Genomic DNA, 57,671 nt, shown 5'->3' on the forward strand with positions numbered 1-57,671 from the left:
GACTTTATGCACGGGGCTTCGGCGGATGTGGAGTATAACCCGAGCACTTACTATATGACGGATGAAGAGCTGCATGAATCCCGTATTTCCGTGTGGGTGGACGATGTCCAAATCGGTGAGGCTGTGCTCGCGGATGATCCTGCCGATAGCCGGGGCGTGCTGTCGTGGCACTATCAGCCGGTCCATAATCTTCTGGAAGAGGCCGGTTCGTACGGATACCTGTGCCAGGCGCAGGTTCCGGGTAGACTCGCGGCTGAGCTTGACCGCAAGCGCAGCTTCCGACTGGAGCTGCGGGCCGAGAAGGGTGGCATCAGTCTGTATGGTCGGAATGCAGGGCGTTATCCGATCGATTTGCTGGTGCGGTGTCGGTGATCATATATAAATGAAATGGGCTGCCTGCAAGTAGCAAATAACTACTTGTCGGGTTGCCCATTTTTTGGAGGTTTCTTCTTTTATTGGGTTTCCATACGGGATTTTCGTATTTTAATATCTCAATATGTTATAATTTTCCTAGTACGATATACGGCTGTAAGGGCGGTCGGCTAATCTCCCAGAAGGGAGGTGATGCCCATGGAGGTCAAAGATGCACTTTCCTTAATGTTCATGTTCGGCATGTTCATTTTGGCATTGCTCACCTACATGAAAAAGAAATAGACCGCCCTGGTTAGGATAACGGTCTATTTCCGACCCATCTTACGTGGCCGACTGCTATTTATGCAGTTATTGTACTTTGGAGTCGTGTTACCGCACGGCTCCTTACTTATTCTTACCTCAGTATACCTCATTTTATAACGCTTTTATAGATGTCGTTTATTTTTACAATTTTCCTTTAGTTCACTCACTTGACTAAATCCCAACTTCTTTAGAAGTCTCTGCGACTGAATATTCTCCTTCTTGATCAGAGAGGCGGGGATTCCTGTTAATCTGAATAGCAAAAGCAAGGACTCTTTTATAAGAATCAAGCCGTTATAAAAAAGCCAGCGTCATCCAAATGGTTGGATAACACCGGCTTCTATAGCCTGTCTTGCGACGAACCTATTTCACCGCTTCTTCCAGAACAGCTGCAGCGCCATCTTCGCGCACCATAGGGCGAACAGAAGGAACAGCAGCGCCCAGACAAAGGCCGGGAGCACGGTCATGTTGGCCAGGTTGGAGGCGTCGCCCGCTTGCTTGGGCTGGGTCAGCGCCATGGTCAGGAGGGTTAGCGGACCGACCACGGACTCTTCCAGTACGAGAAAGGCGAGCAGCAGGTAGTAGAAATTCCGGACCTTTTCGCCAAGGAAATAGAAGATCAGATTCACGATCATAAAAATAATGAGCCACCATAATCCATAGCCGGCGCGAACGAAGAAGATGATCATAATGAGGGCAAGCACGGTAATGGTGATCAGGCCGGTGGCCTGTTTTTTCTTGGCATAGCCGTAAAACATCAGAATGGCAAACAGGGATGCCGACATATAACCTGCAAGCGAGACCACAATCGGACTCCAGCCGCCGGAAGCCAGCATGGAATAGGTCACGCCGCTGTGATCGGGATTCAGTTCGATGCTGAGCACCCGCCCCGACATGAGAAGGGTCATGACGGCATGCCCCAGCTCATGGATCATCGTATCCAGGATACGGAACCAGGAAGAGAAGGGGATCAGCCTTGTCAGAATAGCCGCGCCCACTAGAAATAACAATGCTTTCAGCCATTTATTCATTCGAAGGTCCTTTCAGCATAAAGTCATTCGCTAGACTATCATTCCGTCCATTATAATACAGATGAGAAACATGTGAAAACCGGTTAGTCCCTATAGGTTAAATGGTATAATTGAAGTTGTGACGGAGGTTCATATTCGATGAAAAACGATAAGCCTAACAACGACAATCACATAGAACATATAAGACATACTACGCTCGTGAATGACCAAGGAATTCGTTTTGCCGAATTTGAGCTGGCCGGCGACGAGCAGGACGTCCCATTACCGGACAAGCCATCGGATCATCAGGGGCAGGCAGCCGTTGATTCTGCTGCACCAGCGAAGGAATCCCTGATCGTGAAGCCGCAGCAGCCGCTGGATATGAATTGGGGCGAGGACTTCCGCTACGTGACCAAGGAGCAGCAATTCGTACAGAAAGCAAGGGAGCTCGCATGGCATGTGGAGGGAGAGGCCCCTTTTGTGGCTTTCAAAAGCTATTGGCCGACCTACGACCAGATGGCCAGCGACCAGTTCAAATGGTATTTTTACTGGCGGGAGGAAGTCAGGTCCGGGCGGTACCCGGATACGGACTTATCCTATTTGTTTGTCTATTTTTACGAGCTGATCCATGGCGTGGGCTGGAGCGAACCCCTGCAGGGCTATGAATTGATGGAGCAGGCGTGGACGGCCTACCGTAAGCGATATGCCAAGCTGGATACGTACCTGCGGGAGTGGTTATATGATTTTATGATCGTGCATGGCTTGGATATGCCGATTCGGGAAACGTACCAGCGCTTCCCGCGCGTTTTATCCGCTGAGCTGAAGGAGAAGGAATGGAAGCGCCGGTTCTCCCTCCAGCCCGTGGAGCTGACGTGGGAGCTGCTGCTGGATTTGCTGGATTATGACGTGGAGAAGAGTCGTTTTTACCAGGAGAATGGCCGCAAGGACCTGGAACAGTACGCCCCGAAGGTGATTGCGCTCGTGGACAGCTACTTAGCCAAAATGAAGGGGCAGCGCTTCATCGACCGCTTTCAGCCACGGCCTCGGCAGGTGAAACGGCATTTATTCCGCAGCGCGGTGTACGATCATGGGTTATACGGGCGAAACGTCGTGCTGACGGTGGTGTCCTTAAGTGAGTACGTTCCTCTGCGCTCCTATATAACGGGTCTGGTTCGCTTGACCGAGAATAAGCTGCGGGAATTGAGAGGCTTTAAGGGACGGCTGCGCGGGGCGGATGCAGTTGAGCCCGAAGTGGAAGAGATCATCACCCGTTATCTGAAAAAAGAGATTCAGGAGGAGCTGGAGGCTCAGCGCAAACAGGCGATACCTGAGGTTCAGATCGACACGGGGAAGCTGCGCAGATTACAGCGGGAGTCGGACCAGGTCCGCGAGATGCTGCTTACGGAGGAAGCCGGGCAGCAGGCTGAAGCGATCTACAGCCAGCCGACACTGGAGCCTGCTCCGTCGGTTGGAGCTTCTTCAGGCCACGCCGAAGCTGCGAGAATAAACACTAACATGGCTGCGCCTTCCAAGGGTCAGTCCTCGCGAAAATCTGCGGCGAAGAAACCGGACGTGTTCCAGGCGGTGATGGATTTTGATGCGGATCCTTATGAGCCGGGCGCCATAGAGGTGCGTGAACAGTTTGACGATGCAGATGTCATCGTTCGTTCCGTGAACAGGGAAGAATCGGAGTCAGAAGCAGCTAATGGAAGGTCGATGGAGCCGTCAGGTAGCGCTGATGATAGCTTGATGCAATCCATCGGTTCTCTAAAAGATCATTCATCTGAAGTTGGGGGTATCGATGTTATGGACCCGCACGTTGTAGATGAAGAGATCTATACAGGGATGCCTACAGCAGGAGAGCAGTCGTGGCAATGGGAGGTAGAGGATGAGGAATGGCAGGAGCTCGCAGAGCGTCTCAATCCCATCCACTTGGAAGTTCTCCACACCCTCAAGGCGGGACCGAACCGTTCGGGGCTGCAGCAGATTGCGGATAAGGCTGGTTCTATGCCGGCGCTGTTGCTCGATGAGATCAACGAGGCCGCGATGGATACCATCGGTGATCTTTTGATCGATGGAGAGGCAATTGCGGATGATTATATAGATATGCTGGAAACATTAAAGTCCGTATAACCGGACGTGTTGAAATAGACTGGCTCTTTATGTTTTGAGAGATGTTTGGAAGATGCTTGAAAGAGGTGGAACTATGACGGAACTAAAAATACCGAAACGGCTCACAACCGCCCTCGTGAACTCTTTAACGGCAGGGGTGGTGCCGCGGGTGGGGCTTGAGTTCATCGCCGTCGGCCGGAAGCCGGAGGTGGAGTCGATCCTGCGCGATATGGATAATATCGCCGAGGGCGGGGCCGCCTTCCGTCTGATTACGGGCCGCTACGGAAGCGGCAAAAGCTTCCTGCTGCAGATCATCCGCAACTACGCGATGGACCGCGATTTCGTGGTGGCGGATGCGGATCTATCGCCGGAGCGGCGGCTGGTGGGGACGAAAGGGCAAGGGCTTGCCACGTACCGTGAGCTGATGACCCATCTGTCTACGAGGACGCGTCCGGACGGGGGCGCGCTGGAAGCCATTTTGCAAAAATGGATCGCGGCGATTCAGCAGGACATCATGCAGGAGACGGGCCTGCGTCCGGATGACCCTGCCTTGAACGATAAGGTGGAAACGCAGATTTATGCAGTGACGAACGGCATGCAGAATCTGGTGCACGGGTTTGATTTTGCGAAGGTGCTGGCTGCTTATTGGAACGGCTATAAGCTTGGTGACGATGACCGCAAGGGAGCGGCGCTGCGCTGGCTCCGCGGGGAAGTCCCGACGAAGACGGAAGCCCGCAAGGACCTTGGCGTCGGGGTCATAATCGATGACGACAATTGGTACGATTACATGAAGCTGTGGTCGGAATTTACAGCTGCCATCGGGTATAAGGGATTGCTGCTGTTTATTGACGAAGGGGTTAACCTCTACAAAATCACCAACAGCGTGTCCCGCCAGAGCAACTACGAGAAGCTGCTGACCATGTTCAACGACACGATGCAGGGCAAAGCGGAGCATTTGGGCATCTACATGGGCGGAACGCCGCAGTTTGTCGAGGATGAGCGCCGGGGGCTGTTCAGTTATGACGCGCTGCGCTCCCGTCTGATCGACGGACGCTACGGCAGCAGTTCGCTGAGAACCTATACGTCGCCCATCCTGAAGCTGGACATGCTGTCGTATGAGGAGATTCTTATTCTCCTGCAAAAGCTGCGGGATATTCACGCCTTGCACTTCAAATATGAAGCGCAGTTAACGGATGATCAGCTCATCGCGTTCATGCAGACGGCCGTGAATCGGCTGGGGGCTGAGGAGCTGCTGACCACCCGTGAGGTGGTGCGGGATTTCATGGATCTGCTGCACACGCTGCATCAGCATCCGGAGGCCACGTTTGAGGAGCTGTTAGGAGAGCGCGCCGCAGTGCAGCCGCAGGGCAAAGGGCAAAGCGATGCTCCTTCGGACGATTTGGACGATCTGCTGGCGGAGTTTGAATTATGAGTGCGAACCCTTTTTCCAGACTGGCCCCGTTCATTCAGGAGTTTATCTATAAAAAAAGATGGGACACGCTTCGCGAGGCGCAGGTGGAGGCCTGCCGCGTCCTGTTTAATACGCCCAATCATCTGCTGATCGCTTCGGGCACGGCATCGGGCAAGACCGAAGCCGCGTTCTTCCCGGCGCTGACGGAGCTGTACAACCTGCCTTCCAGCTCGGTCGGGATTCTGTATATCGGGCCGCTTAAGGCGCTGATCAACGACCAATTTGAACGCATCACCGATCTGTTGAAGGAAGGCCAGGTGCCGGTATGGCATTGGCACGGCGATGTGTCCCAGGCCGAGAAAACCAAGCTGATGCAAAAGCCGTCCGGCGTGCTGCAGATTACGCCGGAATCGCTCGAGGGGCTGCTCATGAACCGGCCGAACGCCATCCCGGCGCTGTTCCAGGATCTGCGGTATGTCATCATTGACGAGGTCCATGCCTTTATGGGAGCTGATCGGGGCATCCAGGTGCTGAGCCAGCTGACCCGGATCGAGCGGATGGCTGCCTGCTCGCCTCGCCGCATCGGGCTGTCCGCAACGCTGAGCGATTACGAGACCGCAGCCGGCTGGCTGGGAGCGGGCACGAAGAACGCGGTTGAAGTCATTGCCCCGCAAGGAGGCCGGAAGCTGCGGCTGTCGGTCGAGCATTTCTCCTTCCCGGATGCGCGGGATGAGAAGCAGGCGGAGCAGCTGGAGCTTGCGCGCAAAGCCTATTACGACTTCGTGTACGACAACACGCATCTGAAAAAAGCGCTGGTCTTTACGAACAGCCGCTCGGATGCCGAGCTGACCACGCTCGAGCTGCGGCGGATTGCGGCTAAGCGCGAGCAGCGGGATGTCTTCCATGTACACCATGGAAGCATCTCCGCGATGCTGCGCGAGGAAGCCGAGGCCGCGCTGCGCGAAGGTCCGGGGCCAGCCGTTGCGGCGGCCACCCTGACGCTGGAGCTCGGCATCGATCTCGGCGAGCTGGAGCGGGTGATCCAGCTTGGCGCGCCGTACAGCTGCTCCAGCTTCGTTCAGCGGCTGGGCCGCTCCGGCCGGCGCGGGGATCAGGCCTCCGAGATGATGTTCCTCTGTCCGGAGGATGAGGACGAGGAGGCCATGCTGCCTGCGCGCATGCCATGGATGCTGCTCCGGGCCATTGCGGTCATCGAGCTGTATGTCCGCGAGAAGTGGGTCGAACCGCTGGCCCTGCGGAAGAAACCCGTTGGCGTGCTTTACCATCAGACGATGAGTACGCTCAAGAGCATGGGCGAGGCTGAGCCGCCGGATCTGGCGAGAGCGGTGCTGACCCTGCCGGCTTTCCGCGGCATTGAGCCGGAGGAATACAAGGAGTTCCTGCAGTATTTGCTCCAAACCGATCATATCCAGCGGACGGAAGAAGGCAGTTTGATCATCGGCCTTGGCGGGGAGAAGATCGTGAACAACTACCGCTTCTATGCGGTATTTAAGGACGATGAAGAGCATGTCGTATATAACGGGTCGGAAGAAATCGGATCGATTACGACGGTGCCGCCGCCGGGTTACTGCTTTTCGCTGGCAGGCAAGCTGTGGAAGGTGGAGGAAGTCGATACGAAGCATAAGGCCCTGTATGTGAAGTCGGCCAAGGGCAAGGTCGATACCTTGTGGCTTGGCGCAGGCGGCGATGTGCATACCCGCGTGGTGCAGAAGATGCGGGAGGTGCTGGCCGACAGCGCTATCTATCCGTACCTGGCACCAGGGGCAGTGAATCGTCTGGAGCGGGCTCGCCGTCTTGCCCGGGAAAGCGGACTGCTGAAGCAGGTGGTCCTACCGGCGGGCGGCGACTCCCTGTTCATTCTGCCTTGGGCGGGCAGCAAGCAGTTCCGCACGCTGGAGCGATTGCTGAAGCATAATCTGTCCGAGCGGCTGGCGCTTCGCTCCATCGTGCCGATGGAGCCGTATTATATGGTTGTCGCGGGTAAAGTCGATAATAAGACGCTGATGGAGGAAATCAAGAAGGAACTGATGGATTGCGAGGATGCCGGCGCGCTCCTCGATCCGGATGAGGCGCCGTATCTCGGCAAATATGACGAGTTCGTTCCGCCGAAGCTCGTTCGCACCGCTTTTGCCGCCGACGGACTGGATCTGGAAGGACTGGCTGAGGTGCTGGGGATGGCACATGGAGCAGCGGGAAGGGGGGCTACGGATGTGTGACAAGGAAGAAGTACTTCCTGGAGGCAATGTGAACGAAGTCGTACGTATCGGAAATAACGTTCACCGTACTACAAACTGGAGTTCTTTTGTACATGACTTGCTTCGACATTTGGATAAGCAGGGTTTTGAAGGCGCCCCCAAGTTCATAGGCATTGATCATAGCGGTCGCGAGATCTTGTCCTTTATTCCTGGAGAGGTGCCGGGTAACCAATATCCTGATTTTAAACCTTATATATGGTCAGACCATGCCCTTATCCAGAGCGCAGCGTTGTTAGGGCGTTATCATGACGCCGTACAAGGCTTTGCTGCAACTTCGATCCAACCGGAGGATGCACATAACTTTCGGGCTCTGGAGGAGTGGGCTGATGAAGTGATCTGTCATAATGATGCCGCGCCATACAATATCGTTTTTCAAGATGAAGTGCCGGTTGCACTGATTGATTTTGATTTGGCTGCGCCAGGTCCAAGAATCTGGGACATCGTTTATATGCTGTATACCTCAGTCCCGCTGGCAAGCTTTGCAATAGATTACTCTACAGGGACATCGATACCTTATCAATCGGAATTACATGCTGCGGATCGCACGCACAGAATATCGCTGTTCTTTAAGTCCTATGGCATATCACCGCCTCCCAACTTGAAAGAATGGACGATAAGACGCATCCAGGCATTATGCGATACACTTATAACTGGTGCGGCACAAGGCAACAAGGCTTACCAAAACATGATCGATGAGGGGCATGTGGCCCATTACGAAAAAGAGATTCGATTTCTGCAGGCTCACTTCGAAGAGTGGTACCGATGAAGGGTACCGATTTGAAGAGTGTCTGCTTTTTTTCATGCTATCCCCCCAGTAGTCGTTGAGCATAACCGAAAAAATATTTGTAACCCCTTCCAAAAAAGCATTGTGTTCACCTCACGTATGTGGTAACTTATGTACATAAAAACGTTTTTATCGCAAAGGAAGAATGGAATGGTTATATGGGCAAAGTAACGATCAAGGATGTGGCAAGAGAAGCCGGGGTATCCATTTCTACGGTTTCAAATGCATTGAATGATGTAGATGTATTGAACCCGGAGACCAAATCCCATGTGCTGAAGGTGGCGGAGCGGCTCAATTATGTACCTAACCTGAACGGAAAGCTGTTGAAGTCGGGGAAGACCAAGATGCTGGGCTTCTTTACGACAAGCGTATCAGGGCCTTACTTCTATACACTGGTGGAGTCGATGTCACGGGAATGTGACCGTCAGGGTTATGGCTTGAACGTGTTTGTGACCAAGGATAAACAGGTGATTATGAGCAATATTATGGGCGGCCGGGTGGATGGCGTCATTATCTTCGAAGAGCTGAAGATTGATGATAGAGACATCGCCGCCATGGAGAAGGACAAGATTAAGGCCGTTTTCCTGGATCGAGAGGTTCAGAACGAAACGATGGGCAGCATCATATTCGACTCTTACGTAGCCGGTTATGAAGCAACCAAATACTTGATCAGCCTGGGGCATAAGAAGATCGCCTACATCTCCGGCGTGGATACGATGTTTGACAGCGTACAGCGGAAGGAAGGGTATCTGGCTGCGCTTCGGGAGTGCGGGTTCCCGATCGACGGAGACTACATACTGCAGGGCTATTTTGAGGAAGAAGGCTCTTATAACGCCGTCAAATCGTTTCTTCACTTACACCCCGGGAAAGTACCGGATGCTTTTCTTGCCGGTAATGACGTGAGTGCCATCGGCTGCATTCGGGCGTTGAAGTCCCATGGTTACGAGGTTCCGCAGGACGTCAGCGTCGTGGGCTTCGATGATATCGATATCGCGCAGTATTTTACGCCGCCTTTATCGACCGTACGCAATCAGATTGCCAGACAGGGGATTCTGGTGGTGGATCATCTGGTGCGTATGATTCAGAAGAAAGAGAAGGGCAAGATTCAGAAGCTTCCAGGGGAGCTGGTCGTTCGCGGCTCCAGTCATGTGAAGATGAATCGGAATGAATCGGGTTAAGGGAAGAAAAGAAATCACACCAAGTCGATTTTTTAAAATGATTTTAAAAAATCAGGGGTTTTTTTCGCCAAAAATAAAAACGTTTTTATGCGTTTTTTGATCAAAGGAGGCTAAGCAGGTGAGCAAAACAGCTGCAGTTCAGTCAACCGGCACGGGCCCGGTTCAACCCGCCGGGAAGAAGCCGATGGGGCAGAGGATCAAGGAATTCTTCATCGATTACAAGCGACAATGGGAGCTTCAATCGATGATTATTCCCGGCGTTATCTTCATGTTTATCTTCTGTTACATACCGATTTACGGTTTGACGATTGCGTTTAAAAATTACACCGTTATCGATACGCTGGATTCCGCGCCGTGGGTTGGCCTGGACAATTTCAAGATTATTTTGTCTGACAAGTATTTCTGGGACTCCGTCGTCAACACGCTGGGCATCAGCTTCTTGAAATTGGCGATCGGCTTTGTCATTCCGATCATTCTGGCCATTATGATTTACGAGGTTGGCATGGGGCGATTCAAAAAATTCGTCCAAACGGTCTCATATCTGCCTCACTTCTTGTCCTGGATCGTTTTGGGCGGCATGCTCATTACCTGGTTCTCGACATCCGGCCTGTTCAACGAAATATTGCTTGCTCTGGGGCTGATTTCGCAGCCGCAAAACATTTTGCTTGATCCAAGCAAGTATTGGTGGATTGCAACGCTGTCGGATATTTGGAAAGAGGCCGGCTGGGGCACGATTCTGTACCTGGCGATCATGGCCAAGATCGATCCTACCTACTACGAGGCCGCAAGAATCGACGGGGCTAGTCGACTGAGACAAATCTGGAACATTACCCTACCGAACATGAAGATGATTATCAGTTTGAACCTGATCCTTACTGTAAGCGGTTTATTGGGATCGAATCTGGATCAAACCCTGGTGCTCATGAATTCGCAGAACCGGGAAAAGGCCGAAGTCATTAACTCGTACGTGTACCGGATGGGTATGACGCAGGGCGATTTCTCTTATGCGACCGCCGTTGGTTTGGGTGTATCCATTATCTCTGTCATTCTGCTCGTTACGGCCAACAAAGTAACCAGTAAATTGAATGATAATCAATCCGTCCTGTAGGTCATGCAAAAGGGAGGTATTACGGTGAATTTGAAAGCAGCAAAAGGGGATCTTGACAGTCGGATCTTTGATACGATCAACATCATTTTACTGGTTACGTTTACGATCATCATCGTCGTTCCGTTATGGAACGTCGTCGTCTCATCTTTCAGTTCGGGCAGGTCCCTTGCCGAGGGCGGGTTCATCTTCTGGCCTACGGAATTCTCGCTGGAGAATTATCAGGCCGTGTTCAGGGATGCAAACATATGGAATGCCTTCTTCATCTCGGTGGCCAAAACGGTCATCGGCGTTATCACGCACGTGTTCTTCTGTGCCATGGTGGGTTACGGCTTGAGTAAAAAATACGTCCGCGGCCGCAAGTTCTACGTGGCGATGGGCGTTGTCACCATGTTTTTCTCGGGCGGCATGATTCCGACGTACTTGTTGATCAAAGAATTGGGGCTGTTAAACAGCTTCTGGGTTTATATTATCCCAGCTCTATTAAGCTTTTACGACGTCATCATTCTGATGAACTTCTTCCGAAACGTGCCGGATTCGCTGGAAGAGTCGGCGAAGATCGACGGTGGGGGCGATTGGAGAATTTTCCTGAGCATCTTCATTCCGCTTTCCATGCCGGCGATGGCGACGATTGCCCTGTTTAACGGGGTCGGGCAGTGGAACGATTTTATGACCACCAAATTGTATATTACCGATCAGTCGCTGTATCCGTTGCAGATGATGCTGTATGAGATCATTGTGCAGTCCCAGACCCAATCGATGCAAAATATCGGTTCGGTTGCAATTCAGACGACCACCAAAGGGGTCCAACTAGCAACAATTGTCGTGACGACGCTGCCGATTGTTGTGATGTATCCAATATTACAGAGATATTTTATCTCCGGCATGATGCTCGGAGCAGTTAAAGAGTAGCGGAGACGCAGCTCTTTAAGGGAGTGGAAAAGAAGCAAGCCTGTAAAAACAAGGGTCTAATAAGAAAGCGCTTTTATTAAAAGGGAGGTTTACAGGATGTTGATGAACAAGGCTTTGGGTAAGAAGGGGCTTACGCTGATTACAGCACTGATGGCGGTTGTGCTGGTTGTGAGCGGCTGCGGCGGATCGGGCGGGGGTTCCGGATCCAAGAAGGAAAATTGGGTTTCGATCGAGGATCGTTATACACCGGATGCCGAGACGCCGGCTTGGCAGCTGGACAAAAAAGAAGAGACGACCGAGCTGACTTGGTACGTGAATGCGGACTGGTGGAACACGGATTTTGGCAAGGACGTTGTAACCAAGAAGATTAAGGAAGACCTGAACATCAATATCAAATTCATCACGGGTGACGACACCAAACTAAATACGTTTTTTGCCGGCGGGGACATGCCCGATCTGATCACGACGTTTGACTCCAACTCTCCGGTCGTGCAGAAGGCGGCGACATGGGCGCTGCCGCTGAACGATCTGGCCGAGAAATATGATCCTTATTTCAATAAGGTAGCGGCACAGGATACGCTCAACTGGTTCCAATTGAAGGATGGCAAAACGTACGGATACCCGAACTATTCCAATACGCAAGAAGACTATGACAGCGGCAATATTCCGGCCAAAACAGCATTTATCATCCGTAAGGACGTGTACGAAGCGTTAGGCAAGCCTGCTATGGGAACGCCGGAAGAATTCCGGGCTGCTCTCGCAGATATTAAGCAGCAATTCCCTGCCCTGATTCCACTGGGCTTCAACTCCATCGGTGAAGGTACTGGCTCGCTTGGCGACGTGCTGCAGGATTTCATCGGCGTGCCGCTGGAGGAGAATGGCGGTTTCTATAACCGTAACCTGGATGAAGATTATCTGACCTGGGTGAAGGCGTTCAATACCGTGTATCGGGACGGCGCGATCAGCGATGATAGCTTTGCCGATGACGGAACGGCTTTTGAAGAGAAGGTGAAGGCTGGCAAATACGCAACGATTATGCTGGACGGCACGCCGCAGCAGGGCGGTAACCTGCAAAGCTTCTACAGCAACAATAAAGGCAAAGAGTACATCGCGATTGACGGACCGCAAAGCACGGCAGGACGTCAGCCGACGCTGAATCAATCCGGTATCACCGGCTGGATGATCAGCTTCATTACGAAAAATAATGCAGATCCTGCCAAGTCCATTCAGCTCTTCACGTACCTGTTAAGCGAAGAAGGACAAATGCTGATGAACTATGGTATCGAAGGCGAGACTTACCAAGTGAATGCGGACGGTACGGTGGAGTTCCTCCCTGCCGTGAAGGATCTTCAGATGAACAATCCGGATACGTTCAAGAAGGATTACCGCATGGGCGAATTCATGTTCTTCGGGCATGACCGTCACAAAGCGCTGAGCGGGGATGCTTTCCCGGATGCGATCAAGCAAATGCAGGAATGGGGCAAAGGGAAGCTGACGCCGCACTTTATTTTGGAGAATATCAACCCGGATCAGGGAACACCGGAAGCGCGCTCTCTGACAGCCATCAATACGAAATGGAACTCCACGCTCGTCAGCATGATTCGTTCCAAGGATGATGCGGCGTTCGACAACCTCTTAAACGAATACAAAAAGTTCCTGGACGATAACAACTGGGATAAAATCGTCGAAGTCCGCAATGAGAAGATGAAGGCGAACAAAGAGAAGCTGGGGCTGAAATAAGGTAACGCTTTTATGATGGGAGAGCCCCTTCCTTGACAGGAAAGGGGGTTCTTTCTTTCTAAGTCAACTTCCAATATAGGGCGGGATAGGAAAGCCAGAAGGACCATAAGAAACCTGGAGGGAAACAACATGCTGAACATCACCATCTACCAGTCAAACGGGGAAGAGGAATTATTCGTTAGGAAAGACAAGGAGCAGCTAGCTCCCGGAACTTCGGACACGAAGCATACGGTTGTTATCGATGAGGAGCAGACGTTTCAGGAGATGGACGGCTTCGGCGCGTCCTTCACGGACTCCGCTGCTTATCTGATCCATCAAGTGCTGGAGACAAAGCAGCGCTCGGAGCTCATGACAAAGCTGTTCGATCCGAACGAAGGGATCGGGTTATCCGTACTCCGCCAGCCGATGGGGGCATCGGATTACGCGCGTGACTTCTACAGCTACAATGATATGCCTGAGGGCCAGACGGATATAGAGCTGGAGCAGTTCTCCATTGCGCATGATGAGGAAGATATCATTCCCCTCCTGAAGGAAGCACTCCGATTGAACCCGGATGTCAAGCTGATGGGTTCCCCATGGAGTCCGCCCGGCTGGATGAAAACGAGCGGTTCGATGATCGGCGGAGAGCTGAAGCCTGAATACTATTCGGTGTACGCTAATTATTTTGTACGTTACATCCAGGGGCATGAAGCCCATGGGCTTCATATTTATGCGATCACGCCGCAGAATGAGGCGTTGTATTCGCCAGGACATTACCCTGGCATGATCATGCTGCCCGAGGCGCAAAGCGATTTCATCAAGAATCATCTGAAGCCGCAATTCGTTAAGAACGGCATCGATACAAAAATCCTTTGTTATGACCATAACTGGGACAAGCCGGACTACCCGCTGACCGTTTTGGAGCAAGCGGGTGACGCCGTGGATGGCGTCGCTTGGCACTGGTACGGCGGCAAGCCGTCGGCCCAATCGGAAGTGTTCGACGCATTTCCGGGGAAAGAGGTTCATTTCACGGAAGGATCGGGCGGGGAGTGGATCCCGCCGTTTGAGCAGGCCTTCTCCAATGTGATGCGAACCGGAATCGAGATACTCCGCAATCACAGTAAATCCTACGTGTTGTGGAATATGGCGCTGGACGAGAAGAACGGCCCTACCGTTCCGGGCTTTGGAAAAAGCACCTGCCGCGGCATTGTCACGGTAAATCAGCAGACGAAAGAGCTTACCTACACGCTGGACTACTATGCGCTGGCGCATTTTAGCAAAGTGATCCGTCCAAAAGCGGTTCGCATTGCTTCGACCAGCGATGAGTCCATCCGTTCGGTAGCATTCAAGAACACGGACGGTTCGGTTGCCGTCGTTATGTTTAACGACAGCGAGCAGGAGGAGAATGCTGCACTTCTTATACAGGGAACGGAGCAGCTTAACCTCCGCCTTGCACCGAAAAGCGCGGTGTCCGTTTTAATAGAGGAGTAATTCTGAAGTAACAGTTCATAGGTTAGACAAGATAAGGCACCCTAGTCGGCGCCGTTAGCCCTTTCGGTTAATGGTACCTCGGCGGAGGTGCCTTTTCATATATAGAGTTGGTTATTTCATATAGAAACGGTAGAATAATAATCAAGAATAAGGTTTACCAAAGAAAACACAGGTGACAATCATGACCATTAAAACGTTATTTATTGCTCCGTACCCCGCTATGAGCCATTTAATAGAAGAATGCCAAAAGGAAGAGCCGGAACTGGAAGTCCGAGTCGAGGTCGGCAATTTGCTAGAAGCGGTTCCTCTGGCAAAAGAAGGCGAGCGCCTGGGATATGACGTGATCATTAGCCGGGGCGGTACGGCCAAGCTGATCGAGCCTGAGGTGGGCATTCCTGTAATCGATGTCCATGTTTCAGGCTATGACATGCTGCGCGTGCTCACCTTGGCCAATCATTTTCCAGGCAAAAAAGCCATTGTGGGCTTCTCCAATATTACGCTCGGAGCCAAAGCCATTACCGATGTGCTGGATATCGAGGTGGATGTGTTCACGGTAGAGAAGGCGCAAGAGGTGGACCGGCTGCTGGAGGATCTGAAGGCGAAGGGCTTCGAATTAATCATGGGCGATGTGGTGACGATGGAGGCAGCCGCCAAGCACCACTTGGAAGGGATTCTGATCCAATCCGGGCGCGAGGCCATTTTCGATGCGTTTCAAAAGGCCAAATCCGCGTTTCGGTTACATGAACGGACGCAGTGGGAAATATCCTTTCTGCAAGCACTGCTGGAGGAAACGGCCGCGAACCTTGCCGTATTGGATGCTGAGGGGCAGGTTGTATATGAACAGTGGCCGGATTACGGCTCCTGTCCGCTCCCGGTGGAAGCCTTGCAAGCTGATCTACGGCTAAACCGGGAGGCGGAAGCCTCTGTCCTGATTCAGGATGACGGAACCCGGAAGCTTAAACAGAAAAGGACGCTGAAAGTAATACAGGGAAAATGGTACTACCTGTACACTTTTTCCGAGCTGAAGCAAAATGGGGAGGCTGCAGGCTATCATGTCGAGGCCGTGACCCAATTGCCGATGTTGATATCGCAAAGCGAAGCGATGCACGGTTGCCTGCAGCGGATCGAGGATCAACTGGACAGCCGCATCCTGATTCTCATCGGTGAAGCTGGAACGGGCAAGCAGCTGCTCTCCCGGTATATTCATTACCGCAAGAACGAAGGCCAGGGCTTGTATGTCCGGCTTACCGCAAAGCAGGCCATGGCCTTGTCGGGAAAAGACGAAGAAGAAGCTTGGGACAACGATATCCGCACGCTGTACATCCATGGATTGGAAACGATCGCTCCACAAGAAATGACGAATTTGAAGCCGTGGATGAACGAGATGAAAGACCAGGGGTTCACGATCATCCTCACGCTGGAAAAGGATGATCCGAATTATCATCCACTCCTGCTGGACGAGGAGGCGGCAAGAATCGCCGTGCCGGCTCTGCGTGAGCGCAGGGAGGACATCAAACCGCTGGTGACTTATTATATTGCGTCCTATCATGGAACGCTAGGGACTTCACCAATCAAGATCAAGGATGAAGCGATTCTCCTGCTGACCCAGTACGATTGGCCGGGCAACGTGTCGGAATTGAAAATCCTGCTCCAGGACGCAGTGACGGAGGAGAAGGGCTACGTGATCGGCAAGCCACTCATTTCCCGGCTTCTAGCCAAGAAGGAAGAACATCCGTCAGCTGCGATGGGCCCTGAGTTCCTTCGCGGTACGCTGGATGAGATCGAGAAGAGGATCATCGACGCGATTATGGAGGAAGAACAATTTAATCAGACGAAGGTTGCAGAACGGCTCGGGATCAACCGTTCGACCCTGTGGAGAAAGCTGAAACAATAGTTTCAGCTTTTTTTGTTTGGCGATTAATAGATCCCTCCGCTTCGGCAGATATTAGGAGAAGGAGGAATATATTTCAACAAGCTAGAGACAGCGCTGTAATCAATTGTTTAAATTTGCAACAATTAATCTTTAATATGTTGCAAATTTAATTGAATGCACTTACAATTATCCCTGCAAGCGATTTCAATATGAAATCACTGTTTAATATTGAAACAATTATTAAAGGGGTGTTACAATAATGAAGATTAAAGCGACATTGGATCGTATTCCTGGAGGTATGATGGTGGTGCCGTTGCTTATTGCAGCAGTCATCAATACCTTTGCACCGGATCTGCTACGGATTGGGAATTTCACGGAGTCTTTATTTGTAAACGGTTCAAGTACATTGATCGCGCTGTTCCTTCTCTGTACGGGGGCACAGATTAACGTCAAGTCCTTTGGCGTTTCCGTCGGAAAAGGAGCCACGCTGCTTGTCACGAAGTGGGTGGTCGGCGCAGCGTTCGGACTGATCGCTTACCTGTTTGCCGGAGAGAACGGATTGTGGCTGGGTCTGGCGCCGATTGCCGTCATTGCGGCGATGACCAACAGTAATGGGGGATTGTTCGTAGCCTTGGTTGGCCAATACGGCAGTAAGGAAGACCGTGCCGCTTATTCGCTGCTTGCCCTGAATGACGGGCCTTTCCTCACGATGGTGGCCTTATCGATCTTCGGCGCCATGGGATTCGTGGACGGCATGTTCTCCTTCGTGTCCTTTATTTCGGTCCTTCTTCCGATTATTGTAGGGATGGTGCTGGGTAATCTGGATGAAGAGATGCGCAAGTTTTTGGACAAAGGCAGCTCGATGCTGATTCCGTTCTTTGCCTTTGCGCTCGGGATGGGCATTGATTTCGGAGCGATCGTGGATGGCGGCTTGTCGGGTATCATTCTTGGATTGCTGACGGTTTTTGTTACAGGTACTGCAGGATACTTTGTGTTTAAAGCATTGAAATGGAATCCGATCGTGGGGGCTGCGGAAGGCTCCACAGCCGGTAATGCTGTGGCTACGCCTGCTGCCATCGGGGCAGCGAATGCATCCTTTGCGGCATTTACCGATATTGCGACGGTGCAGGTTGCGGCGTCCGTGGTAACGACCGCCATCCTGCTTCCTTTATATGTCGGATTTTTAGTGAAGCGTCTAGAGAAGAAAGGGCACTCATTTGATACAAAAACAGCAGATGCCGAATCATAGAAGGTGTGATGAAATGTGATAAAACAAATTGGAATCATCGCGGACGATCTGACCGGTGCAAATGACTCGGGCGTACAATTGGCGAAGAAGGGACTGGTTTCCACCGTCGTATTCGATCATCGTCATTACCGTCAGGACACCCGTGCCGAAGTACTGATCGTTGATACGGATAGCAGGGCGAAACGCAGCGCGGATGCCTATGAAGCGGCGTATGAAGCCGCTCAATTCCTTGAAGAGCAGGGCTGCCGCCACATCTACAAGAAGCTGGACTCCACCCTGCGCGGGAATGTGGCAGAGGAATTACGAGCGGTGCAGAAGGTGTTCCGGCCGGATTTGGTGCTGATCGCCCCGGCTTTTCCCAAAATGAACCGCACGACGGTACAGGGGCATCACTATGTTCAAGGTGTACTAATCACCGAGACGGAGTTTGCCAAGGATCCCAAAACGCCTGTCATGGAAAGCTATATCCCGAAGCTGCTGCAGAAGGAAGAAGAGCCTGAGGCGGTGCTGGTCTTATCAAGTCAAGTGCGGCAGCCCGCGGCGCAATTTCTGCCATGGCTCGAATCCAAGCTGGCGGAAGGTCAAACCTGGTTTGTATGTGATAGTGAGACGGAAGAGGATTTACAGGCGATATCGGCATTATTTTCACAACTGGACAAGAAGATTCTATGGGCTGGTTCTGCCGGATTAATTGAATACTTGCCGGAGGCGCTGTCCCTGACCTCCGTGGGGGAGGGCAGCCAAGACTGGATTGGGGCGGATAAAGCACTGATCGTATCAGGGAGCTTGTCCCAAACGACCCGGCGGCAGCTTCGTGCGGTCCAAGACATGCCCGACTCGTTGATGCTGGAGATCGATCCGACCGCGTTGATTCGTGAAACTTACGACACAGGAGATGTCCTGCAGCAAATTGCACAGGATATGGACAAGCGTTACTTGGTCCTGTATGTGGACGCTTCGGAAGAAAACCGCAGACTTGCAAAAGAAGCAGGGGATGAGCAGGGATTATCTTCAACCGAGGTAAGCGAAGCGATCTCGCTGGGACTCGGAAGAATGACAAAAGCAATTCTACAGGCATACGCTGAGATCCAAGGGTTGGTATTAACCGGCGGGGATACCGCTAAAGCTATCTGTATCGAACTTGGAATGGGAGAGATGCAGCTTTATTCGGAAGTAGAGCCTGGCCTGCCGTTCGGAAGGCTTCAAGGCATGGAGAAAGGTTACTGGACCGTCACCAAAGCCGGGGGCTTCGGCAATGATCAATCCCTGGTAGATTCTCTGCACTATATAACAAATAAGAAAAAGGTGAGAACATGAGCCAGCATAAACCGGTTATCGGGATTACAATGGGAGACGCCGCAGGCGTCGGTCCTGAAATTATACTCAAGAGCCTCATGAATGAGGAGATGTATCATATCAGTCGCCCGATTGTAATCGGGGATGTGAAGATATTGGAGCGGGCAAAGTCCTTTGTGGGCAGTGACTTGGCGATCGAAGCGATTACTGCTGATGAGTTGGAGCAGGTGGACTACCGTTTTGGCACGGTTCATGTGCTTGATCTGGATCTGCTGCCAGCGGACTTGCCGATTGGACAAGTTGCCCCGGAAGCCGGACACGCCGCGTTCAAATTTTTGGAGACGGCTATCGAATTGGCCAAAGACCATAAAATCCAGGCCATATGCACCGCTCCGCTGAATAAGGAGGCCCTGCATAAAGGGGGCCACAAATATCCGGGCCATACGGAGATTCTGGCGGATTTGACCGGAACCACGGACTACTCCATGATGCTGTCCGCGCCGAATTTGAAGGTCATTCACGTTACGACGCATGTCGGCATCATCGATGCCGTCCGGTCCATTCAGCCTGAGCGCGTGTACCATGTCATTAAGCTTGCTCATGAGACGCTGCAGAAGTCCGGCATCGCTGCTCCGCGGATTGCTGTTTGCGGAATCAATCCTCACGCGGGCGAGAATGGATTGTTCGGATATGGCGAAGAGGAAGAGAAAGTCATACCGGGTGTCGAGAAGGCGCAGGCGGAAGGAATCCAGGTCGTAGGCCCGCTCCCGGCCGATACGCTGTTCTTCCGGACGGTTCGCGGCGACTTTGACATCGTAGTGGCTATGTATCACGATCAGGGGCATGGTCCCGTCAAAGTGCTCGGCTTGGATGCAGGCGTCAACATTACCGTTGGCCTTCCGATTATCCGCACCAGCGTCGATCACGGAACGGCGTTCGACATTGCCGGTCAAGGCATCGCCGACGAGAAAAGCTTGATGGAAGCGATCCGTCAGGCAGCGGAACTGGCGCCTAAAGCCTAAAGATGTTATTGCCGGGCGGGACATAGCGGCCGCCATTACCTTATTATCGAAGTAACAGTACAAGATTCCGCAGGAACATAAGCTGTTCATAACAAAAAGATGACTCCACCTATGGGGTCATCTTTTTTTATGGCTCCTCAGGTTTCTTCGCTGTAACGGGATTCGTTCCTCATGACTGGGATAATCCAAACACGTAAGACTCCAGGAACGCTTTCAGCTGATTGAAGGATTCAGGTCTGGCACTGTATTTATACCGCTCATTCGGCATTTTGAAATGCATGCGCAGGAGACCCGCGGTTTTAAGCAGGGATAGATGGTAGTGCAGGTTGCTCTTTGAAAGGCCGGTCTTCTGCTGCAATTCGGTAAACGTAACAGGGCCTTTAGCCAGGATGTGCAGCAGTACCAGCCGCTTCTCGTCAGCCAACCCCTTGGTCATCCGCAGCAGCTGACTGGTGGGTGTATCCTCGTCCACCTGCTCATCGTCTACGGCATAGCTGATAATGAGCTGTTGGTTGCTCACGTAGTCCATCCGGTTTAACGGCTTGATGTGATAGGTAGGGATAAGAAGAATGGCGTTGTATTCATCTTCAGGATCGAGCACAATTCCGCTTGTTGCCTCATCAATCAGATCAATGTAGGGGAGCTCCCGGCTAAGCTGCTCCATGCGGGCAGCGGAACGTCCCAGCAAGTCGTGAATTTCCGGCGTTATTGTATAGGCCCGGTGCCACTCCGTCATGATCTCATGACTGAGATCCCGGAATGTTTTAAGCCCCATCGGAAACCCGTCTTCAAGATAAGGCGCCAGGATTTCATACAATTGGCCTTCTCCCAAATCGGCAAACCAGGCAAGAAACCTCTCGACGTTGTCTTTTTCCGGGCTGTCTACGATAGCCAGGTGCAGATAAGCAATAAGCTCGAACAAGTCCAGCTCTTCGAGCTTATCCGTAAAAGATGCAGACAGCTTCTTTTGAATTTCCTTCCTCCACTTATTTCCTAGATCATGCATTTGGTTTTTATTATCTGTATATGCGAACAAGCTGGTGACCAGCTCGTGAACAGGCGAATAGTCAATTCTGATAATGGTCATGATCATCTTCTCCTTCAAGTACTCATCATTCCATTTTTATGATACCACATCCTGATGAAAATAAATATTGAACTATTTATTTGTTCATATATAATTAAACTTAATCATTTAGTTCAAAAAATTATGAACTAATGGACGGAAAAGAGTGACTGGATATGAACAATTGGTTCATTCAGGAATATCTCATAAGGGAAAAGCAGCTGGAAGTGGTTCGGAGGGCCGGAGAGTCTTGGAAATACACGCATGCTTGGGTAAGTTTGTTGGTACGCTTCTTCCCTGCGGAGAAACGGCAATTTCATGCGGTCAAGAGAAAGGCACGAAGTTTAAACTAAGGGAAACAAGAAAGAACCGATCAACCTACGAAGAAACGGAGCTGGAACCGATGGACTTTCTTTCGGAGAATCGTTTGACCGAGTGCGCTATGCAGGCGCCTGAATCGATGATGAATAGCGAGGAGAACCATGACGAACTGTTATCTGCTGTGCTTACTCTGCCTGAAACCCTAAGACAGCCGATGTATTTGTATTATTACGAGGATTTCAATACCCTGGAAATTGCGGAAGTGCTCCAAATTGAGCCTGAAAATGTACGGAACCGCATGAGCAGAGCCCGCAAGAAACTAAAGATGATGCTGGGGAAAAAGCTGGGAGCGATACGGGATGGCCGGGTAAGGGCAAGAAAGGCTCCGCATCCGTCCCCTTGACTTCATTCGTAAAGTTCGGGTATGATTTCCAGTAACTTGAATAACGTTAAACAAAAGCAATGAAGAGAAAGAGTACCTTGGTAACGTCTTTGAACAGAGAGCCCCGGCTGGTGAAAAGGGGTAAGGAAAGAACCTTGGGAATATGGTCTCTGAGCTGTGCACCGAAACCCTGAAGAGGGTTGTAGGCTGCGCCGGATCCCGCACCCGTTAACGTGCTAGGGTATACACGCGATATATGGCGTCGTACCCGAAGAGGTGAATGCCGCAAGGCATGAATGAAATTGGGTGGTACCACGTGAGCGGCAAGCTCTCGTCCCTTTTGGGATGAGGGCTTTTTTTGTTGTCCAAAAAAAGGAGGATGATTGATATGACGAATATTTTTATCGGCGGTGCCTGGCCATATGCCAACGGGTCCTTACATTTGGGGAGGCTTGCAAGCCTCTTGCCAGGCGACGTGTTGGCCCGTTATTTCCGCGCGAAAGGCGATCAAGTCCTGTACGTATCCGGCAGTGATTGTCATGGAACGCCCGTGGCGGTTCAAGCCATTCAGGAGGGCGTGGCTCCGGGGGATATTGCGGATCGGTATCATGGGGAGTTCGTGGATTGCTTCGAACGGCTGGGCTTCTCCTACGACTTATACACGCGAACCGACCAGGCGTTTCATCATGCCGTGGTGCAGGAGCTGTTTCTGAAGCTGCTGGAAAACGGCCATTTGTATCGAAAAACCGTGCGGCAAACGTATTGCGAAACCGATCAGCGGTTTTTGCCGGACCGCTACGTGGAAGGAGATTGTCCCGTATGCGGCAGCAGGGCCCGTGGGGATCAGTGCGACGCCTGCTCCACCATACTTGATCCGTCCGACCTGACGAACAGGACCTGCAAAATCTGCGGAAACCCTCCGGTGGAGCGGCCTACCGAGCATTTTTACGTAGGGCTGTCACATTTCCAGGCTGAGCTGGCGGATGATTTGAATAACGCCCGAGGCTGGCGGGATAATGCCGTGCAATTGACCCGAAGATACTTGGAGGAGGGGCTTCAGGACCGGGCGGCTACGCGGGATCTGACCTGGGGCGTGGATGTCCCTGTTCCGGGCTTCGAGGATAAGAAAATCTATGTCTGGATCGAAGCGGTCAGCGGCTACTTATCCGCCAGCAAACAGTGGGCCGCGGAAACGGGCGGCGATTGGGAATCCTTTTGGCGTAAGGGACCGGGCGAGGTTAAGGCTTACTATGTTCATGGCAAGGATAATATCCCGTTTCATACGCTGATCTGGCCGGCGCTGCTCAAGGGGGCCGGGGATCTGCATGTGCCGGACCGAATCATATCTTGCGAGTACATGACGCTCGAAGGGAAGAAGTTCTCGACCAGTCGCAATTGGGCCATATGGGTGCCGGACTTGTTAAGCCGTTATCAGCCGGACACCATTCGTTATTTTCTCATTGCGAACGGCCCCGAGAAGCGGGATGCCGATTTCTCCTGGAGGGAGTTCATTCACAGCCACAATGGTGAGCTGCTTGGTGCGTTTGGGAATTTGGTCAACCGTGCCTTGGTGTTTGTAAACAAATCGTTTGACGGTAAGGTGCCCGAGGGCTGCATGTCCGAAGAGTGGCAGAACCGGGTTGAAGCATTGTACCGCGAGGCCGGGGCGCTCATTGAGGAGGGGCGACTGAAGGAAGCGTTGGAGTCAATCTTCGGCGTGGTGCGCCTGGCGAACAAATATTTTGATGAACAGAAGCCGTGGATTCAGGTCAAGGAGGATCGCGAAGCGTGCGGGACAACGCTGTACACCTGCGTTCAGATCATTGCCAATTTGGCGAACCTGCTGCAGCCGTTTATTCCGTTCTCTTGCGATAGGATACGAGGCGTTCTCTCGCTGGAGAAGCCTGTGTGGGAGTGGTGCCGTGTTCCGGCTGGCAGGCCGATTCATGGCGTAGAGCTTTTGTTTGAGCGGATCGATACCAGCCGGATTGAGGAGGAAACGCGGAGGCTGGGGGAGTTGTCCATAAGGGAGTAATTGATTTAAGTGTCTAAGATTTAACTGACCCAAGGAGTGAGTAGTAAGTGATCAAGGAATGTAGTGGACCCAGGCTCGAGTAGCAAGAAATCAGAGGTCTAGAGGATCAAAGAAGCAAGGGGTTTAAGTGGCCGAAGGAGCAAGGGGTTTAAGTGGTCCAAGAAGCAAGGGGACTAAGTGGTCGAAGAAGCAAGGGGGTTAAGTGGTCGAAGGAGCAAGGGGGCTAAGTGGTCGAAGAAGCAAGGGGGTTAAGTGGTCGAAGGAGCAAGGGGGTTAAGTGGTTGAAGGAGCAAGGGGGCTAAGTGGTCGAAGAAGCAAGGGGGTTAAGTGGTCGAAGGAGCAAGGGGGTTTAAGTGGTCCAAGGAGCAAAGGGTTTAAGTGGTCCAAGGAGCAAGGGGTTTAAGTGGTTGAAGGAGCAAGGGGGCTAAGTGGTCGAAGAAGCAAGGGGTTTAAGTGGTTGAAGGAGCAAGGGGTTTAAGTGGTCCAAGAAACTAGGGGGCTAAGTGGTCGAAGGAGCAAGGGGTTTAAGTGGTCGAAGGAGCAAGGGGGCTAAGCGATCATAGGAGCAAGGGGGCTAAGCGATCATAGGAGCAAGTGATTAAGGGGGCCATTAGCAGGTGTCAAAGAAGAGGGGGCTGACCCGAGGATCCATTGTGACTGAGTACGGACTGCGATTTTGAGGACTGTGGTTCCGCTATTTCGTTGTTTCTTGGCATTTCCTGGGGTCATGCGGACAGGAGATCCGCTATCGCAAGATATTTCGGGAATAATCCGTGAATATATTATATTAACGGATCCTGTGTCCGCATAATCTCAAAAACAGCTCAATATCAGCAAATAACGGATCTAGTGTCCGCACGGACTCGAAAAGGATCGAGTATCGGCAAATAGCGAACCCCGTGTCCGCATGGACTCGAAAAGGTTCGAGTATCGGCAAATAGCGGACCCCGTGTCCGCATGGGCTCAAAAAAACGATCGAATATCGGCAAATAACGGATCCAGTGTCCGCATGGGCTCAAAAAAAGGATCGAGTATCGGCAAATAGCGGATCCCGTGTCCGCACGGCCTCGAAAAAGGATCGAATTTCAGCGACAAGAGCATCCATCCGGACGATGCCGCTGAATCCATAAGAAGCGAGAGTTTACCGGCTGCAACGCGCAAATAAACGTAAGAGGAGCCCCAGCGGTAAAGCGGAGGGCTCCTCTTCATTATAGTAACGGCATACGTTGTATCTTCAGCGGGTTAGTTGCCCGTTTCATGAATCCAACCCGTCAATACGGTGTTAAAAAGCTCGGGCTCTTCGAACATCGGATTATGGCCGCTTTTTTCAAAAATGACCTTCTTCACGTGTTCCTGCGAGTCGTCTACAGCATCCCAGAGTGATACGGGACTGACCAAATAGTCGTACCGTCCAAGACCGATGAAGACGGGTTTAACGACCTCTTCCAGTGAATCGATCAGATTGAGCTGCGCGAAGGCTTCTCCCCATAAATGATCGATGACGGGCATGCTGGTGAAGACCTCTTCCCACATCCAAGCCGCATCGTAGGCATAGTCATAGAAGCTGTGCGCTCCCATTCGGATGCACATATGAGCGAATCGCCGTTCCGGCTCTCTCTCGATATCCCCAGCCAGCAGGGATATATCCGCTTCAAACTGCCGTTTCCGTTCCGGGCTTGCCGTTTCATTGAAAAAAGCGATGCTCTGCTGCTGCCGCTCCGGGCTATTGGTCGGGGGCGTGTTCAGCAGGACCACCTTCCGGACATGTTGCGGGTATTTTTTGGCATACTCCAGCGCCATGAAGGCGTGCCCCGAATGCCCCAATATAATAAAATCCTCCAGTCCCAGCGTTTGTCTTGCCGTTTCGATATCATCCAGAACCTTATCCAGTGCATAGTCTTCCGGCTCTAGTGTCCGAGGGGGCTTAACAAAGCCTCGATGGTCCAGGAAAATCAGTTGAAATGAAGTGTAGAGTTGTTCCGAAAACAAGCGGGGGTAGTATATACTGCTTCCCACCACCAAAATGGGCCTGCCGTTTCCGCGAATGGAAACATTCAATGCAAATCCTTCGCTCATTACCGTGCTCTGTATGCTCATGTATATCGTCCTCGTTTCGTTTTATATTTTAATCGCACCAGCCCCTTTCCTGTTCGGATTCCATTAGATTCTCCATAGAACGTTCCAGCATTCTATATCACCTCGATTAGCGTTCCTTCAAGCTCAGTATAGCACCAGACATGGGTTCGGTCGACAGCCATCCAAGCTTGCCCGGCCCCCCCACACCGTGTGTCTCTACCACCCGGACCGGTATCGTTCCAGGCCGTTGCTTCAGCCACGGTTTGCATAGGGAGCAGTACCTTCGATGTGACATCTGAGCCGTATCGCTGCTGTAAAAAACGCTGCTGTACAAAGCATGGTGCATAGGCTTCGAACTGCCTTTTCTCCAGCTCCTTTATTCAGCGGTATTGCGGATCGTTAGGTTGAGGCCAGGATAGTCCGCGGCAATTGCGCTCTTACGCTCGATGATGCGATTAAATTCAAAGTCAGAGCTGAATAATTCCGGCTCGGGCTTGAATGTCACGCTTGTGCCCGTCTCCTGAGTCATGCCGACGATCAGAAGCCCGGTCTGTGGAATACCGTGCCTGTACTCCTGCCGGTATATGTTCCCGTCACGGCGAATCTCCACCGTCAGATGCTTGGAGAGGGCATTGACCACGGCGATGCTGATGCCTCTCTCCGCACCGGGGACCAGAAAGTGTGCGCTGGCGTTCAACCGATGGACATCGGTTAGTATCGACTGCACAACAGGGATGTCGGAATTCGGAAGGGCCTGCACGGGAATGCCTCTCCCGTTATCGGTAACCGATACGCTGCCATCTTCATGCAGGAATATGCTGATCTGATCGCCATACCCGCTCGTGTGCTCCAAAATCGAATTTTCCACCACGGCCCAGAGCAGCTGATGAATATCGAAGCCATGCGAGCTCCCGAAATACATCCCCGCATTGTTACGGGCTTCGCTCATCTCCAGGTAATCGCTTGTATCGAGCAAATCGCCTGCAGCAGACAGCAGCAGCAGGAACGGCAGGCGCCGATGCTTAGGAAGAGCGTAGCGGCCTCCCTGCTCCTGCACGAGGAGATCCGCGCCGAGCAGCGCTTTGAGATGGTGATACAGCTGACCCGTCGTTCCCATATTCAACCGTTCTACCAGCTCGGAACCGGATAGGGGCTCTGCCATGACGGCCTTTAAAATATCCAGGCGCTGCTTGTTGCCCAGTGCTGCGAGGATTTTGGCCGCCTTCTCGGTGTTCATGTCCAGCAATTGATCCATTCGCCGTTCCTGCGGCTCCCAGCGGATGCTTTGTCCGTTCAGGTGCACTCGCCCGGAATAGAAGACGGAGCCAGCTTCGGGGTTTGCTTCATTTATCGTAGGTGCTGTTGCAATCTCTTGGCGGTGTTGATTGGATGCGGATGCAGGTTTTCGTTCCATAAGAGCCTGATAGACAAGCTCCTGCAGCTCCGCCATTTGATTCTTTAAGACATCCATCTCTTGGACCAGATCACGTGTCATGGGGAATCATCAACCTCACTTTATCAATATTTATGTTATTACGTAATTATTATATTACGTAATTCCAACATTGTACACTCATTTTAAGGAAATCATTGACTGAAGAAGCAACTTGTTTGTCTATAGTTGTTTTTTATCTATTTTTATCATCCTGGGTCGTCTTACAATGAACGCAAAGGTCGGTGACATTCATTTGGGTGAAAGAATCATACGGAATTTTAAGCAGGACGATATGCCTCAGCTAGGGGAGCTGTATCAGGCGGTATCCGCAGCGGATGCGCTGTTCTGGTGGGTAGGTGACCAGGAGAATTGGGGTAACGTGTTTTGTGCATTCGAAGACGGGAAGATGGTGGCCAAGGGACAGGTCGACATTATTAACGTGATTCCGCCGGGATGTGCGCCTAACTGCAAGCATCACATTTATGTGAATCTCAAGACTGTAACGCAGCGAGAGCGGGATAATGATCTGTTAAGTGAAATGTTTAAAGTGCTCTATAAACGTGCGACCGTGTTAAAGCGGACCTTGCCGGAGGCGTACGGGACGTTTTTGTGCGTGGGGAACTATGCCCATGAGATCGGCAATACCGCTTTTTTTACAGAGGAGATCGGGTTTCAGCCGCTGGAGAAGCTGTATTCCATGGAGCGGTCACTTGAGGAGCCCATTCCTGCCTTGGCGTTAGAAGATCGCTATCGGTATCGATTGTGGAAGATGGAATCTGCAGAAGAGGAAGAGAAGTATCTAAAGCTCGAGGCTGAGGTTTGGCCGGAAGCGCCGCTGGGGCTTGCGCGATTACGGGAATATAAAGGGCATCCCAACTGGACTGCGATAAATGTCCTGGAAGGGGACACGATAATAGGGAGTACCCTGGCATGGCTGGAAGAGGGGAACGTCGGCGTGATTGAAGATGTGTTTGTGAGAGAACCGTGGAGACAACGGGGAATTGCAAAATATCTGCTCTACCGTGCCATGTCCTATCTTCAGGCCCATGGATCCGCCACAGTAAAACTTCAAGTGAAGGCAGCCAATGAAACGGCGTTGTCACTCTATCAGTCGGTAGGCTTTGCCAAAGACCAAGAGGAGCACCGATTTTATCTGCCTCTGCAGGAGGAAGGCTACTAGAAGATCGTTCGACGGCCATGCGTGCGTCAAGCATGTAGGACAGTCATCCAAGCATGTTGTTGACAGCCATCGAAGCATGTCCCCGACCACGCACCGTACGCACAGGGAGTAATACGCAAGATGTACAATACAAAGACCACGCCTGGAACGAGTCCCGACGTGGTCTTTTTTATATGAAGTTAGGAGTTATGAGGTCGATTCTTGCCCGCCTGTTACATTCGGGTTGGCATCCAGAATGTGTTCCGTGACGTTCCACAGCTTCGGCAGGAACCGAAGAACCTCGTCGGCCCGCTGCAGCAGGTCATCGGTGGACGTTATACCGAGATCCGCAAGGATGGCATCAAAAGCAGGGGCGTACTGCTCTTGAAATTCAGGAGTCCCGTCGACTTCCAGTATGTTGTGGCAGCGAGCGAAGGTGGCCACCATCCAGAAGACGGCTTCCCGATGGCTTCCATTTAGGATCAGCTCGCGGCTGCCGTCAATGGCAATCGGTCTTGCATCCGGCGTAATGTCACTGCTGAAGAAGAAGGGCGTCTTCGCAATGGCAGCAGCGGCATCGAAGGTTCGGGCCAGTCCGTTGAGATGATTCATGGCTTGCTCGGCAGTCATGTCTTTACAGCCCAGCAAACCTAACAGCTCCTCGTAGACCTCCTCTTGGTCATATTCCTTCAGCACACCGCGTACCGCCGCATAGCGGAGCCTGACCGTGGGGTTGCGAAGAGCGGCGACCAGGAGCATATGGGTGGTTACGCCGGTAGGGAACAGCCAGGAGGTAACCTGGCGATGCCAAGGGGCAGAAGGATCTATAGATCGGAGTCCGGTTATGATACGTTCGCGCACGTTCTCACAGCGGCGGGCGACCCATATCCGGTCGGCAAAATGACGCGAAACCTCCGTCTGCAGCTTGCGCAGCTGCCCGGTCGGATCGGACATCAGGGTATCTACACGGAAGCTGCCCGCAAGATGATAGGACGTTAATACCTGCTCGGGCGAGGCGAGATCCCGCCAGGACAGATAGGTGGCTTCGATCAAAGCGTCCTGATAGATAAACTTTCCGAGCTTTAGAGGGGGCTCCGCATCCTGGGTAACGATAACGACGTCAATGTCCGAGGACGGAGCCATCTCTGCCTCATCCGACTTTCCGACCGTGGAGCCGCTAAAATAGGCACCCATAAATCCAGGCTCCCTGCTGGCATGCTGCAAGACCCAATCCGTCGCCGCCGCGCGTGCTGATCCAACATTCATAACCTTGTTTCCTCCTCTACCTGCATGGTGTCTCACATTATTAGAAAAAATATCCTGATTCTCATTTCATTATATGGACTTCCCTTCTAATATACAACCGCTTACAAGTGGGCTTGAGCCTTCATGCCGATGGTAAAAACGGGATTGCAGAAGAAGAGAAAATGATACTGCTGCCAGGGATTCGAAAGGGCTTGGCACCTATAAATTAAAAGTTCATACGGGTGCGTACCTGCGTGAAACCGAAACGGACATTCTCTCATCGCTAAACATTCAGCGAGGGGGAACGTCCGTTTTTTTGGTCTATAAGAGGTTGTTCAAAAAGTCCGCTTTTGATAAGAAAACCAATCGAGGCCAATCAAGGATGAGCGACCGCGATTCAAAAGTAGGTTTTCTTGCGATATAGAATTTCATCAGCTCTGCTGATAACGAATAAATTCTATATCTAACACGAAGCGAATCAGGAAGCAGCTCGGCATCGAATCTTGAATTCAGCCGGGCCTAAGCAGAAGCTTCCGAAGCCTGTTTCTTGCGGAAACATGTCAGGTGCTCACCTACCCAAAACACCAGATGCTTTCGAAGGCGTTTTCTGGCGAAAACGTATAGCTCCGCTCCTGACGTCCCTAGCTTCATCCAACTGAAGCGTTTTGAAAAACGCACATCGGAAGCATAAGCTTCGGTGCTGAAAGTCGACCTTTTTGAACACACACTTTTATTCTATTCTTCCGCAATCACTAGCGTGGTATTGGTTTTTTTGAATTTTGGCATGAAGCTTGCATGGACGTTCGCATCGGTCACGATGGTATCGATTTTGTCGAGCGATGCGATGGAAATGGTGACGTCTTTGCCAAACTTGGTGCTGTCCGCCATGACGTACACCTCTTTGGACAGCTCGATCATTTTTTTGCGCGTAATGGCTTCTTCCAGGTTGTAGTCGGAAATGCCTTTTTCGATGGTGATGCCGCTGCAGCAGATGAAGGCTTTCAGTACATTCAGCTCATGAAAATTGAAGATGTATTCATACGCGACGACGGACTGCTCCTCCCGCCGGATTTTGCCGCCGATCATAATCAGCTCCACATCACTGTCCATCAGCTCAATCGCAACCGGCAGCGAGTTGGTAACGACTGTCAGCTTCTTCTTATGTTTCACGTACTTGGCGATCTGATACGTAGTCGAGCCGCTGTCGATATAGATGCAATCACCGTCATGAACGAATTCGCTGCATTTACGGGCGATCCGGTCCTTCTCTTCCAACTGGCTGACCATGCGCTCGTCCATGGAGGATTCGCCGAACCGGGACTCCACGAGCTTGACGCCGCCATAGATCTTCTCGATCCGCCCCTGCTTGGTCAAGGTGTTCAAATCCCGGCGCAGCGTATCCACCGAGACGTTCAGCTCTTCCGTTAGTTCGGTGATCTTCAGTACTTTTCGAATCGTAAGCAGCTCAAGTATTTTCTTTTGCCTCTCCAGTGGAAACATTCGCTCACCCATTCAATCCGCATTAGTAGTTGGTGCCTGCATTCATGTCTAGTTTACCGATTCGCCCGGCCATGTTCAATAGAGTTACCTATATTATTCGTAAGTTAGGCACTTAATGTGGATGGATATGGTCAATAGTTGGTATCAATATATGAATGATATATGCATAATTTACTTACATTTAACAGTTCTCATGATTCTTGTTTACATATGGTTTCTATACTGAGGATGTGTTTAAGGGAGGTGAGCCGTTTGCTGAAGCTAGAGCATATTCGCAAACAATTTGACGATAAAGTGGTTTTGGATGACATCAACGTAGAAATCGGTTCGGGCGAGATTGTGTCGCTGCTCGGTCCGAGCGGCAGCGGGAAGACCACATTACTGAATATTATTTTGGGACTCACCCGGATGGATCAGGGAAAAATCGTGTTCCAAGATCAAGATCTGAGCAACGTACCGATGAAGAAGCGGGGGTTTAATATCGTTTTTCAGGACTATGCCTTATTTCCCAATCTGAATGCCTACGACAATATCGTATACGGCCTGCGCAATAAGAAGGGGAGTGTGAGTCAGCAGGAGGTACAGGAGTATATCGACTTCCTGGAGCTTCAGCCTCACTTGAGCAAGCGGATCGGCGAACTGTCAGGAGGGCAGAAGCAGAGAGTGGCTCTGGCCAGAACGCTGGTCACGAAGCCGAAAATCCTGCTGCTCGATGAGCCGCTCAGCGCGCTGGACGGCGTGATCAAGGAGTCGATCAAGCAGCGGATTCAGTCGATTGCCAGAGAATTCAAACTGACCACGATCATTGTGACGCATGACCCGGAGGAGGCGCTGACGCTCTCGGACAAAATCCTGATTATCCATCAGGGGCAGATTGCCCAATTCGGTACACCCCGGGAGATTGTCCATCATCCGAGCAATGATTTTGTGAAGCAGTTTATTATCAAGCAGCTGCACATCAAAAGGCAGAACATCTACAACCTGTTCGGTGAGCAGTATGCATAACGTGAAACCGGAAATGCGGATCATCTTTACCGTCATCCTGTTATTGTTCGCCGTGTTTCTGTTCTTGCCGCTGCTGATACTGCTGGTCCGTTCCTTCGAATCCGATCAAGGGTTTACCCTCGGACATTATGTATCGATAGGGTCGAATCGGGAATTCATCGCAGCGATTGGCAACAGTGTGAAGATATCGGGCATCACGGCGGTGATCACAACCGTCCTGGGTTTTATACTCGCGTATTCCATTCATTGCACCAAAATATACCAGCCCCTCAAAGGTCTGCTGAAAACCGTCATCATCGTCCCCATGCTGCTCCCGACCATTACATATGGGTTCGCCATTATGTATTCGTTCGGTAATCAGGGATTGATCACCCGGCTTGCCGGGCGCAACTTGTTTGAAATCTACGGATGGAACGGTCTGCTCATAGGCTACGTCATTTACACGCTGCCTCCAGTATTCCTGCTGATCCATAACGCATTTAAGTATATTGATAAAAAGTTCATCATCGTCTCCAAGTTAATGGGTGACGGAACGATGAGAAGTTTCCTGAATACGATTATGCGTCCCTTGGCCGGGGCGCTTGGCGGAGCCTTTGTCCTTTCCTTTATCTTAAGCTTTACGGATTTTGGCATTCCGGCTTCGGTTGGCGGTACCTATCCGGTCGTGGCAACGCAGCTGTATCAGGTGATGCTGGGCTCCATTCCGGATTTCAACCAAGGCGCTGTCATTGCGGTGATGATGCTGATCCCCGCCGTGTTCGGCATCTGGCTGCTGAACTATTTGGAAAAATGGAATTTCCACTATGACAAGCTCTCGGATATCGAGCTGCCGCGCCAGCGCATTCGGGATATCGCCTTTGGCGTGATGTCGTCGGTCATTGTGATGGGCATGCTGTCCATGTTTGCGGTGATGTTCATCGCTCCTTGGTTGAGCAGTTACCCCTATGACATGACCTTTACGTTCCAGCATGTACGGGATGTGATTCAATCGAGTGATTTGACGGGGGTATACCGAAATTCGCTCTGGGTCGCCTTCTTGACGGCGCTGTTCGGCACCTTGATGGCATACGGATCGGCGCTGCTGAATGTGCGTACAACGTTAAAAGCTCGATCCACGGTGGATATGGTATCGATGATCACGAATACGGTGCCCGGCATGGTGCTGGGGATATCCTACCTGCTCTTCTTTAATGGAAGCAGCCTGAAGGGAACCTTCATCATTATCGTTCTGTGCAATATCGTTCATTTCTTCACGACGCCGTATCTGATGGCCAAGAACTCCCTGTCCAAGATGAATCCCTCATGGGAAACCACGGGAGAACTGCTCGGTGACAGCTGGTTCAAGACCGTGTATCGGGTGATCCTGCCGAACTCGGCCTCAACCGTCATGGAGATGTTCAGCTACTATTTCATCAACGCCATGGTGACGATCAGCGGCATCATCTTTCTCGTATCGGCCCAGACGTCGCTCGTAGCCAGCAAGATCAAAGAGCTGCAGCATTTTGCCAAGTTTAACGAGATCTTCGTACTGTCGATGCTGATCTTCTTCACGAATCTGATCATCAAGCTGGTGTGCGACGCATGGCAGAGGAGAACGGCGCAGCGGTAAAGCTGCCCCATTACGTTCATGTCCGCTGCGATGCCGGATCGTACTTCCGATCGCTGTTGTCTTCGGATTTCTCGGATTGAGATGATTAAGCTGTAGAAATCCGAATACAAAGGCGAACGCATTCGCTTCTCCAATACGATTCCGTCCTCTCCGCTGGGTATTGACACTTGAAGTGAGGAGCAACTCCTTGCTCGAAATCGCCACCAGCCATTCATTCTGACGCGGAATGCGCAGGCTAATTCATTTTTAAAATCATTACTAAATAAAAAATTCAAGGAGTGGAGTTAATCATGATGAAGACGCTTAAGGGAATGCTGCTGTCATTGATCGCAATCAGCATGGTGTTTGCACTGGCCGCCTGCAGCAGCGGAAGCGCGGGGGAAGCGAAAAAGGTAGTCATCTACACTAACGGGGATGAAGAGGCCGTCGCTGCAATGGAAACCTCATTGAAGAATGCCGGATACGAAGGACAGTATCTCGTGCAATCCCTCGGTACATCCGAGCTTGGCGGGAAACTGATGGCTGAGGGGAACAAAATCGAGGCCGATCTCGTCACGATGAGCTCGTACTTTATCGAAAGCTCGCAGAGCAAGCATTCCATGTTTAAGGATCTGGCTTTTGACGCAGGCGCTGTCGGAACTTATCCGAAATACTATACGCCGATTCTGGCGAATACCGGCTCCATCTTCGTGAATACGGCAGTGCTGAAAGACAAAGGCTTGCCGATGCCAACCTCCATCACGGACCTGACCAAACCGGAATTCAGCGGGCTCGTATCGATTCCGAACATTATGGATTCCTCCACCGGTTGGCTGCTGGTACAGGCGATTATTAACCAATACGGCGAAGATGCGGGACGCCAAATACTCCATGATCTGATTGCCAATGTGGGACCGCATCTGGAGAGCTCGGGCTCCGGTCCGATCAAGAAAGTGCAGGCCGGAGAAGTGGCTGCGGGCTTCGGACTCCGCCATCAGGCGGTAGCGGCCAAAGCTGACGGTGCACCGATTGATTACGTGGATCCGGTCGAAGGAAACTTCTCGCTGACCGAGTCGGTTGCGGTAGTGGATAAGGAGAATGACACGACCGATTTAGCGATGAAAATGGCCGAGACTATCGTGAAGGATGCCAGAAAAGATCTGATCGTGAACTATCCGGTGGCCCTGTACGAAGGGGAGACCGTGGATGAGGTCAACAAACCTGCGTACTCGATGACTTTTGAGAAGCCACTGACCGTAGAGCTGCTGGAAGAGCACCAGCAATTCTTCAACGGAGCCAAAGAATAAGCCAGCATAGGAGCGATGTGACATGAATACCTACAAGCTTTTGACACCAGGACCTTTGACGACAACCAAGACGGTGAAAGAGGAGATGCTCTTTGACCGCTGCACGTGGGATGATGAATATAAATCGATTACGCAAAAAATCAGGTCGCAGCTTCTGGCACTCGCCGGGGCGGATCCAGAGCGGTACACCGCCGTGCTGATGCAGGGAAGCGGCACGTTTGCCGTCGAAGCGGTGATGACATCCGCCATATCGAATGCCGATAAAGTGCTGATCGTAACAAACGGCGCCTATGGTGAGCGGATCGTGAAAATGGCGGCGTATATCGGACTGAATTACGTGGAGTACAGAGTGAATTACGATGAACATCCAAGCGAGGATGAACTGCGAGCCATACTGCTTAAGGATGAGGGGATTACGCATATCGCGATGGTACATTGCGAGACGACAACCGGGATTCTGAATCCGCTGGAGAAGGTCTCGAGGCTGTCCAGAGAACATGGCAAAACCCTCATAATCGATGCGATGAGCAGCTTTGGCGGAATGGAAATCGATGTGCAGGGACTTGGCATCGACTATCTGATCAGCAGTGCGAATAAATGCATCCAGGGCGTTCCAGGGTTTGGATTCGTCATCGCCAAGCTGGACAAGCTCGCAGCATGCGAAGGGATTGCCCGCAGCTTGGCGCTCGATCTGTATGATCAGTGGAAAGGCATGGATCAGGACGGAAAATGGCGATATACCTCGCCGACCCATGTGGTGGCCGCCTTCTCCAAGGCGTTGGATGAGCTGAACGAAGAAGGCGGTGTATCGGCGAGATACAGCCGCTACCGGAATAACAATCGCCTGCTGCGGGAGAGATTGACGCAGATAGGTATTCACGCTTATATCACCGATGACAAGCAATCTCCGATCATCACCACGTTTTTATTCCCGAGTGAAGGATTTAGCTTCGAGCACTTTTACGCTTATATTAAGGAAAGAGGCTATGTGATATATCCCGGCAAGCTGACCGACGTGGATACCTTCCGCATTGGGAATATCGGAGAAATCTATGAGCAGGATATCGAGCAGTTATGTCATATCATCGAAGAGTATAGGGGAGTGATGGCACAATGAACCGAATCGAAGGCGTTATATTGGACTGGGCCGGAACGGCTGTGGATTTTGGATGCTTTGCACCGGTGAACGTGTTTGTCGATATTTTCATGAATGCGGGCATTGAAGTGACGATGGATGAAGCGAGAGCACCGATGGGGATGCTGAAGATCGACCATATTCGTGCCATGCTGTCCATGCCGAGAGTGTCGTCGCTGTGGGAAGCGAAGTACGGAAGAGCTTTCGATGAGCAGGACGTGGAGCGGTTGTATGCGGAATTCGAGCCGGCCTTGATGGCTTCCTTATCCGAGTACACGGACCCGATCCCGGGTGTCATCGTTACGGTTGAAGTTTTGAAGAGTCAAGGCTTGAAGATTGGTTCTACGACAGGTTATACGAGCAGCATGATGGAGGTCGTGGTGGCAAATGCCCGGCAAAAGGGCTACAGCCCGGATGTCTATTTCACGCCGGATGACACGAATTCCCAAGGAAGACCTTATCCGTACATGATTTATCGGAATATGGAGTCTCTCCGGTTATCGGCTTCCTGGAAGGTCGTTAAGGTGGGAGATACCGTCTCGGACGTGAAGGAAGGCGTGAACGCAGGCGTATGGTCGGTTGGCGTTGTCATTGGCAGCTCGGAAATGGGCCTGAGTTCAGAAGAGTTCCATGCCCTGTCAGCGACGGACCGGGAAGCCGCAATTTCGAGAACTGAACAGACGTTTATCCAGCACGGGGCGGATTTTACGATTCGGACGATGAACGAGCTGCCGGAATTAATCGAGAGAATTAACGGTATGCTGGCTGAGGGGAAAAGACCGGGGCTTCAGCGCTAGGATGGTATTTTAGTAAAGAAACCGAGTGAGATGGCCATACCCCCGTCAAGTAGATACGAATTAAAAAAGACATGTTTAAGAGAAGACCGCTTCACAGTACTCTACTGGAAGCGGTCGTTTTGTTTTCTTATCGGAATATTTGGGTTGTAGAATTTGTGAAGAGATAGGTGGATATGAAGAAAATTGCTAAAATATGGTATGTTCTGGTAACATAAATTCACTTAAAGTGAATTAGGTAGCTTTCAGATATCTTTATTTCTGTTATCCCCAAGTGTTTTTGCCGAATTATCAACTAGTAATTTCTTAATATCTTTTAGTTCGTTCTTGAGACTATCAATTTCCGATTTCAATCCTGAATTTGAAATTGCATTACTAATAATCAGATAAATTATAAGGTAATTTGCTATCATGATAACTATAAATATAATGAGTTCCTGTACTCCAACAACACTATGCATTAATAATTCATCCTTTCTATAATGGAACTACAAAGATTAATTCAGCAATTTAATAGATCCTTTTGTTGGAGATTTTTTGGACTCATCGCAGTGGTTGATGTTAAGTATATATATTTATTCAGAAAATATTGGAAACATTTACATGATATCCAAAATTATAGCATAATTCCGAACCTAAACAAATAGTAGGTGAACTTAATCTTGGTCTCTAATTAAGAATCTTATGTTCATGTTCTACGCCTTCTATTCGTTCAGATTTATGGAGTATATCCCGCCAGTACGGGACAAATGTGACCGCGAAGCTGATAAATTGTATATTCTTCCCCTTATCAAAAAATGAAAGAGCAGTCCGCATGGGCTGCTCTTTTTCTTCATTTCTCTTATAACACATACGTACCTATAAACTCTGTTACTTCCCTGTCATATCCCTGGGGATCGAACTGGCGCGCCATGCCGTGGCCTGCTTCGGGGACGATGAACAACTTCTTTTGCTCCGGACCATTCTCGTACAGCTCATACACCATCTCGGTAGGTACGAACAAATCGCCGCCGCCATGAATGAACAGCATCGGGGTCTTGGACTTCTTGACCTGCTCCAGGGCGGATGCTTCACCGAAGGAGTATCCAGCGCGGATCTTGGTGAGCAGGCTTGTGGATTGAAGCAGCGGGAAGGACGGAAGCTTATACATGCGCTTCAGCTGATAGGTCAACTCATCCGTGACCGAGGTATACCCGCAGTCCTCGACAATGGCTTTTACCTGGGCAGGAAGCTCTTCGCCGCTGGTCATCATAACCGTTGCACCGCCCATGGATACGCCATGAAGGACGACTTGAGCATCTTCGCCTGTATGCCCGATGACTTGATCAATCCATTTCAGATAATCCTTGCGCTCCGGCCAGCCGAAGCCGATGTAATCGCCTTCGCTTCGTCCGTGCCCTCGCGCGTCGGGAAGAAGGACGTTGTAACCCAGGTCCTCATGGTACATTTGGGCGAATCCGCTCATCTGCTCCGAATGACCGGAGTAGCCGTGGGCAATGATGACGGTTTTATCCGTTGATACCTTGGCAGGTAAATAGTAAGCATGCAGCTTCAGACCGTCGTCTGAAGTAAGGTTCCATTCCTCTAAGCTCTGCTGGGCCCACCAATCCTTGCTGTCCGCAAAGGGATTGTCGATATTGGAGTTGGCTTCCAGGTCCGGGTTACCGTTCAGAAAGCCTTTGTCGGCGCGGGCAATAGCGACATTATAGAAGTAGAAGCTTGCTGCGATAATAATGACAACCAGAAATGCGATGATAGCTGCTGACATGATTTTAATCCTTTTTTTTCATGTTGATTGTATATCCTCCCGTATCCGTAGAACACGATGAATGAAGGTGATATGGAAGGCGGAAGGCATATGCCGATACGAGATCGTTCCTTCCACCTATCATATCGCACGCGCCCTGATTAATCTATATCGCGGATCACGTTCGTTTCGCGGGTGTTACATCAATCCTATCGGTTGGGGTAGCCTAAATATAAAGAGCTGCAGCAAGGAGGCGAGAGAGAATTATGAACAAACGCTTCATCAGCCTATTTCTTGCCGTCGTTACGGTTATGGGTGTACCGCTGCCGTCCCATGCGGAGGGGAACTATTCCTCGCCGAAGAAAGATAGTGCGCAGCTGCAATATCAGGATATGCTGATGCTATTTCTGCTTCCTCATATCGATGAGGCGGTTCGCGGGCATTATATCCATACGTTGAAGGAGCAGCCGCTGGTTTATCCATACTTTGTAGATGTGACCGGAGTGAAGCGGGTGAACGGATTCCGCGGTTTTCATTTCATCATTACGCTTGAGGCCAGCCCAACGGTCGGCCCCCATATTTCGGTTGGAAAGGATCGGCTTGTGTTTGAAGTGGCTCCGACGATTCCCGGCGGTATGGTCAAGCTGGTGGAATACAAACATCTGGAGACGTATGAGCTACCCCCGCATTGGCAAGATATCGTGAAGTAACAGCGGCTAAGCCGATCCAATGTCAAAAAAACAAGCAAACGCGGTTCGCGCGTTTGCTTGTTTGGCATGGGGATCATGATGGAGCGTTTAATCGGGTGTCACACCCTCCAGCATTGAAGCAGCAGGAAGGGTACCTGCAATGATTACCAGCTCTCGTAAACCGGCCGATCCGGCCCGGGCTCGGCCTGGATCCAGCCGATAGCGAGCAGAACGATGATGGCGATGAAGGCAGCCGGCAGTACCCATTTCCAGGCATATGCGAGCATGCGTACAGCCGGGGACATCAGGGCAAGTATCAGCCCGATCAGAACCACGCTGAATAGGTGAATCCCTGGCGGCAGCATGAGGAACACAATATGAAAGACCGAAGTGAACATCAGAACAGGAATCAGGGATGTTCCCAGTACGACAGCCGGATGGTTTAAGGATTCGATCGGGTCCCGGGTAAATGCCGCCCATGCCAGTGCCGCGTAATGGACCAGCAGCGGAATCGCAAATAAATAACTTGCGCCCGGCAGGAACCAGGTTGAGCCGATAAGCAGCAGCAGGAACAGGAACGCGCCCGCCAGCAGCATCTCCATCTCATTGGCTTTCCGCACGATCCAGCGGGTGAAGGCAACATGAACGATGAAGGTTACCAGTATGAAGCTGACACTGTACAGGAGTGAATCATAGGTTGCGCCTGTGGGCTGCGTCATTTTGCCTGCCCATAACGTATCAACTAGCGACCATAAGCCAAAGCTCAGCGCTGTCGAGAGTACGACGGCCAGAATCGGGGTTAGCAAGCTGATCAAACTTCCCTTTAGGGAGAGTCTGGAGATACGGGCAAACAGTGCTGTGAAACCCAGCCATATCGCCGTGAACACCAGGGTGATCGGGATCGCCCATTTTGCAGGGTAATGAACCAGCAGCCCAAATAGATTGAAATAAATACGGTCGCTTGTTGAAGTTAGGTCAGTCAAGTCGAGATTGCCAAAATGTTTGGCCACGGCGAGTGCGTTCTCGCCTTGGTGCTGCATCGTCTCCAGGGAGACGTTCTCCGTGTTATCCATCGGGGTATGATAGGCCACCCACCCTTCGCCATAGGCAAAGTTCAGTCCCGGGAGACCATGCTCAAGCGCCACCGTCAGATCGGTATCGTTTGGCAGTTGTTTGTAGAGGTCCACCAAGAGCGAGTTGCTGACAGGATTGGATACGGCCCGGGCGTATTCTTCAATGATCCGACTGTTGCTGTCGCTGGTCTGAAACATGAAGGACGAACCCTTTGAACCCCGGGCTTCAAAATTCGCGATCATGCCAATCTCGCGATGTGCCGGGTCCTGAAAGAACACCTCAGCACCAAGCAGACCTCTCTCCTCCCCGTCTGTCAGGAGAATCCATATGTCATTCTGCGGCGGAGGTCCGGCTTGGATCGCTCTTGCCGTCTCCAGCAAAGAAGCTACGCTTACCGAAGCATCATTGGCCCCGGGTCCGGTAGGGACCGAGTCATAGTGGGACATAAGCAGGAGCGGTTTGCCCGATCCGGTGCCCTTAATGACGCCCAGAATGTTCGTAAGCTGAATGTCGGCGTCGATGTACTTGGTTGTCAGGCGGCCATTAAATTCTTGAACGTCCGGGTTCAAGCCGAGCTCCTTCATCTGTTCCACCAAGTAAGCTCTGACTTCCGCATTGGCAGGCGAACCCATCGGATGGGGCTCTTGTGCGATGCGCTCGACATGCGCCATCGCGCGTTCGGCAGAGAACTCGGTTGCAGGCGCATCGATATTTCTGGCTTCCGGCGGCTTCTCGAACCACAGCATGAGGGAGATAACGAGTATGACGGTGAGGATGGTTGTAAGCGGCAGCCAATAAGGAGGTCTGTAATCCGGCGGTCTACTCAATTGAATTTGCATGATAAATACTCACTTCCTTTTATGATCATTCAGGCGTTTCGTGAAGCGATCTTTCATCTTATGTAAGAAATCGGCTCTTACACAGCGTAGTTCCAGAATATGACATGTGTCAATATAAGATTGAGAATGATCAGCATTCCATGCTTAACACAAAGCAAGAGCCTCCATCAGAATGGAAGCTCTTTTGATTTATATTCAATATTCATTTTTTCATACCACGCGTTCAGACCGGTCCAGAGCTGTTCGCAAAGCTCATACACATGATCGATCTGGAGAAGTTGACCCCGCATCACCAATTGTGCCAGCTCATCGTATCCCGAAGGCCTGGATTTCAGGGACAGTGATTCCTCCAATGTCTTGGCTCTTGTATTGTAAAACGTACGGTTGGCAAGTCCAATCAGCTTGGCCGTCTGCCAGGTCAGGTCCTTGGCTCCAAGCGGGAGGTAGCCTAGGTTGCCGGATTGGACGTTGTTTCGTATTTTACCCATCGTTTCGTAGGGTTCCCAAATCATGAATTCCCGCATCGTTTCTTTGATGGCTTCGTCCGAAACCTGGAGGGGCAGCTTCCGAATCTCAGCGAGCAGGTTCGCCGGATCATAGATTTCCTGTAGATGGACATAAGCGCCCGCTGTAATCGCCCATGAGTCGTCCACCGACGCTGCATCCTTGAATATGTCCTGTTTTTGTTCCATGCCGATTTCGACTTTGAAAGGGGGATATATGAATTCGTGCCCGGGCAGGGAGACTCCGTCCTGTGTAACAACCCGAAGCTCAATGTCCGAGTAAGGACCATCAATCCCTTGCGCAATCGAACCGTACAGGCCAATGGCCAGAATGTCATCGCCGTGCAATTGAAGCAGCCGGTCTTTGATTTGATGAATGATGTTCATTTTCTCTTCTCTGGTCGTAGCCGCAGGATAAGGTAACATAAGGAAATCCCCTCCGAAGAAAGTTAGTTATCTATATTATAGTATACATAGAACGGGTGTATTAGGGGGTGACGGGTTATTGAAGTTTAGGAGAGTTCTGTCTTTGTTCGTCTTGGTGATGGTGATTGGGTGTTCTAGTTTGAGCAAGATCGAAGTGCCTGAGGAACTGCTCGCGGAAGGAGAAGATGAATTACGAATTCATTATTTCTATGAAGATGCCAATGCCGCGAAAGAGCCGGATGAGCAGGCGCATGTTGTATGGTGGAGTGAAGAGGTTCATATGTCCGATGTCGACAAAGAGGCTTTACAGGCTACCATATTACATAATGTAAGGGACGAGACCGTTAGGCAAAAGGCCGATGCTGTAGGACTAACCAGATTTCCGATGGTTGTATTGGTGAATGATAAAGAAATCGTCTTGAAAACGGATGACTTGAATGATGTTATAGATTTTCTTAAAAAGAACAGGCAGGGGTCATAATATTCTTATTCCTTTCCACCATATTATGGTAATATATCCTTGCGGAAGTGCGGGAGCTGCCGCATCCGCAGCCAATCTATAGCTGAGGTGAGAAGAGATGAGAAGAGATGAGCAGAGTCAAGGCAAGACCAAACAAGAATTGGACCGGGTTGTATTCATTGGCCGCACGTTTGACGAGTACACGCAAATGTTTGATTTGGAAATGTCGGAGCTAGCCGGCAAAAGGGTATTGGATTGCCCTTCCGGTGCGTGTTCGTTCACCGCTCACGGTTCGAAGCATGGAATCGATATAACGGCCAGTGATATTGCGTATGATCATAAGCTGGACGACCTGGAGGCCAAGGGACTGCAGGATATCGGGCACGCGATGGAAACGATGGAGCAAGCGAAGAGCAATTATGTCTGGGACTATTATGGAGATGTGGAGGGGCTTCGTCGGCATCGCGAGCAAGCGCTCCACGACTGCGTTCAGGATATGAGGGAGTTTCCGGATCGCTATGTCGCTGCGGTACTGCCGGAGCTGCCTTTTGATAACGAACAGTTTCACCTGGTGCTATCCGCCCATTTTCTGTTTATGTACAGCGACCGGTTGGATTATGACTTTCATGTCCAGACGGTTCGGGAGCTGCTGCGAGTGTCCTCGGAAGAGGTGCGTATCTTCCCGTTGACCGATTTATCGGGGAGCCGCTACGCCCATTTGGACCGCCTGATTCATGAACTGAAGGCAGAAGGCTTTCGGGTAGAGGAAATCAAAGTGCCATATGAGTTTATGAAGAAAGGCAATTCGCTGTTAAGCATTCGCAAGATATAGAATGAGCGTAAAATACGGGAGGGGGTCGGCAATGCCGGCCCCCTCTTTTGCGCGGATGTCCTTTTCAGAGAGGACCCGCTTTACTCCTCTGTCTGTTCTAATTCTTCTGTCTGACAGGTGCACGGAGAATGGTTTTCATGGAGGCGGCTGCGGCTTTTCGTGGATCGGACAAATAAATCTCATGATGCAGTCCGTCCTGGTCGTAATGATGCTGTTTCATGTAGGCATACATTTTCGCCAGCGTATCCGGCTCTGTGCTGTAGGGGCCGATATGCATGATTTGGACGCATAGTCCCTCATGGATCGTTTCCAATACCACCTGCTGAATGGGTTCCAGATGATTTTTCTTGGAAAAGGCCTTGTCCCGCGCGGAACTTACGATCTCCGGGGTGACGAACGCCGGCATCCGAATGAGCAGCTTCCAATGCCATTCCTCTTTCGGAACCTCCAAACCGTACCGATCCGAGTTCACCCACCATTGCCCTTCAAGTTTAGGAACGGTAAAATCCTGAATTTCCGCCTTGCAATGTCCCTTAACGCCATAGGCAACGGTATAAAGCGCCTCGGTAGCATCCTCGAAAAGAGAGCTTTCAGGCGCGCCTTGACCTTCGAATGACAGATAGGGCAAGGGATCAAACTGCACAAGCTCAGGGGTGTTCCCGGCGGTGTAATAGGTTTTATCGCTTTTGGCCAGATCGAGTTTAGGTAGGGTCATACGTAAATCTCTCCTTTATGGTCATGATTTACGCCTATCATAAACCAACTTCACTGACTGCATAGGAGTCAGTGAAGTTATCTGAAGTTATCGAAGGATCAGTCCTCGTAATATGCGGCCAGGTCTCGGGCCGTCTCGGAAAGAATGGTTCGCAGTTTCTGAGGCTCAAGTACATTAATTCCTCTGCCAAAAGAAAGCAGCACATAAGGCATGTATTGCAGCATCCAATCCGGATGCATACGGAATTCGGCCTCGTCGTCAGTTCTTCTAGTGACAAGATAAGGCTGCAGGAACCACTGGTTGCATATCGCGTCCAAGACCTCGGTGCGACCTTGAAGGCGAACGGTCACCAACGTTGGTTCCATCGTCTTCGTCTTCGGATTCTGATCCTGGTACTCATGAATACGGCTCATGTAGTCATGTACCGAGAAATGTTCCGGCATTTCAAATATGCGGCCTGTTAACGATAGGCTGTTCATCCGGTCTACCCGAAACACACGGAGGGCCTCCCGTTGATGGCAATAGGCAATCAAATACCATTTGCCGAGCCGGTAGATCAGCCCATAGGGATCAATATGGCGCTCCTCCGCGGAGCCGCTGAAGGACTTCTCATATTGAAGGATCAGGGTTTCCCGTCTGGCAACGGCTTGCTCTAACTCGCGCAATATGGGATGAAGCAAGGCACTTTGTGATGGCGATGGGATATGGATGCTGCCGACATGGCGCCGCAAGTCTTCCAATTGGGATTCCTGAAGCCGGTGCTCAATTTTGGTGAGTGCTTTTTCAAGCGCATCCGTAAACGGATAGTCCGCTTGCCGGGCAAGAAGCGCGCTGTGTTCCATGGCTTTAAGCTCGGTTGGTTCGAAGAACAGCGGCACGCTTAAAAAAGAATCCGGCAGCCTGAACCCCCCGCCATGCCCCGATTCGGATATGATGGGGACCCCGCTCATACCCAGTGTGTCGATGTATCGGTAGACCGTTCGGACACTTAACTCAAGTCTCTCCGCCAATTGCTCGGCTGTCATTTTTTTTTGCGATCGAAGCAGCCATAGGATGGATAACAGATAGTCCAGCTTAGCCATGGACAGCACTCGCTTTCTTCATGTTATTTAGGTTATATCCGGATCAATGAAGCTATTATAACCATCCATGAGGGGGTGTGATCAAGGGGATGAGGCCGGGATTTCAAGAATAACAAATAACAAAAGTTCAATATTGATATTGAATGATGGTTTGTTATAATGTGTTCAACAGAGAGGGGGCGTGAAGATGGGCATTTGGGCTATAATGGAAAGCCTCAGTGCTCATTGAACCTATGTCACATGACCAGCCATTAACGAAAGAAGCCATATTGGATGCTGCCGAGCAGACGCTTCGGCGCTATGGCCCCGACAAGACCTCGGTTGTCGATGTTGCCAAGGCGCTTCAGGTGAGCCATGGATCTTTATACCGGCATTTTCCCAGCAAGGCCGCTCTGAGAGAAGCCGTAACGGAACGGTGGCTGCAGCGGATTGCGGATCCGTTACAGAAGATTGCAGACGGAACGGAAGGGAGCGCCGCTAATCGCTTGCGGTTATGGACGGATACCCTCATCCGGGCCAAACGGGCTTATGTCCTCGAGGATCCCGAGATGTTTGCCATGTATACAACCGTGACGCTGGAAGCCGTCAAGGTGATTGATACGCATGTAAAGCTGTTAATCGGACAGATTGCCCAGATCATCGATCATGGGATGTTTGTCGGTGAATTTAAGCCTGGTCAGTCGGAGTCAGTGGCAAAAGCCTTTTTCATGGCAACGTCCCTGTTTCACCATCCGGCGCATGCCTCTCAGTGGACCTCGAAGGAGATTGAAGCCGAGTTTGACTCGGTGTGGACGCTATTGTTATCCGGAATCACGAAACAGTAAACAGGCTAGATTAATAGCAAGAGGGAATAAGGATGTGCTCGAGTCCTCCGTTATACGACACCACATAGCACGTCGGGAGCTAACGCGGTGAGATCACCCCCTACGTTAAAAAGATGCTATTCTTGGCGATACTCGCATGGGATAGCGTCTTTTTTGTTCTCATTTCATTACAAATGACAAAAATATAAAATTGTCACTTGTAATTTGTTATACGGAGACATATAATCAAATTACAAAAAGGACATACAGATCAGAGGATCATCTGATGAGATTCTCGTGCACCTAATTCCTATGCGGGAGGTTGTACCATGACAAAGAGTTTATCGGGCAAGGTAGCTATCGTAACGGGAGCATCAAGAGGCATCGGGCGTGAAATAGCGGAGAGGCTTGCGGAAAACGGGGCTAAGGTGGTTGTAAACTACGCGAGCAGCCCCGCTAAAGCTGAGGAAGTGGTGAGCGCCATTAAGCAAGGCGGCGGCGAAGCTCGGGCCATTCAAGCCGATATAAGTCAGGTAGCAGCAATTGAACGTTTGTTTAGTGAATCGATCGAGGCTTATGGCGGAATCGATATTCTCGTGAACAATGCCGGCATCATGACAACCAAGCCGATTGCGGCCATGACGGAGGAAGATTTCGATCAGCAGTTTGCGATTAACGTGAAGGGAACGTATTTCGCGATCCAGCAGGCCTTTCACCATATGAACTCGGGCGGCCGCATTATCAATTTCTCGACGTCGGTAGCTGGACAGATGTTTCCGGCATACAGCGTATATGCAGGCACGAAGGGCGCTGTGGAGCAGTTTACGCGTCAGTTAGCCAAAGAATTCGGACCCAAAGGAATTACAATTAACGCGGTGGCGCCGGGGCCGATTAATACGGAGCTATTTACCGTAGGTAAGTCGGAGGAACAGATTGCGGGGATCGTGAGCATGAACTCCTTCGGACGCCTAGGCGAACCGGATGATATTGCAGGGGTCGTGCTGTTCCTGGCAAGTGAAGAGTCGAAATGGATCACGGGTCAAACGCTCCGCGTGAATGGCGGGTTTGTGTAATATCGCTGCTATTGCAAAAATAAAAATGCACCGGGATTCCCGGTGCATTCTTCATTTACGGTAGATCGCGCAAAGGCGCCATAATTACCTGTAACATATTCTTGAGCCTAAGAATTTTCCTCCTGAGAGCGCTATCTCCCTCAAGGCAATCACAGCACTCAAGACACTTACAGCATTCAAGACACTTAATCCAGGTCCTTCCACTTCAAGTCCAGCGTCGGAGGCGTGTAGCTATCCATGAGCTCAAGCAGCTTGAGCGGGTCATCGGAGATGTTGATCAGGTTTAAGTGGGAGGCATTGGAGAAACCTTCCGTAATACTGTACTGAATCAGCTTCATGAACGGTTCATAATACTCCCGGACATTCAGCAGTCCGATCGGCTTCTGATGAATTCCGATTTGCGACCAGCACAATGCCTCGAACAATTCCTCAAAGGTTCCAAAACCCCCCGGGATGGCGATAAACCCGTCGGACAGTTTCGCCATCGTCGCTTTGCGCTCATGCATATCCGCTACTTCAATGAGCTGGGTCAGCTCGGTATGTACAATCTCCCCTTTAAACAGTCCCCTCGGCATGACACCGATAACTTCACCGCCATGCTGCAGAACCGCATTAGCTACTTCACCCATCAATCCGATTTTGGAGCCGCCGTATACGAGCTTGTATTGGTTGTTGGCAATGTGTTGGCCGAGCTCGGAAGCTTTCGCTTTATAGTCTGGATGTTCCCCCATGTTCGATCCCGCAAATACGCATATCGTTTTCAATTCGCACACTCCTTGACAAGATGTTGATATTTAATCCGTGTAATTATACTATATATAGTGATTTATGTCATGGCATCGATGGACTATATTGTTAATGATCATCAGATGGCACCCTCTTATCTTATGGCATACATGTTAGCATTATCATGAGTTTGTTCTTGAATTGTGTAAAAAGTAAAGGTTAAGTCATCCCAGGGAATCGCGGAGGTAGCACAAGTATGGATATGAATGAAGCACAGCAGTGGATTAAACAGTTTTACGGGGAGCGAGGCTGGACCCAGTACGGTCCCTTTATTCGTGTTGGGTTTTTGATGGAGGAGACAGGGGAAACGGCGCGTGCCGTCCGCGCTTATGAGATCGGCAGGGACCGCCCCGACGAGGAGGTTCAATCCAGAGAACAGCTCAAGCAGGATTTGGTGGAGGAGATCGGCGACGTGCTCGGCAACATTTCACTGTTGGCGGATCTCTATGACATTTCGCTGGAAGAAGCATTTACGGCCCATCAGCAGAAGCTGCTGAAGCGGTTTGGTTCGTAAAGGTAATACGCTAGTTCCTGTTTTGCATCCCATTGACGAGGCTGCCTCCCCAGGAATGATTCGTAGCCGAAGGGGGCATTGTTACGGCAGAACTTACGAGGTAAAAGGCTGCTCCAGGTCCCTTGGACCTTTTGGAGCAGCCTTTTTTGACATGTTGCCGTGGGATAAACCAATAAGAAGTCTTACGTTACCAGGACCTTGCGGAATTCCTCCGTCAGCAGCGGGACGATATCGAACAGATCGCCGACGATGCCGTAATCGGCTACCTTGAAGATCGGTGCTTCAGGATCTTTGTTAATGGCGATAATAACCCGCGATTGGCTCATGCCGGCCAGATGCTGGATGGCGCCGCTAATGCCGCAGGCAATATAGATCTCGGGCGTGACCACTTTGCCGGTCTGTCCGATCTGGAGCGCGTAATCGCAGTAGCCGGCATCACAGGCTCCGCGCGATGCGCCGACGGCCCCACCGAGCAGATCCGCGAGCTCCTCCAGCGGCTGGAAGCCTTCCGCACTCTTCACGCCGCGACCGCCAGAAATGACGATTTTGGCTTCCGAGAGGTCGATTTTACCCGTGGTCTTGCGAACGACGTCCTTTACCACGGAGCGGAGGGAAGGAGCCGGGTAAGCGATGTCCTCAATGCTGGTGCCAGCCCCCTCGATGGCTTCCGCGGCGGGAATATTGTTCGGACGGACCGTGACCACCCACGGTCCGTTCTGGAAGACGCGTTTCTCAAAAGCTTTACCCGCATAGAGCGGACGTGTGAACACCGCTTCTCCACCTTCGGCCTCGATCACGGTTACGTCGGAGATCTGTCCGGCATTCAAGGAAGCAGCCACCAGCGGTGCCAGGTCGCGGCCGATCGCCGTATGTCCGAATAGGACGGCATCTGGCTGCGCCTGACTGATGACCGCTTCAATGGCCGTCATATAAGCTTCGGGATTGTAGCTCTCCAGATCATCATGCTCAACCGTATAGATCATATCGGCACCGTAGGTGTTCAGGGCCGATACGGCCTCGGTAATATTCGAGCCTGCGACCAGAATGCGGATGCTGTCACCGTCACCAGCAATCAAACGAGCCGCGCCAAGCGTCTCGAGGGCAACTTGGCGCAGCTTCCCATCCCGGTTCTCGGCATACACTAATATCGTTTTGCTCATATCATAGCCTCCTAGGATCCATTGAGATTGAAGTGAAGAGAGTTTGACGATTGAACCATCCTGAGCAACCCAAGCGAATTCAGGAGATTTCCTCCGACCGCTGCTGCTCGGATTCGCGAAACGTATCAAGCGAAAAGCGTGCATGACGGACATCCCGTAAACCATACAATCAGAATACATAAGGAATGATGACATGGCTCTCTGTCGGTGCTGTGTAACCGCATTCAATAGCGAGAGTCAAAGGGGCACACCCGTACACCCGTTCATTAGATCACTTTTGACTCGGTGCGGAGCAAGGATACCAGCTCATGTGCCACTTCGGCAGGCTCGCCCTTCAGAATGCGTCCGGCACTTCGCTCCGGCGGCAAGGACAGCTCGCTTTGCTTCGTTGCTGGCTGGATATCGGCTTCTGATAACCCGAGATCATCCAGGGTCAGCGTCTGAAATGGCTTTTTCTTAGCCTTCATGATGCCAGGCAGCGATGGATAGCGGGGTTCGTTCAATCCCTGCTGTGCCGTGAAGATCGCCGGGAGCTGAACTTCCAGCACTTCAAGATCGCCTTCCGCGTCCCGATGCACTTCAGCCGTGGTACCGTTCAGCGTAAGCTTGGTAATGGAGCCGGCATGCGAAATACCGAGAAGGTTCGCCAGGCGAATGGCCACCTGACCCGAACCGCGGTCCACGGAGAAGTTGCCGCCAAGGATCAGATCCGGGCTTTCCTTGGACAAATACGCATGCAGCACCTTCGATACCGCATACTCATCGTCCGGAATTCGCTCGTCGGAGATCAGCACGGCATCATCGGCGCCCATGGCCAGCGCCGTCCGCAGGGCCTCTGCCGTACGATCCGGTCCGACAGATAGGAGTGTCACGCTGCCGCCGTGGTCATCCCGCAGCTTCACGGCTTCTTCCACCGCATACTCGTCATACGGATTGATGACGAATTTCACCCCATCCTCGGCAATCGATCCGTTCTCAATCGTAATTTTTTCCTCCGTGTCAAAGGTCTGTTTAAGCAATACCACAATCTTCATCGGTTAAACGCTCCCTTCAATTATGAATATCGGCGGGACTTATTGACCGCCGGAAACACCGTTCAGGAAAAAGCTAAGCGTCTCATCCGCCTGATCGGATAAAGAATACTTGCGGCCGGAGATCAGCCAAGAGGTTACCGCTTCGTCCATCGCGCCAAAAATCAGGTTGCGCACCAGTTTGACGTTCAGATCGGAACGGAATTTCTGTTCTTTGATGCCCTGTTCCAGAATATTCTCGATCAGCACAATATATGGCTTCAATGCGCTGCCGATTTCCTTGCGCAGCTCCAGATCGCTCTGCCGCAGCTCAATCTGCGTGACATAAGCAAGCTCAGGATTGCTCTCCAGCTCCGAAAAATGGATGCTGCACACCGTCCGCAGCGCTTCAACGGCATCCGTGGTTCCTTCCACGCTTTCGTGGAATTTGCCGACCAGCTCGCCAAGCTTCTCCTGGAACAGGCGGATCAGGATATCCTCCTTCCTCTTAAAGTATAAATAGATGGTGCCGTCAGCCACGCCGGCAGCTTTGGCGATCTTGGAAACCTGGGACCGGTGGTAGCCGTTCTCGGCGAATACTTTCAGGGCGCCCTGGAGAATAAGGTGGTATTTTTCATTTTTTTTACTTGTCATATGCTCACCCCGGTGTTAGAATACAGTTAAAATTATGAATGAATACTCATTCATTTCTTGTATCCATCATAAAATACGTTCATGTCGTTGTCAACGATGGGTTACGAAGAAGCGCGAAATGGATGAAGCAGATGGATCAGAGCAGCAGAATAAGGCGTTCATATCAGAGCAATAGACGGCAGTTCAACCGGAAGAAACAAGTCACTGGGTATCCGCAGGCAAGTACAGATGAGGGCGATGTACGGATGAAGAGATGCAGCCAGAAACGATGAAGTTCGGTTTAGCGTGGTCGGCACGGCACGATGTGGAGGTCTATTTTCGTTCCTCTAATGAAAGCGCTTCATATATGTCCCGACATGAACACATGACAAGAGGTTTCGGAAGGAGTGACAGGAGCTTCGCAAAATGGGACGCTGCACCAGACTATCAGAAGAAAGAAGGATTTTTAACGCAAGGGGCTGAGAGAGATGATTCTGACATTAATCAACGCGCTGCTCTTTGTCTTGATCACCGGTTGGGCGGTGTATATGTTCGCCACCGTGGTGTATCGCCGGTACCTGTATATCCGTTTGGGCAAGCCAGCGAATCTGAAGAAGGATCTGAAGGAACGCCTGAGCCAATTCGCCATCCAGGTATTCGGACAGAGCAAGCTGTTTAAGGATCGCAAGAGCGGCATCATGCATTTTATCGTGTTTTACGGATTTATCATTTTGCAGTTCGGTGCGCTCGACATCATCTGGAAGGGATTGTCCGGCCACAGCCTGCCGATTCCGGGGCACGCCGGCTTTATCCTCATGCAGGAGATTACGGTTGCGCTGATACTGCTCGCTATCGGTTATGCGGCCTATCGCCGCTATGGCGAGAAGCTGAAACGGCTCAAGCGGGGCTGGAAGCCAAGCATAGTCGTGTTTTTCATCACCACGCTGATGGCTTCGGTGCTGCTGACGATGGCTTTTGAACGGCTCATGGAAGGACTGGCGTGGTCGGCCATGGCACCGATATCCTCCAGCATTGCGGCCGTGTTTGCCTGGATGCCGCCGGTGGCGGTTACGGTTTGCTACTACGCTTTCTGGTGGCTGCATCTGTTGATTCTGTTGTCGTTCCTTATCTATGTGCCGCAATCGAAGCATTTTCACCTCATTACGGCGCCGATCAACATTCTGGTCCGCCGCACCGATCCCCCGAGCAAGCTCAGCAAGCTGGATTTGGAGGATGAAGAGGCCGAGGCATTCGGGGTAGGCAAGATTGAGGATTTTACGCAGAAGCAGATGCTCGATTTCTATGCCTGCGTTGAATGTGGAAGATGTACCAACGTATGCCCGGCCTCGAATACAGGCAAGCTGCTGTCGCCGATGCACATGATTGTGAAGCTAAGGGATCATCTCACGGAAAAAGGTGCCGCGCTCACCTCCAAATCAGCATGGATGCCTGCCTCGGTGTTTGGATCACCGGGCGTTCACTCCATGGGCGCAACGGATCTGGCCCTTGTTGGCTGGAAGGGCGAGGGCATTACCGATATCGGACCGACGATGGAGGTGCAGAAGCGCTCCTGGCATCAGGTCGAGGGCGTAGACCCGAAGGACATTCAATTGATCGGCGGCGTCATGACGGAAGAAGAGATTTGGGCGTGCACGACCTGCCGCAACTGCGAGGACCAATGTCCGGTCGCGAATGAGCACGTTGACAAAATCGTGGACCTCCGGCGTCATCTCGTTCTGATGGAGGGCAGCGTGCCGCAGGAAGGCCAGCGCGCGATGCAAAACATCGAGCGACAAGGCAATCCTTGGGGAATCAGCCGCGCGGACCGGAGCAAGTGGGTGAAGGAGGTCGATCCGGAAGGGACTTTGGATCTGAAGATTCCGACTGTAAAGGAAAATCCGGATTTCGACGTGCTGTTCTTTGTCGGCTCCATGGGCTCTTACGATAATCGCAGCCGCAAGATCACCAAGGCCTTTGTCCGGCTTATGAATGAAGCGGGTGTCAATTTCGCCATTCTCGGCAACGAGGAGAAGAATTCGGGCGATACGCCGCGCCGGATGGGCAATGAATTTTTGTTCCAGCAGCTGTGCACGGAGAACATCGAGACATTCCAGAAGTACGATGTGAAACGAATCGTGACGGCTTGTCCGCATACCTTCAATATTTTGAAGAACGAGTACCCGGAGTTTGGGCTTGAAGCCGAGGTCATTCATCATACGGAGCTGCTGGATCAGCTGTTGAAGGAAGGGCGTCTTAAGCCTAAGTACCAGGTACAGGAGAAAATCACCTATCATGACTCCTGTTACCTGGGACGGTATAACGATGTGTACGATCAGCCGCGCAGCGTGCTTCGCGCCATTCCTGGCGTTGAGCTTCTGGAGATGGAGCGGAATCGTGAGAACGGGATGTGCTGCGGGGCCGGCGGCGGGCAGATGTGGATGGAGGAAGACGCGGGCAAGCGTGTGAATCTGGCACGTACCGAGCAGGCATTGGCCGTATCCCCGACGATGATCAGTTCGGCTTGTCCGTTCTGTCTGACGATGCTGGAGGACGGCACGAAGCTGAAGGAAGTGGAAGAAAGCGTAAAAACGCGAGATATCGCGGAAATCCTGGAGTTATCCGTATTCGGTCTATCCGAAATCCATGAACAGGAGGTCGTTGTGCAATGAGTAATACCATTACCAAGGAATCCGTCAACGGTTCGGGTGTCGCAAGTCGAAACATCACCAAAGCCGCCGTGATCGGCTCTGGCGTCATGGGGTCGGGGATCGCCGCCCATCTCGCCAATGCCGGCATTCCCTGCCTGCTGCTCGACATCGTTCCGAAATCCTTAACCGCCGAAGAGGAGAAAGCCGGATTGTCGCTGGATCATCCGAAGGTACGAAACCGGCTTGCGGCCAAAGCCATTGCGGCTCTGCCTAAATCCAGCACAGCTCCGCTGTATAGCGCCGATTTTGTGGGCCGGATCACCCCGGGTAATACCGAGGATCATCTGAGCCAGCTGAAGGACGTGGACTGGATCATTGAGGTGGTCACGGAGCGCCTGGAGATCAAAAAAAGCATCTTCAAACAGATTGAGGGCGTGCGTAAAGAAGGGTCGATCGTCAGCACGAACACCTCCGGCATTTCCGTTAATGCGATGGTGGAGGACTGCAGCGAGGAATTCCGCAGCCACTTCCTGGGGACCCATTTCTTCAATCCGCCGCGTCATATGAAGCTGCTGGAGATTATCCCGGGTTATGACACCGATCCGGACATTACGAAGTTTATGGTTGAATTCTGCTCGAAGCGCCTTGGTAAAGGGGTTGTGCTGGCGAAGGATACGCCGAATTTCATCTCGAACCGAATCGGCACCTACGGTCTTCTGGTCACCCTGCAGGAGATGGTGAAGAACAGCTATACCGTGGAGGAAGTGGATGCGGCCACCGGTCCTGTTCTCGGGCGTCCGAAGAGCGCCACCTTCCGTACGCTGGATCTGGTCGGCATCGATACGTTTGTCCATGTTGCCAGAAATGTGTACGACTCCGTGCCGGACGGGAACGAGAAGGATGTGTTCACGGTTCCCGATGTCATGAATGAACTCGTCGCCCGCGGCTGGATCGGTGAGAAGGGCGGCCAGGGCTTCTATAAAAAAGTAAAGAGCGATCAAGGCAGCAAAATCCTATCGCTCAGCCTGTCCACGATGGAGTATAATCCGAGCGCCAAGGTGAGCTCCGCTTCTATCGAAGCCGCCAAAGCGGTGAAGGGAGCCAAGCGGAAGATCAAGGCATTCCTGGGTACGCAGGACCGTTACTCGGAATTGGCCTGGAATGTATTGAAGCAAGTGCTTGTCTATGCGGCCGACAAGCTGGGAGAGATCGCCGATTCCATCCAGGACATCGACAACGCGATGAAATGGGGCTTCAACTGGGAGCTCGGTCCATTCGAGACCTGGGATCTGATCGGACTGCCGGAATCCGTGCAGCGAATGGAAGCGGAGGGCATGACGGTCCCGGCTTGGGTAAAGGATTGGATTGCCGCCGGCAACAAGTCCTTCTATCAGCAGAAGGACGGCGAGGTGTTCCATTATTTCAAAGGCGAGTATAAGGGCGTTGAGGTTCAGCCTGAGCTGATCTCGCTGCAAGCGCTCAAATCGCAAAACCGAATCATCCGCTCGAATACGGGGGCGAATCTGATCGATATTGGGGATGGCGTTGCGTGTCTTGAATTCACCTCGCCGAACAACGCGATCGGTGCCGATATTCTGGTCATGATTCAGCAGAGCGTGGAAGAGGTTCGAGCGAATTATCGCGGGCTGGTGCTGGCGAACGAAGGCCGCAACTTCTGCGTCGGCGCCAACCTGATGCTCATGCTGATGGAAGCGCAGAGCGGCGACTGGGATGAGGTGGATGACATCATCCGTCTGTTCCAGGGCAGCATGATGAAGCTGAAGGGGTTGGAGAAGCCGGTTGTGGCCGCACCTCACCGGATGACACTGGGCGGCGGCGTGGAAGCGTGCCTGCCCGCCGACCAGATCATTTTCTCGGCGGAAACCTACTTTGGTCTCGTGGAGACAGGGGTCGGGCTCATCCCGGCAGGCGGCGGCTGCAAGGAGCTGGCGCTCATGACCAGCAACCGTCACCCCGATAAGGACAGCGACCTCCAGCCGGAGATCAACAAAATCTTCGAGATGGTGGCGATGGCCAAGGCATCGACCAGCGGACATGAAGCGATTCGCATGGGTTATGGGCGGAGCGGAGATTCGGTGGTCATGAACCAGGACTACCGGATCCATGAAGCGAAGCAAGCGGTATTAGAGATGGACCGGGAAGGCTATGTTCCGCCGCAGCCGGGCAAAGCCCGTGTTGTCGGCCGCGACGGCCGGGCCGTGCTTCAGATGGGCGCCATCGACATGAAGCGAAGCGGCTATATCAGCGATCACGATCTGTTGATCGCGAAGAAGCTGGCTTACATCCTGACCGGCGGCGATGTTCCAGCGGGAACCGTGGTGAGCGAGCAGCATCTGCTCGACCTGGAGCGCGAAGCGTTCCTCAGCTTGCTCGGCGAGGTCAAAACCCAGCAGCGCATGCAGCATATGCTGGCAAAAGGCAAGCCGCTTCGAAATTAGGGCGATGAGAGCTTCACAGCCAAGAGATAATCTATCAGTCGCAACGTACAATTCACCAAATTAACGGTGCATACAGTACACGGCGGCAGGATATCCATACTGTCGAAGTTTGATAGTGGCGGCACTTTAATCTGTATTAGCTCTATCCATTACGAATTCATTTCATGGCCGATTAGTGGCCAGCAATTATAAACGGTAATGGTTCCAACCATTTTAAGTTGATGAGGTGAATGGCATGAGAGAAGCAGTCATAGTATCCCTTGCTCGCACCCCGGTGGGGAAGGCGAAGAAGGGCAGTTTTGCCCAGACACGCGTAGAGGATCTCGGCAAAGCCGTACTGGAAGCCGTCATTGAGCGTGCGCCGGGCCTGAAAAAAGAGGATGTCGAGGACATCATCCTCGGCTGCGCAATGCCGGAAGGCGAGCAGGGCCTGAATGTTGCACGGATTATCTCGCTGTATGCGGGGTATCCGGTCACGGTTCCCGCATTGACCGTCAATCGCTTCTGCTCCTCGGGGCTTCAGGCGATCGCATTTGCGGCAGAGCGCATTATGCTCGGCCATGCCGAGGTGATCGTCGCCGGCGGCGTTGAGAGCATGAGCCATGTGCCGATGACCGGCTTCAAGCCGGCCCCGCATCCGACCATCGTGGAGGAGATGTCTGAGGTGTACATCGGTATGGGTCACACCGCGGAAGAGGTGGCTCGCCGCTTCGGCATCACCCGCGAGGCGCAGGATGCCTTTGCGGCCAGCAGTCACCGCAAGGCGGCCGCTGCCATCGCGGAAGGCAAGTTCCGGGACGAGATCGTGCCGGTGAACGTATCGCTCGCTTCGGCCGATGAGCAGGGCAAGGTGCGCAGCAAAACTTTTGCCTTCGATACGGATGAAGGGGTCCGGCCGGACACGACCCCGGATGTGCTGGCCAAACTGAAGCCGGCCTTTGCCCTCGGCGGCTCGGTTACCGCGGGCAACGCGTCGCAGACGAGTGACGGCGCGGCGGCCGTAGCCGTCATGAGCCGCGAGAAAGCGGAGGAGCTGGGCCTTACCCCGCTGGCTACCTTC

At 51.7% G+C, this 57,671-nt stretch carries 49 protein-coding genes and 1 other annotated feature (2 of these 50 cut by a window edge); of the genes, 32 read left to right on the forward strand and 17 right to left on the reverse strand.

Annotated features, from left to right (window positions below; genetic code table 11):
* Both PAEVO_RS21695 and PAEVO_RS34830 read left to right on the forward strand, forming a co-directional pair.
* Positions 1-372, forward strand: the 3' portion of a protein-coding gene (locus PAEVO_RS21695; protein WP_100539624.1) for a glycoside hydrolase family 2 protein. 2,418 nt of this gene lie to the left of the window's left edge; 372 of the gene's 2,790 nt are visible here — the last part of the coding sequence; the start codon falls outside the window, past its left edge; it ends in the stop codon at positions 370-372.
* A 198-nt stretch (positions 373-570) separates the two neighbouring features.
* Positions 571-654 (forward strand): putative holin-like toxin, encoded by an 84-nt coding sequence (locus PAEVO_RS34830; protein ID WP_220687457.1) that lies wholly within the window; start codon positions 571-573, stop codon positions 652-654.
* Between the two features lie 386 nt (positions 655-1,040).
* Here the strand turns inward: PAEVO_RS34830 and PAEVO_RS21700 are convergent, their stop codons facing one another.
* Complete coding sequence (locus PAEVO_RS21700; protein ID WP_100539625.1) at positions 1,041-1,703, reverse strand: M50 family metallopeptidase; 663 nt, start codon at positions 1,701-1,703, stop codon at positions 1,041-1,043.
* A 138-nt stretch (positions 1,704-1,841) separates the two neighbouring features.
* Here PAEVO_RS21700 and PAEVO_RS21705 point away from each other — a divergent pair, with 138 nt between their 5' ends.
* The 13 genes from PAEVO_RS21705 to pdxA all read left to right on the forward strand — a co-directional run bounded on the left by PAEVO_RS21705 (position 1,842) and on the right by pdxA (position 20,110).
* Positions 1,842-3,815, forward strand: coding sequence for a TerB N-terminal domain-containing protein (locus tag PAEVO_RS21705; RefSeq protein ID WP_100539626.1), 1,974 nt, complete (start codon positions 1,842-1,844; stop codon positions 3,813-3,815).
* 73 nt (positions 3,816-3,888) lie between these two features.
* Positions 3,889-5,226 (forward strand): ATP-binding protein, encoded by a 1,338-nt coding sequence (locus PAEVO_RS21710; RefSeq protein WP_100539627.1) that lies wholly within the window; start codon positions 3,889-3,891, stop codon positions 5,224-5,226.
* Positions 5,223-7,442, forward strand: a complete 2,220-nt coding sequence (locus tag PAEVO_RS21715) for a DEAD/DEAH box helicase (RefSeq protein ID WP_100539628.1) — start codon at positions 5,223-5,225, stop codon at positions 7,440-7,442. The genes PAEVO_RS21710 and PAEVO_RS21715 overlap by 4 nt, the downstream gene beginning before the upstream one ends.
* Positions 7,435-8,247 (forward strand): phosphotransferase, encoded by an 813-nt coding sequence (locus PAEVO_RS21720; RefSeq protein WP_100539629.1) that lies wholly within the window; start codon positions 7,435-7,437, stop codon positions 8,245-8,247. Before PAEVO_RS21715 ends, PAEVO_RS21720 begins: the two co-directional genes overlap by 8 nt.
* Before the next feature lie 176 nt (positions 8,248-8,423).
* A complete protein-coding gene (locus PAEVO_RS21725) occupies positions 8,424-9,443 on the forward strand; it encodes a LacI family DNA-binding transcriptional regulator (protein ID WP_100539630.1) in 1,020 nt (339 codons plus the stop codon).
* Between the two features lie 118 nt (positions 9,444-9,561).
* Positions 9,562-10,551 (forward strand): ABC transporter permease, encoded by a 990-nt coding sequence (locus tag PAEVO_RS21730; RefSeq protein WP_100539631.1) that lies wholly within the window; start codon positions 9,562-9,564, stop codon positions 10,549-10,551.
* 24 nt (positions 10,552-10,575) lie between these two features.
* Positions 10,576-11,460, forward strand: a complete 885-nt coding sequence (locus PAEVO_RS21735) for a carbohydrate ABC transporter permease (protein ID WP_100539632.1) — start codon at positions 10,576-10,578, stop codon at positions 11,458-11,460.
* 96 nt (positions 11,461-11,556) lie between these two features.
* Complete coding sequence (locus PAEVO_RS21740; RefSeq protein ID WP_100539633.1) at positions 11,557-13,200, forward strand: type 2 periplasmic-binding domain-containing protein; 1,644 nt, start codon at positions 11,557-11,559, stop codon at positions 13,198-13,200.
* 129 nt (positions 13,201-13,329) lie between these two features.
* Complete coding sequence (locus PAEVO_RS21745) at positions 13,330-14,670, forward strand: glycoside hydrolase family 30 protein (RefSeq protein WP_100539634.1); 1,341 nt, start codon at positions 13,330-13,332, stop codon at positions 14,668-14,670.
* Positions 14,671-14,890: 220 nt separating this feature from the next.
* Positions 14,891-16,564 carry a sigma-54-dependent transcriptional regulator gene (locus tag PAEVO_RS21750; protein ID WP_243390889.1) on the forward strand — a complete coding sequence of 558 codons (1,674 nt, stop codon included), beginning with the start codon at positions 14,891-14,893 and terminating at the stop codon, positions 16,562-16,564.
* 238 nt (positions 16,565-16,802) lie between these two features.
* On the forward strand, positions 16,803-17,792 hold the full coding sequence (locus PAEVO_RS21755; RefSeq protein WP_100539636.1) for a 2-keto-3-deoxygluconate permease: 990 nt from the start codon (positions 16,803-16,805) through the stop codon (positions 17,790-17,792).
* 15 nt (positions 17,793-17,807) lie between these two features.
* Positions 17,808-19,109: a four-carbon acid sugar kinase family protein gene (locus tag PAEVO_RS21760; protein WP_100539637.1), complete on the forward strand. Its 1,302-nt coding sequence runs from the start codon at positions 17,808-17,810 to the stop codon at positions 19,107-19,109.
* Positions 19,106-20,110, forward strand: a complete 1,005-nt coding sequence (pdxA, locus tag PAEVO_RS21765; protein ID WP_100539638.1) for a 4-hydroxythreonine-4-phosphate dehydrogenase PdxA — start codon at positions 19,106-19,108, stop codon at positions 20,108-20,110. Before PAEVO_RS21760 ends, pdxA begins: the two co-directional genes overlap by 4 nt.
* Positions 20,111-20,279: 169 nt before the next feature.
* Here the strand turns inward: pdxA and PAEVO_RS21770 are convergent, their stop codons facing one another.
* Positions 20,280-21,197 (reverse strand): ArsR/SmtB family transcription factor, encoded by a 918-nt coding sequence (locus tag PAEVO_RS21770; protein WP_100539639.1) that lies wholly within the window; start codon positions 21,195-21,197, stop codon positions 20,280-20,282.
* A 229-nt stretch (positions 21,198-21,426) separates the two neighbouring features.
* On the opposite strand from PAEVO_RS21770, the gene PAEVO_RS21775 reads away from it, so the two are divergent.
* Positions 21,427-21,900, forward strand: coding sequence for an RNA polymerase sigma factor (locus PAEVO_RS21775; protein ID WP_243390890.1), 474 nt, complete (start codon positions 21,427-21,429; stop codon positions 21,898-21,900).
* Positions 21,901-21,950: 50 nt separating this feature from the next.
* Positions 21,951-22,221 (forward strand) — a binding site (T-box leader).
* A 46-nt stretch (positions 22,222-22,267) separates the two neighbouring features.
* The gene (metG, locus tag PAEVO_RS21780) at positions 22,268-23,914 is read left to right on the forward strand and encodes a methionine--tRNA ligase (RefSeq protein ID WP_100539641.1); all 1,647 of its coding nucleotides are present in this window, start codon (positions 22,268-22,270) and stop codon (positions 23,912-23,914) included.
* A 963-nt stretch (positions 23,915-24,877) separates the two neighbouring features.
* Here metG and PAEVO_RS33545 read toward each other — a convergent pair.
* From PAEVO_RS33545 to PAEVO_RS21790, 4 genes are all read right to left on the reverse strand, one after another.
* Positions 24,878-25,123 carry a hypothetical protein gene (locus tag PAEVO_RS33545; RefSeq protein ID WP_133120346.1) on the reverse strand — a complete coding sequence of 82 codons (246 nt, stop codon included), beginning with the start codon at positions 25,121-25,123 and terminating at the stop codon, positions 24,878-24,880.
* A 33-nt stretch (positions 25,124-25,156) separates the two neighbouring features.
* On the reverse strand, positions 25,157-26,011 hold the full coding sequence (locus tag PAEVO_RS21785; RefSeq protein WP_100539642.1) for an alpha/beta hydrolase: 855 nt from the start codon (positions 26,009-26,011) through the stop codon (positions 25,157-25,159).
* A 106-nt stretch (positions 26,012-26,117) separates the two neighbouring features.
* A complete protein-coding gene (locus PAEVO_RS33550; RefSeq protein WP_133120347.1) occupies positions 26,118-26,336 on the reverse strand; it encodes a hypothetical protein in 219 nt (72 codons plus the stop codon).
* 30 nt (positions 26,337-26,366) lie between these two features.
* The gene (locus PAEVO_RS21790; RefSeq protein WP_100539643.1) at positions 26,367-27,485 is read right to left on the reverse strand and encodes an ATP-binding protein; all 1,119 of its coding nucleotides are present in this window, start codon (positions 27,483-27,485) and stop codon (positions 26,367-26,369) included.
* A 232-nt stretch (positions 27,486-27,717) separates the two neighbouring features.
* Between PAEVO_RS21790 and PAEVO_RS21795 the strand changes: the two genes are divergently transcribed.
* The gene (locus tag PAEVO_RS21795; RefSeq protein ID WP_100540231.1) at positions 27,718-28,605 is read left to right on the forward strand and encodes a GNAT family N-acetyltransferase; all 888 of its coding nucleotides are present in this window, start codon (positions 27,718-27,720) and stop codon (positions 28,603-28,605) included.
* A gap of 186 nt (positions 28,606-28,791) precedes the next feature.
* On the opposite strand, the gene PAEVO_RS21800 is transcribed toward PAEVO_RS21795, so the two are convergent.
* Positions 28,792-29,850 (reverse strand): hypothetical protein, encoded by a 1,059-nt coding sequence (locus tag PAEVO_RS21800; protein WP_100539644.1) that lies wholly within the window; start codon positions 29,848-29,850, stop codon positions 28,792-28,794.
* A 714-nt stretch (positions 29,851-30,564) separates the two neighbouring features.
* The gene (locus tag PAEVO_RS21805; RefSeq protein ID WP_243390891.1) at positions 30,565-31,341 is read right to left on the reverse strand and encodes a DeoR/GlpR family DNA-binding transcription regulator; all 777 of its coding nucleotides are present in this window, start codon (positions 31,339-31,341) and stop codon (positions 30,565-30,567) included.
* Between the two features lie 240 nt (positions 31,342-31,581).
* On the opposite strand from PAEVO_RS21805, the gene PAEVO_RS21810 reads away from it, so the two are divergent.
* The 5 genes from PAEVO_RS21810 to phnX all read left to right on the forward strand — a co-directional run bounded on the left by PAEVO_RS21810 (position 31,582) and on the right by phnX (position 37,161).
* Positions 31,582-32,334 carry an ABC transporter ATP-binding protein gene (locus PAEVO_RS21810; protein WP_100539646.1) on the forward strand — a complete coding sequence of 251 codons (753 nt, stop codon included), beginning with the start codon at positions 31,582-31,584 and terminating at the stop codon, positions 32,332-32,334.
* Positions 32,327-33,943, forward strand: coding sequence for an ABC transporter permease subunit (locus tag PAEVO_RS21815; protein WP_100539647.1), 1,617 nt, complete (start codon positions 32,327-32,329; stop codon positions 33,941-33,943). Before PAEVO_RS21810 ends, PAEVO_RS21815 begins: the two co-directional genes overlap by 8 nt.
* A 290-nt stretch (positions 33,944-34,233) precedes the next feature.
* Positions 34,234-35,229, forward strand: coding sequence for an extracellular solute-binding protein (locus PAEVO_RS21820; RefSeq protein ID WP_100539648.1), 996 nt, complete (start codon positions 34,234-34,236; stop codon positions 35,227-35,229).
* 22 nt (positions 35,230-35,251) lie between these two features.
* Positions 35,252-36,346 carry a 2-aminoethylphosphonate--pyruvate transaminase gene (gene phnW, locus PAEVO_RS21825; RefSeq protein ID WP_100539649.1) on the forward strand — a complete coding sequence of 365 codons (1,095 nt, stop codon included), beginning with the start codon at positions 35,252-35,254 and terminating at the stop codon, positions 36,344-36,346.
* Positions 36,343-37,161, forward strand: coding sequence for a phosphonoacetaldehyde hydrolase (gene phnX, locus PAEVO_RS21830; protein ID WP_100539650.1), 819 nt, complete (start codon positions 36,343-36,345; stop codon positions 37,159-37,161). The genes phnW and phnX overlap by 4 nt, the downstream gene beginning before the upstream one ends.
* An 838-nt stretch (positions 37,162-37,999) precedes the next feature.
* Here the strand turns inward: phnX and PAEVO_RS21845 are convergent.
* Positions 38,000-38,926, reverse strand: a complete 927-nt coding sequence (locus PAEVO_RS21845; RefSeq protein WP_100539653.1) for an alpha/beta hydrolase — start codon at positions 38,924-38,926, stop codon at positions 38,000-38,002.
* A 245-nt stretch (positions 38,927-39,171) separates the two neighbouring features.
* Between PAEVO_RS21845 and PAEVO_RS21850 the strand changes: the two genes are divergently transcribed.
* The gene (locus tag PAEVO_RS21850) at positions 39,172-39,615 is read left to right on the forward strand and encodes a DUF3888 domain-containing protein (RefSeq protein WP_100539654.1); all 444 of its coding nucleotides are present in this window, start codon (positions 39,172-39,174) and stop codon (positions 39,613-39,615) included.
* A 143-nt stretch (positions 39,616-39,758) separates the two neighbouring features.
* Here the strand turns inward: PAEVO_RS21850 and PAEVO_RS21855 are convergent, their stop codons facing one another.
* Both PAEVO_RS21855 and PAEVO_RS21860 read right to left on the reverse strand, forming a co-directional pair.
* On the reverse strand, positions 39,759-41,507 hold the full coding sequence (locus tag PAEVO_RS21855; RefSeq protein WP_100539655.1) for a M28 family peptidase: 1,749 nt from the start codon (positions 41,505-41,507) through the stop codon (positions 39,759-39,761).
* Positions 41,508-41,674: 167 nt separating this feature from the next.
* Positions 41,675-42,436 carry a kanamycin nucleotidyltransferase C-terminal domain-containing protein gene (locus PAEVO_RS21860; RefSeq protein WP_100539656.1) on the reverse strand — a complete coding sequence of 254 codons (762 nt, stop codon included), beginning with the start codon at positions 42,434-42,436 and terminating at the stop codon, positions 41,675-41,677.
* A gap of 139 nt (positions 42,437-42,575) precedes the next feature.
* On the opposite strand from PAEVO_RS21860, the gene PAEVO_RS21865 reads away from it, so the two are divergent.
* Both PAEVO_RS21865 and PAEVO_RS21870 read left to right on the forward strand, forming a co-directional pair.
* A complete protein-coding gene (locus tag PAEVO_RS21865; protein ID WP_243390892.1) occupies positions 42,576-42,917 on the forward strand; it encodes a hypothetical protein in 342 nt (113 codons plus the stop codon).
* Positions 42,918-43,014: 97 nt separating this feature from the next.
* Complete coding sequence (locus PAEVO_RS21870; RefSeq protein WP_100539657.1) at positions 43,015-43,728, forward strand: class I SAM-dependent methyltransferase; 714 nt, start codon at positions 43,015-43,017, stop codon at positions 43,726-43,728.
* A 97-nt stretch (positions 43,729-43,825) separates the two neighbouring features.
* On the opposite strand, the gene PAEVO_RS21875 is transcribed toward PAEVO_RS21870, so the two are convergent.
* Together PAEVO_RS21875 and PAEVO_RS21880 are read right to left on the reverse strand one after the other, a co-directional pair.
* Positions 43,826-44,443, reverse strand: coding sequence for a GyrI-like domain-containing protein (locus PAEVO_RS21875; protein WP_100539658.1), 618 nt, complete (start codon positions 44,441-44,443; stop codon positions 43,826-43,828).
* 98 nt (positions 44,444-44,541) lie between these two features.
* A complete protein-coding gene (locus PAEVO_RS21880) occupies positions 44,542-45,525 on the reverse strand; it encodes a helix-turn-helix transcriptional regulator (protein ID WP_133120348.1) in 984 nt (327 codons plus the stop codon).
* 233 nt (positions 45,526-45,758) lie between these two features.
* On the opposite strand from PAEVO_RS21880, the gene PAEVO_RS21885 reads away from it, so the two are divergent.
* Both PAEVO_RS21885 and PAEVO_RS21890 read left to right on the forward strand, forming a co-directional pair.
* The gene (locus PAEVO_RS21885) at positions 45,759-46,349 is read left to right on the forward strand and encodes a TetR/AcrR family transcriptional regulator (RefSeq protein WP_243390893.1); all 591 of its coding nucleotides are present in this window, start codon (positions 45,759-45,761) and stop codon (positions 46,347-46,349) included.
* 308 nt (positions 46,350-46,657) lie between these two features.
* Positions 46,658-47,401, forward strand: coding sequence for an SDR family oxidoreductase (locus PAEVO_RS21890; protein ID WP_100539660.1), 744 nt, complete (start codon positions 46,658-46,660; stop codon positions 47,399-47,401).
* Between the two features lie 185 nt (positions 47,402-47,586).
* Here PAEVO_RS21890 and PAEVO_RS21895 read toward each other — a convergent pair whose 3' ends face one another.
* Positions 47,587-48,165 (reverse strand): LOG family protein, encoded by a 579-nt coding sequence (locus PAEVO_RS21895; RefSeq protein WP_100539661.1) that lies wholly within the window; start codon positions 48,163-48,165, stop codon positions 47,587-47,589.
* Between the two features lie 218 nt (positions 48,166-48,383).
* Between PAEVO_RS21895 and PAEVO_RS21900 the strand changes: the two genes are divergently transcribed.
* Positions 48,384-48,701, forward strand: coding sequence for a MazG nucleotide pyrophosphohydrolase domain-containing protein (locus PAEVO_RS21900; RefSeq protein WP_100539662.1), 318 nt, complete (start codon positions 48,384-48,386; stop codon positions 48,699-48,701).
* A 182-nt stretch (positions 48,702-48,883) separates the two neighbouring features.
* Here the strand turns inward: PAEVO_RS21900 and PAEVO_RS21905 are convergent, their stop codons facing one another.
* The 3 genes from PAEVO_RS21905 to PAEVO_RS21915 form a co-directional block, all read right to left on the reverse strand.
* Positions 48,884-49,861 carry an electron transfer flavoprotein subunit alpha/FixB family protein gene (locus tag PAEVO_RS21905; protein WP_100539663.1) on the reverse strand — a complete coding sequence of 326 codons (978 nt, stop codon included), beginning with the start codon at positions 49,859-49,861 and terminating at the stop codon, positions 48,884-48,886.
* A 266-nt stretch (positions 49,862-50,127) separates the two neighbouring features.
* On the reverse strand, positions 50,128-50,895 hold the full coding sequence (locus tag PAEVO_RS21910) for an electron transfer flavoprotein subunit beta/FixA family protein (protein ID WP_100539664.1): 768 nt from the start codon (positions 50,893-50,895) through the stop codon (positions 50,128-50,130).
* 39 nt (positions 50,896-50,934) lie between these two features.
* Positions 50,935-51,525 carry a TetR/AcrR family transcriptional regulator gene (locus PAEVO_RS21915; protein ID WP_100539665.1) on the reverse strand — a complete coding sequence of 197 codons (591 nt, stop codon included), beginning with the start codon at positions 51,523-51,525 and terminating at the stop codon, positions 50,935-50,937.
* A gap of 467 nt (positions 51,526-51,992) precedes the next feature.
* Here PAEVO_RS21915 and PAEVO_RS21920 point away from each other — a divergent pair, with 467 nt between their 5' ends.
* From PAEVO_RS21920 to PAEVO_RS21930, 3 genes are all read left to right on the forward strand, one after another.
* On the forward strand, positions 51,993-54,173 hold the full coding sequence (locus tag PAEVO_RS21920; protein WP_100539666.1) for a (Fe-S)-binding protein: 2,181 nt from the start codon (positions 51,993-51,995) through the stop codon (positions 54,171-54,173).
* Positions 54,170-56,611 carry a 3-hydroxyacyl-CoA dehydrogenase/enoyl-CoA hydratase family protein gene (locus PAEVO_RS21925; RefSeq protein ID WP_100539667.1) on the forward strand — a complete coding sequence of 814 codons (2,442 nt, stop codon included), beginning with the start codon at positions 54,170-54,172 and terminating at the stop codon, positions 56,609-56,611. The genes PAEVO_RS21920 and PAEVO_RS21925 overlap by 4 nt, the downstream gene beginning before the upstream one ends.
* Positions 56,612-56,846: 235 nt before the next feature.
* A protein-coding gene (locus tag PAEVO_RS21930) for an acetyl-CoA C-acyltransferase (protein ID WP_100539668.1) crosses the window boundary here: on the forward strand, positions 56,847-57,671 show its 5' portion. 366 nt of this gene lie beyond the right edge of the window; the window shows 825 of its 1,191 coding nt (coding positions 1-825); the start codon lies at positions 56,847-56,849; the stop codon falls past the right edge of the window.

The organism is Paenibacillus sp. GM2FR, assembly GCF_002803325.1.
GTDB lineage: Bacteria > Bacillota > Bacilli > Paenibacillales > Paenibacillaceae > Paenibacillus_AQ > Paenibacillus_AQ lautus.

Excerpts from the sequence above, each read along its gene's own strand:
- PAEVO_RS34830 (WP_220687457.1), top strand. The coding sequence starts at position 571 with ATGGAGGTCAAAGATGCACTTTCCTTAATGTTCATGTTCGGCATGTTC.
- PAEVO_RS21700 (WP_100539625.1), bottom strand. The coding sequence starts at position 1,703 with ATGAATAAATGGCTGAAAGCATTGTTATTTCTAGTGGGCGCGGCTATT.
- PAEVO_RS21705 (WP_100539626.1), top strand. The coding sequence starts at position 1,842 with ATGAAAAACGATAAGCCTAACAACGACAATCACATAGAACATATAAGA.
- PAEVO_RS21710 (WP_100539627.1), top strand. The coding sequence starts at position 3,889 with ATGACGGAACTAAAAATACCGAAACGGCTCACAACCGCCCTCGTGAAC.
- PAEVO_RS21715 (WP_100539628.1), top strand. The coding sequence starts at position 5,223 with ATGAGTGCGAACCCTTTTTCCAGACTGGCCCCGTTCATTCAGGAGTTT.
- PAEVO_RS21720 (WP_100539629.1), top strand. The coding sequence starts at position 7,435 with ATGTGTGACAAGGAAGAAGTACTTCCTGGAGGCAATGTGAACGAAGTC.
- PAEVO_RS21725 (WP_100539630.1), top strand. The coding sequence starts at position 8,424 with ATGGGCAAAGTAACGATCAAGGATGTGGCAAGAGAAGCCGGGGTATCC.
- PAEVO_RS21740 (WP_100539633.1), top strand. The coding sequence starts at position 11,557 with ATGTTGATGAACAAGGCTTTGGGTAAGAAGGGGCTTACGCTGATTACA.
- PAEVO_RS21745 (WP_100539634.1), top strand. The coding sequence starts at position 13,330 with ATGCTGAACATCACCATCTACCAGTCAAACGGGGAAGAGGAATTATTC.
- PAEVO_RS21750 (WP_243390889.1), top strand. The coding sequence starts at position 14,891 with ATGAGCCATTTAATAGAAGAATGCCAAAAGGAAGAGCCGGAACTGGAA.
- PAEVO_RS21755 (WP_100539636.1), top strand. The coding sequence starts at position 16,803 with ATGAAGATTAAAGCGACATTGGATCGTATTCCTGGAGGTATGATGGTG.
- pdxA (WP_100539638.1), top strand. The coding sequence starts at position 19,106 with ATGAGCCAGCATAAACCGGTTATCGGGATTACAATGGGAGACGCCGCA.
- PAEVO_RS21770 (WP_100539639.1), bottom strand. The coding sequence starts at position 21,197 with ATGACCATTATCAGAATTGACTATTCGCCTGTTCACGAGCTGGTCACC.
- metG (WP_100539641.1), top strand. The coding sequence starts at position 22,268 with ATGACGAATATTTTTATCGGCGGTGCCTGGCCATATGCCAACGGGTCC.
- PAEVO_RS33545 (WP_133120346.1), bottom strand. The coding sequence starts at position 25,123 with ATGAAGAGGAGCCCTCCGCTTTACCGCTGGGGCTCCTCTTACGTTTAT.
- PAEVO_RS21785 (WP_100539642.1), bottom strand. The coding sequence starts at position 26,011 with ATGAGCATACAGAGCACGGTAATGAGCGAAGGATTTGCATTGAATGTT.
- PAEVO_RS33550 (WP_133120347.1), bottom strand. The coding sequence starts at position 26,336 with ATGCACCATGCTTTGTACAGCAGCGTTTTTTACAGCAGCGATACGGCT.
- PAEVO_RS21790 (WP_100539643.1), bottom strand. The coding sequence starts at position 27,485 with ATGACACGTGATCTGGTCCAAGAGATGGATGTCTTAAAGAATCAAATG.
- PAEVO_RS21795 (WP_100540231.1), top strand. The coding sequence starts at position 27,718 with ATGCCTCAGCTAGGGGAGCTGTATCAGGCGGTATCCGCAGCGGATGCG.
- PAEVO_RS21800 (WP_100539644.1), bottom strand. The coding sequence starts at position 29,850 with ATGAATGTTGGATCAGCACGCGCGGCGGCGACGGATTGGGTCTTGCAG.
- PAEVO_RS21805 (WP_243390891.1), bottom strand. The coding sequence starts at position 31,341 with ATGGGTGAGCGAATGTTTCCACTGGAGAGGCAAAAGAAAATACTTGAG.
- PAEVO_RS21815 (WP_100539647.1), top strand. The coding sequence starts at position 32,327 with ATGCATAACGTGAAACCGGAAATGCGGATCATCTTTACCGTCATCCTG.
- PAEVO_RS21820 (WP_100539648.1), top strand. The coding sequence starts at position 34,234 with ATGATGAAGACGCTTAAGGGAATGCTGCTGTCATTGATCGCAATCAGC.
- phnW (WP_100539649.1), top strand. The coding sequence starts at position 35,252 with ATGAATACCTACAAGCTTTTGACACCAGGACCTTTGACGACAACCAAG.
- phnX (WP_100539650.1), top strand. The coding sequence starts at position 36,343 with ATGAACCGAATCGAAGGCGTTATATTGGACTGGGCCGGAACGGCTGTG.
- PAEVO_RS21845 (WP_100539653.1), bottom strand. The coding sequence starts at position 38,926 with ATGTCAGCAGCTATCATCGCATTTCTGGTTGTCATTATTATCGCAGCA.
- PAEVO_RS21850 (WP_100539654.1), top strand. The coding sequence starts at position 39,172 with ATGAACAAACGCTTCATCAGCCTATTTCTTGCCGTCGTTACGGTTATG.
- PAEVO_RS21855 (WP_100539655.1), bottom strand. The coding sequence starts at position 41,507 with ATGCAAATTCAATTGAGTAGACCGCCGGATTACAGACCTCCTTATTGG.
- PAEVO_RS21860 (WP_100539656.1), bottom strand. The coding sequence starts at position 42,436 with ATGTTACCTTATCCTGCGGCTACGACCAGAGAAGAGAAAATGAACATC.
- PAEVO_RS21870 (WP_100539657.1), top strand. The coding sequence starts at position 43,015 with ATGAGAAGAGATGAGCAGAGTCAAGGCAAGACCAAACAAGAATTGGAC.
- PAEVO_RS21875 (WP_100539658.1), bottom strand. The coding sequence starts at position 44,443 with ATGACCCTACCTAAACTCGATCTGGCCAAAAGCGATAAAACCTATTAC.
- PAEVO_RS21880 (WP_133120348.1), bottom strand. The coding sequence starts at position 45,525 with ATGGCTAAGCTGGACTATCTGTTATCCATCCTATGGCTGCTTCGATCG.
- PAEVO_RS21885 (WP_243390893.1), top strand. The coding sequence starts at position 45,759 with ATGTCACATGACCAGCCATTAACGAAAGAAGCCATATTGGATGCTGCC.
- PAEVO_RS21890 (WP_100539660.1), top strand. The coding sequence starts at position 46,658 with ATGACAAAGAGTTTATCGGGCAAGGTAGCTATCGTAACGGGAGCATCA.
- PAEVO_RS21900 (WP_100539662.1), top strand. The coding sequence starts at position 48,384 with ATGGATATGAATGAAGCACAGCAGTGGATTAAACAGTTTTACGGGGAG.
- PAEVO_RS21905 (WP_100539663.1), bottom strand. The coding sequence starts at position 49,861 with ATGAGCAAAACGATATTAGTGTATGCCGAGAACCGGGATGGGAAGCTG.
- PAEVO_RS21910 (WP_100539664.1), bottom strand. The coding sequence starts at position 50,895 with ATGAAGATTGTGGTATTGCTTAAACAGACCTTTGACACGGAGGAAAAA.
- PAEVO_RS21915 (WP_100539665.1), bottom strand. The coding sequence starts at position 51,525 with ATGACAAGTAAAAAAAATGAAAAATACCACCTTATTCTCCAGGGCGCC.
- PAEVO_RS21920 (WP_100539666.1), top strand. The coding sequence starts at position 51,993 with ATGATTCTGACATTAATCAACGCGCTGCTCTTTGTCTTGATCACCGGT.
- PAEVO_RS21925 (WP_100539667.1), top strand. The coding sequence starts at position 54,170 with ATGAGTAATACCATTACCAAGGAATCCGTCAACGGTTCGGGTGTCGCA.